The 57,462-nt window shown below is 46.7% G+C and carries 53 protein-coding genes and 3 pseudogenes (2 of these 56 cut by a window edge); 26 read left to right on the top strand and 30 right to left on the bottom strand.

Translation table 11 applies throughout. From position 1 onward, the window contains the following. Together CEQ32_RS07605 and CEQ32_RS07600 are read right to left on the bottom strand one after the other, a co-directional pair. Nucleotides 1–159, bottom strand: the 5' portion of a protein-coding gene (locus tag CEQ32_RS07605) for a GIY-YIG nuclease family protein (RefSeq protein WP_200923580.1). Its footprint begins 183 nt before the window's first position; only the first 159 of its 342 coding nucleotides appear in the window; it begins with the start codon at nt 157–159; the stop codon falls past the left edge of the window. Between the two features lie 174 nt (nt 160–333). Continuing rightward, on the bottom strand, nt 334–579 hold the full coding sequence (locus CEQ32_RS07600; protein WP_088585789.1) for a hypothetical protein: 246 nt from the start codon (nt 577–579) through the stop codon (nt 334–336). 422 nt (nt 580–1,001) lie between these two features. On the opposite strand from CEQ32_RS07600, the gene CEQ32_RS23200 reads away from it, so the two are divergent. After that, nucleotides 1,002–1,127 (top strand): hypothetical protein, encoded by a 126-nt coding sequence (locus tag CEQ32_RS23200; protein ID WP_264291153.1) that lies wholly within the window; start codon nt 1,002–1,004, stop codon nt 1,125–1,127. Between the two features lie 99 nt (nt 1,128–1,226). Here the strand turns inward: CEQ32_RS23200 and CEQ32_RS07595 are convergent, their stop codons facing one another. The 3 genes from CEQ32_RS07595 to CEQ32_RS07585 form a co-directional block, all read right to left on the bottom strand. Then, on the bottom strand, nt 1,227–1,901 hold the full coding sequence (locus CEQ32_RS07595) for a cold-shock protein (protein ID WP_088585788.1): 675 nt from the start codon (nt 1,899–1,901) through the stop codon (nt 1,227–1,229). A 121-nt stretch (nt 1,902–2,022) separates the two neighbouring features. Then, complete coding sequence (locus CEQ32_RS07590) at nt 2,023–2,556, bottom strand: DUF6985 domain-containing protein (RefSeq protein ID WP_050991394.1); 534 nt, start codon at nt 2,554–2,556, stop codon at nt 2,023–2,025. Between the two features lie 132 nt (nt 2,557–2,688). Further along, nucleotides 2,689–3,084 carry a VOC family protein gene (locus CEQ32_RS07585; protein WP_088585787.1) on the bottom strand — a complete coding sequence of 132 codons (396 nt, stop codon included), beginning with the start codon at nt 3,082–3,084 and terminating at the stop codon, nt 2,689–2,691. 161 nt (nt 3,085–3,245) lie between these two features. On the opposite strand from CEQ32_RS07585, the gene CEQ32_RS07580 reads away from it, so the two are divergent. The 4 genes from CEQ32_RS07580 to CEQ32_RS07570 all read left to right on the top strand — a co-directional run bounded on the left by CEQ32_RS07580 (nt 3,246) and on the right by CEQ32_RS07570 (nt 6,915). Continuing rightward, nucleotides 3,246–3,851 (top strand): DUF502 domain-containing protein, encoded by a 606-nt coding sequence (locus CEQ32_RS07580; protein ID WP_011717603.1) that lies wholly within the window; start codon nt 3,246–3,248, stop codon nt 3,849–3,851. A 79-nt stretch (nt 3,852–3,930) separates the two neighbouring features. Beyond that, a complete protein-coding gene (locus CEQ32_RS22950) occupies nt 3,931–4,077 on the top strand; it encodes a hypothetical protein (protein ID WP_169546608.1) in 147 nt (48 codons plus the stop codon). Nucleotides 4,078–4,488: 411 nt separating this feature from the next. After that, nucleotides 4,489–6,465, top strand: coding sequence for a BCCT family transporter (locus tag CEQ32_RS07575; RefSeq protein ID WP_088585786.1), 1,977 nt, complete (start codon nt 4,489–4,491; stop codon nt 6,463–6,465). A gap of 87 nt (nt 6,466–6,552) precedes the next feature. Next, on the top strand, nt 6,553–6,915 hold the full coding sequence (locus CEQ32_RS07570; RefSeq protein WP_011717601.1) for a YajD family HNH nuclease: 363 nt from the start codon (nt 6,553–6,555) through the stop codon (nt 6,913–6,915). A 25-nt stretch (nt 6,916–6,940) separates the two neighbouring features. Here CEQ32_RS07570 and CEQ32_RS07565 read toward each other — a convergent pair whose 3' ends face one another. Beyond that, complete coding sequence (locus CEQ32_RS07565) at nt 6,941–7,174, bottom strand: DUF1289 domain-containing protein (protein ID WP_047538543.1); 234 nt, start codon at nt 7,172–7,174, stop codon at nt 6,941–6,943. Nucleotides 7,175–7,213: 39 nt separating this feature from the next. On the opposite strand from CEQ32_RS07565, the gene CEQ32_RS22945 reads away from it, so the two are divergent. The 14 genes from CEQ32_RS22945 to CEQ32_RS07500 all read left to right on the top strand — a co-directional run bounded on the left by CEQ32_RS22945 (nt 7,214) and on the right by CEQ32_RS07500 (nt 21,853). Further along, the gene (locus CEQ32_RS22945; protein ID WP_181159881.1) at nt 7,214–7,354 is read left to right on the top strand and encodes a hypothetical protein; all 141 of its coding nucleotides are present in this window, start codon (nt 7,214–7,216) and stop codon (nt 7,352–7,354) included. Between the two features lie 131 nt (nt 7,355–7,485). Further along, nucleotides 7,486–8,850 (top strand): methyltransferase, encoded by a 1,365-nt coding sequence (locus tag CEQ32_RS07560; protein ID WP_088585785.1) that lies wholly within the window; start codon nt 7,486–7,488, stop codon nt 8,848–8,850. A gap of 254 nt (nt 8,851–9,104) precedes the next feature. Continuing rightward, a complete protein-coding gene (locus tag CEQ32_RS07555) occupies nt 9,105–10,154 on the top strand; it encodes a 3-oxoacyl-ACP synthase III (protein ID WP_011717598.1) in 1,050 nt (349 codons plus the stop codon). Between the two features lie 170 nt (nt 10,155–10,324). After that, on the top strand, nt 10,325–11,287 hold the full coding sequence (locus CEQ32_RS07550; RefSeq protein WP_088585784.1) for an alpha/beta fold hydrolase: 963 nt from the start codon (nt 10,325–10,327) through the stop codon (nt 11,285–11,287). Further along, nucleotides 11,287–13,113: an olefin beta-lactone synthetase gene (gene oleC / locus CEQ32_RS07545; RefSeq protein WP_088585783.1), complete on the top strand. Its 1,827-nt coding sequence runs from the start codon at nt 11,287–11,289 to the stop codon at nt 13,111–13,113. Before CEQ32_RS07550 ends, oleC begins: the two co-directional genes overlap by 1 nt. Nucleotides 13,114–13,253: 140 nt before the next feature. Further along, the gene (oleD, locus tag CEQ32_RS07540; RefSeq protein ID WP_088585782.1) at nt 13,254–14,429 is read left to right on the top strand and encodes a 2-alkyl-3-oxoalkanoate reductase; all 1,176 of its coding nucleotides are present in this window, start codon (nt 13,254–13,256) and stop codon (nt 14,427–14,429) included. Nucleotides 14,430–14,489: 60 nt separating this feature from the next. Beyond that, nucleotides 14,490–14,729, top strand: a complete 240-nt coding sequence (locus tag CEQ32_RS07535; RefSeq protein ID WP_088585781.1) for a DUF3624 domain-containing protein — start codon at nt 14,490–14,492, stop codon at nt 14,727–14,729. Between the two features lie 467 nt (nt 14,730–15,196). Next, nucleotides 15,197–16,174, top strand: a complete 978-nt coding sequence (locus tag CEQ32_RS07530) for a TerC family protein (RefSeq protein ID WP_037427880.1) — start codon at nt 15,197–15,199, stop codon at nt 16,172–16,174. A 443-nt stretch (nt 16,175–16,617) separates the two neighbouring features. Further along, nucleotides 16,618–16,923: a hypothetical protein gene (locus CEQ32_RS07525; protein ID WP_055646780.1), complete on the top strand. Its 306-nt coding sequence runs from the start codon at nt 16,618–16,620 to the stop codon at nt 16,921–16,923. Between the two features lie 271 nt (nt 16,924–17,194). Further along, on the top strand, nt 17,195–18,916 hold the full coding sequence (locus CEQ32_RS07520; protein ID WP_069455425.1) for a phospho-sugar mutase: 1,722 nt from the start codon (nt 17,195–17,197) through the stop codon (nt 18,914–18,916). Nucleotides 18,917–19,069: 153 nt separating this feature from the next. Next, a complete protein-coding gene (locus CEQ32_RS07515) occupies nt 19,070–19,453 on the top strand; it encodes a VOC family protein (protein WP_037417091.1) in 384 nt (127 codons plus the stop codon). Nucleotides 19,454–19,625: 172 nt separating this feature from the next. Then, nucleotides 19,626–20,075 carry a GyrI-like domain-containing protein gene (locus CEQ32_RS07510; protein WP_069454658.1) on the top strand — a complete coding sequence of 150 codons (450 nt, stop codon included), beginning with the start codon at nt 19,626–19,628 and terminating at the stop codon, nt 20,073–20,075. Nucleotides 20,076–20,184: 109 nt separating this feature from the next. After that, a complete protein-coding gene (locus CEQ32_RS07505) occupies nt 20,185–20,862 on the top strand; it encodes a helix-turn-helix transcriptional regulator (RefSeq protein ID WP_069454659.1) in 678 nt (225 codons plus the stop codon). Nucleotides 20,863–21,253: 391 nt separating this feature from the next. After that, a complete protein-coding gene (locus CEQ32_RS07500; protein ID WP_226871887.1) occupies nt 21,254–21,853 on the top strand; it encodes a hypothetical protein in 600 nt (199 codons plus the stop codon). Here CEQ32_RS07500 and CEQ32_RS07495 read toward each other — a convergent pair. From CEQ32_RS07495 to CEQ32_RS07485, 3 genes and pseudogenes are all read right to left on the bottom strand, one after another. Further along, nucleotides 21,832–22,002: a hypothetical protein gene (locus CEQ32_RS07495; protein WP_413776993.1), complete on the bottom strand. Its 171-nt coding sequence runs from the start codon at nt 22,000–22,002 to the stop codon at nt 21,832–21,834. The two genes, CEQ32_RS07500 and CEQ32_RS07495, sit on opposite strands and share 22 nt — an antisense overlap. After that, nucleotides 21,999–23,207 (bottom strand): IS4-like element IS10A family transposase, encoded by a 1,209-nt coding sequence (locus CEQ32_RS07490; RefSeq protein WP_001206290.1) that lies wholly within the window; start codon nt 23,205–23,207, stop codon nt 21,999–22,001. The genes CEQ32_RS07495 and CEQ32_RS07490 overlap by 4 nt, the downstream gene beginning before the upstream one ends. A gap of 111 nt (nt 23,208–23,318) precedes the next feature. After that, nucleotides 23,319–24,377, bottom strand: a pseudogene (locus tag CEQ32_RS07485) (IS4-like element IS10A family transposase); the annotation flags it as partial. 968 nt (nt 24,378–25,345) lie between these two features. Here CEQ32_RS07485 and CEQ32_RS07475 point away from each other — a divergent pair. After that, entirely contained in the window at nt 25,346–25,681 is a 336-nt protein-coding gene (locus CEQ32_RS07475; protein WP_037417103.1) for a hypothetical protein, read from the top strand. A 201-nt stretch (nt 25,682–25,882) separates the two neighbouring features. Here CEQ32_RS07475 and CEQ32_RS07470 read toward each other — a convergent pair whose 3' ends face one another. The 5 genes from CEQ32_RS07470 to CEQ32_RS07450 all read right to left on the bottom strand — a co-directional run bounded on the left by CEQ32_RS07470 (nt 25,883) and on the right by CEQ32_RS07450 (nt 29,332). Further along, nucleotides 25,883–26,536, bottom strand: a complete 654-nt coding sequence (locus CEQ32_RS07470; RefSeq protein ID WP_069454660.1) for a Vat family streptogramin A O-acetyltransferase — start codon at nt 26,534–26,536, stop codon at nt 25,883–25,885. A 77-nt stretch (nt 26,537–26,613) separates the two neighbouring features. Further along, complete coding sequence (locus CEQ32_RS07465) at nt 26,614–27,507, bottom strand: bifunctional transcriptional activator/DNA repair enzyme AdaA (protein ID WP_088585780.1); 894 nt, start codon at nt 27,505–27,507, stop codon at nt 26,614–26,616. Between the two features lie 13 nt (nt 27,508–27,520). Then, nucleotides 27,521–28,288, bottom strand: coding sequence for an SDR family oxidoreductase (locus CEQ32_RS07460; protein WP_037427895.1), 768 nt, complete (start codon nt 28,286–28,288; stop codon nt 27,521–27,523). A 142-nt stretch (nt 28,289–28,430) separates the two neighbouring features. Beyond that, nucleotides 28,431–28,805, bottom strand: coding sequence for a hypothetical protein (locus CEQ32_RS07455; protein WP_088585779.1), 375 nt, complete (start codon nt 28,803–28,805; stop codon nt 28,431–28,433). Between the two features lie 62 nt (nt 28,806–28,867). After that, nucleotides 28,868–29,332 carry a hypothetical protein gene (locus tag CEQ32_RS07450; protein WP_088585778.1) on the bottom strand — a complete coding sequence of 155 codons (465 nt, stop codon included), beginning with the start codon at nt 29,330–29,332 and terminating at the stop codon, nt 28,868–28,870. Nucleotides 29,333–30,183: 851 nt separating this feature from the next. Between CEQ32_RS07450 and CEQ32_RS07445 the strand changes: the two genes are divergently transcribed. The 3 genes from CEQ32_RS07445 to CEQ32_RS07435 all read left to right on the top strand — a co-directional run bounded on the left by CEQ32_RS07445 (nt 30,184) and on the right by CEQ32_RS07435 (nt 31,363). Next, nucleotides 30,184–30,651: a hypothetical protein gene (locus tag CEQ32_RS07445; RefSeq protein WP_088585777.1), complete on the top strand. Its 468-nt coding sequence runs from the start codon at nt 30,184–30,186 to the stop codon at nt 30,649–30,651. Beyond that, nucleotides 30,648–30,914: a hypothetical protein gene (locus tag CEQ32_RS07440; RefSeq protein WP_088585776.1), complete on the top strand. Its 267-nt coding sequence runs from the start codon at nt 30,648–30,650 to the stop codon at nt 30,912–30,914. Before CEQ32_RS07445 ends, CEQ32_RS07440 begins: the two co-directional genes overlap by 4 nt. Before the next feature lie 251 nt (nt 30,915–31,165). After that, nucleotides 31,166–31,363 carry a hypothetical protein gene (locus CEQ32_RS07435; protein WP_088585775.1) on the top strand — a complete coding sequence of 66 codons (198 nt, stop codon included), beginning with the start codon at nt 31,166–31,168 and terminating at the stop codon, nt 31,361–31,363. Nucleotides 31,364–31,492: 129 nt separating this feature from the next. Here CEQ32_RS07435 and panP read toward each other — a convergent pair whose 3' ends face one another. The 7 genes and pseudogenes from panP to CEQ32_RS07400 all read right to left on the bottom strand — a co-directional run bounded on the left by panP (nt 31,493) and on the right by CEQ32_RS07400 (nt 39,806). Beyond that, nucleotides 31,493–33,142, bottom strand: a complete 1,650-nt coding sequence (gene panP / locus CEQ32_RS07430) for a pyridoxal-dependent aspartate 1-decarboxylase PanP (protein ID WP_088585774.1) — start codon at nt 33,140–33,142, stop codon at nt 31,493–31,495. A gap of 253 nt (nt 33,143–33,395) precedes the next feature. Next, nucleotides 33,396–34,541 carry a glycerate kinase gene (locus CEQ32_RS07425; protein WP_088585773.1) on the bottom strand — a complete coding sequence of 382 codons (1,146 nt, stop codon included), beginning with the start codon at nt 34,539–34,541 and terminating at the stop codon, nt 33,396–33,398. A 58-nt stretch (nt 34,542–34,599) separates the two neighbouring features. Then, complete coding sequence (locus CEQ32_RS07420) at nt 34,600–35,958, bottom strand: GntP family permease (RefSeq protein ID WP_037427906.1); 1,359 nt, start codon at nt 35,956–35,958, stop codon at nt 34,600–34,602. Between the two features lie 301 nt (nt 35,959–36,259). Then, nucleotides 36,260–36,955, bottom strand: a pseudogene (locus tag CEQ32_RS07415) (catalase); the annotation flags it as partial. A gap of 57 nt (nt 36,956–37,012) precedes the next feature. Further along, on the bottom strand, nt 37,013–37,936 hold the full coding sequence (locus CEQ32_RS07410; protein ID WP_069455281.1) for an IS5-like element ISSpu11 family transposase: 924 nt from the start codon (nt 37,934–37,936) through the stop codon (nt 37,013–37,015). Between the two features lie 81 nt (nt 37,937–38,017). After that, a pseudogene (locus tag CEQ32_RS07405) lies at nt 38,018–38,320 on the bottom strand (catalase); the annotation flags it as partial. Nucleotides 38,321–38,588: 268 nt separating this feature from the next. Next, nucleotides 38,589–39,806, bottom strand: coding sequence for a sugar diacid recognition domain-containing protein (locus CEQ32_RS07400; protein WP_037427908.1), 1,218 nt, complete (start codon nt 39,804–39,806; stop codon nt 38,589–38,591). A 229-nt stretch (nt 39,807–40,035) separates the two neighbouring features. Here CEQ32_RS07400 and CEQ32_RS07395 point away from each other — a divergent pair, with 229 nt between their 5' ends. Continuing rightward, nucleotides 40,036–41,532, top strand: coding sequence for a M4 family metallopeptidase (locus CEQ32_RS07395; RefSeq protein WP_037427910.1), 1,497 nt, complete (start codon nt 40,036–40,038; stop codon nt 41,530–41,532). 141 nt (nt 41,533–41,673) lie between these two features. Here CEQ32_RS07395 and CEQ32_RS07390 read toward each other — a convergent pair whose 3' ends face one another. The 9 genes from CEQ32_RS07390 to CEQ32_RS07350 form a co-directional block, all read right to left on the bottom strand. Then, nucleotides 41,674–42,399 (bottom strand): uracil-DNA glycosylase family protein, encoded by a 726-nt coding sequence (locus tag CEQ32_RS07390; protein WP_088585771.1) that lies wholly within the window; start codon nt 42,397–42,399, stop codon nt 41,674–41,676. Nucleotides 42,400–42,401: 2 nt separating this feature from the next. Further along, nucleotides 42,402–43,016 carry a hypothetical protein gene (locus tag CEQ32_RS07385; protein WP_088585770.1) on the bottom strand — a complete coding sequence of 205 codons (615 nt, stop codon included), beginning with the start codon at nt 43,014–43,016 and terminating at the stop codon, nt 42,402–42,404. Between the two features lie 280 nt (nt 43,017–43,296). Then, nucleotides 43,297–45,390, bottom strand: a complete 2,094-nt coding sequence (locus tag CEQ32_RS07380; protein WP_088585769.1) for an MtrB/PioB family decaheme-associated outer membrane protein — start codon at nt 45,388–45,390, stop codon at nt 43,297–43,299. A 12-nt stretch (nt 45,391–45,402) separates the two neighbouring features. Next, entirely contained in the window at nt 45,403–46,404 is a 1,002-nt protein-coding gene (mtrA, locus tag CEQ32_RS07375) for a decaheme c-type cytochrome MtrA (RefSeq protein ID WP_088585768.1), read from the bottom strand. A gap of 68 nt (nt 46,405–46,472) precedes the next feature. After that, nucleotides 46,473–48,425, bottom strand: a complete 1,953-nt coding sequence (locus tag CEQ32_RS07370; RefSeq protein ID WP_037427913.1) for an OmcA/MtrC family decaheme c-type cytochrome — start codon at nt 48,423–48,425, stop codon at nt 46,473–46,475. Between the two features lie 329 nt (nt 48,426–48,754). Continuing rightward, a complete protein-coding gene (locus CEQ32_RS07365) occupies nt 48,755–50,941 on the bottom strand; it encodes an OmcA/MtrC family decaheme c-type cytochrome (protein WP_037427914.1) in 2,187 nt (728 codons plus the stop codon). A gap of 245 nt (nt 50,942–51,186) precedes the next feature. After that, complete coding sequence (locus CEQ32_RS07360) at nt 51,187–53,106, bottom strand: OmcA/MtrC family decaheme c-type cytochrome (protein WP_088585767.1); 1,920 nt, start codon at nt 53,104–53,106, stop codon at nt 51,187–51,189. A gap of 35 nt (nt 53,107–53,141) precedes the next feature. After that, complete coding sequence (locus tag CEQ32_RS07355; protein ID WP_088585766.1) at nt 53,142–55,280, bottom strand: MtrB/PioB family decaheme-associated outer membrane protein; 2,139 nt, start codon at nt 55,278–55,280, stop codon at nt 53,142–53,144. Nucleotides 55,281–55,293: 13 nt separating this feature from the next. Further along, entirely contained in the window at nt 55,294–56,259 is a 966-nt protein-coding gene (locus CEQ32_RS07350) for a DmsE family decaheme c-type cytochrome (RefSeq protein ID WP_088585765.1), read from the bottom strand. A 425-nt stretch (nt 56,260–56,684) separates the two neighbouring features. Between CEQ32_RS07350 and CEQ32_RS07345 the strand changes: the two genes are divergently transcribed. Beyond that, nucleotides 56,685–56,924 carry a FeoA family protein gene (locus CEQ32_RS07345; protein ID WP_011623257.1) on the top strand — a complete coding sequence of 80 codons (240 nt, stop codon included), beginning with the start codon at nt 56,685–56,687 and terminating at the stop codon, nt 56,922–56,924. Beyond that, nucleotides 56,917–57,462, top strand: the 5' portion of a protein-coding gene (gene feoB, locus CEQ32_RS07340) for a Fe(2+) transporter permease subunit FeoB (protein WP_088585764.1). The gene runs 1,749 nt beyond the window's last position; 546 of the gene's 2,295 nt are visible here — the first part of the coding sequence; its start codon is at nt 56,917–56,919; its stop codon lies beyond the right edge, outside the window. The genes CEQ32_RS07345 and feoB overlap by 8 nt, the downstream gene beginning before the upstream one ends.

The raw sequence follows: 57,462 nt of genomic DNA, 5'->3' as shown, positions 1-57,462 counted from the left end.
CTCACGATCAGTACCACTGTCAATCCAGCCCATTAAGGCAAGTCTTCTCGAATTCCCCGTTTGTAAAGCTTTTAGACGTTTAACTGGATCTTTGCTGATTCCGATTTTAATCCGCTGATTAATTAGGTCTTCGTTTTCGATAAAAAAATAAAGTGCCATAATTTCCTTGTAGCCCTAACGCCGCAAGCGGCGAGCGTTAGCGAGTCCAGCACCGAAGGTGCGATGCTGGCTTGCTTTGTTATGCCTTTTAGTCATGATAGAAAGCCTCAGTAACATAGAAGTCACAGAAGGACTCAATATCTTCTTTTTTACCAGACTCAAGTGCTTTGGATCTTAAGGTGTAACCACGTATAACGCGTCTATTATTTTCGATAGCAAACTTAACACTAAATCATTACTATTAGATTCGAGCTTCTCTAACGCAGCTTTTGCTGATTCTGCATTAAATTTTGTAAATACGTTTTCCTCAATTTGCATATCTGGCTCAATGCGCAATTCCCTGTGTTCGCATAACGATTTATTCTCTGTAGCTTGCACATTAAGGGAGCATAGAATGGCTATAGCAACTAAAAGCTTCATGATACGTCCGCAGGCGTGATATTTTATTCGTGCGCATGCGCGTTTATCTCGTTGGATCAGTGAAAACGCGCACGGTTAACTATCTGTATGCAAAGAACTTATCAGCTTTCTGCCCAATACACCATCTGGAAAAACGCGCATGCGCGTTTTCAAAACCTATTAACTAAAAGCCAGCTACCATAGTCGATTGATTTTATAAAGTTTTACTTATTAAAAATGGAATTAGTGCGCAATGCTATTGTCTTCAAATCATACAAAAACACCTAAATTTAAATACGACTGTATACCCATAAATTGTTAGTCGATTTCTGGTAAGGCCAAACATAGGCAAATAGATAAGAATTTGTATGGCAGCAGGAGTGGGAATTTTCGGTTGAGCTAATGAGCCAAAACAAGGAATGGGGCAAAAAGTTTTTAGCTAGATGAACAGTTCAATGGTCGTAAAGATTGTCATTGTTGCAACTGTGACCGTTGGCGGCATGGATGCCGCCGTCGAGCCCTCAGGGATGAGTTTATGGCGTGTCACTGGGGAAGCAACAGTGAAATAGCTTGCCGAACTCGATAGTCAGTTTAAGCCAATTGTCATGGGTTATAAATCCGTCCATATATTTTTTAATAAATATGACTATCGACTTGTTTTAGACTCGCTAAGCAGGAAAAACAGCTATAGCACTGAGCACCAAAGCGAGCGGTATGAGCGTGATCATGGCAAGGGTACCTAGACAACCAGACAGCTGCTTCTGTCGTGCTAAATTTTCGGCTTCACTCATTTGTTTAGCGGCCTGTTCTACATCTGCTTTTCGTTTTTCGAGTAACTGTGCAGAGGCGATAACCAGTTCTTGAGAGTCAGCAGGAACTTTCTCGGTTACTAGGGCGAGTTCACCTTTGAAGGCGTGTACCGTATAGCGATAATTTCCTTTCGAGAAAGTGTCTTTCTCAAAATTGACATTGAGTACGGCATTGCATCCACAATGCTTTGCAAGCTGTTCTAAATGACGTCTTCCCTCGCTGGGATCCTTAAAAAAACGGGTAGCAATGGGAAAACTGGCTATGACTGTGCCATTTTTGGGGCAACTGTCTCTAGTGGTAAAAAAGTTAACTAATCGCTCCCTGATAAAGACTTCAGGCAAACTGATTGCTTTGGCGGCTAGGCCTTTAGGTGTGGGCGTGGGATCAAAATCGACAATACTGCCTTTGACTAACTTGCCTTCATCTTTCCTGTTTAAAAGCTCGGAAAAATGCAAAAAATAACTCTCACCATCATCGCCTTGGATAAACCCATACTTTTTAGTCGCAAGATATGAGACAACTTTTCCTTTCAAAACATTAGCCTATATAAATTGATGCTCAGCCGAGTATTATGTTACTTGCCTAGCGTTATAAATGAAAAATATTATAAATCAGATAGATAATCAGATAAACGATCTGATAAACGATCTGAATTTATCTGCAACACGGCACATAGACCATGTCTTCGAATCTAGGATCGTCATAGGCATCTGCGTGGGAAAGGTGTCCATCAAAAGCCCCAATTTTATTGATGGTTGATCCTTGTTTAAACACGATTTGTAAACCGTGCTCGGGCTCCCAATCGCAGTGGCAAGTAAGGGAGATATACACGGCGTTATCCCCATGGGCGCGGCGTGACACCATTAATTCGTCGCCAAACTCAATATGGCGCCATACTTGGTTTGGGTTAGGAATATCAATATATTCTTCGCTCGCAGGCGTAATGTATGTGCAGCAATCTTGATAATATTGGTAAATCGCGTCCTGAGCTTGCTCGAGTGCGGTATGGTCTAGGGCGAGAAAATGTTGTACCGCAGTATGAAAATCCTCCACCTGTGGGTCGGTTTCGTACTCTTCTAAGATAAACTCAAATTTACCGCTTAGCGCATTGATCTCAATGGGTTGGCTTTTAAGCCAGCCATCATAGGGATCAACTTCAAGCAAACCTAGGATGGGTATTGTTATCATCTTATCATTCCGTTTATTGTTGACTTCATTGGCTAGCTGTTACTGATTATTATCGTTGCAAAACAATAATCTATAGTATCCGCATTCTGAAATAAGGTTATTTGTGCCGATTAAAAATGATTGGATTAGGCGCTACTGCGTGCAGGCCGGCAGATATTCGGATAGTTCTAATAAATTCAAATCGGGGTCGCGGATATAGACGGAGTTGATGCGGCCTGTGGCGCCGGTGCGCAGAACTGGGCCTTCAATAATCTCAACTTCAAGGCTGTTTAAGTGGTTGATCACTTCTTCGATATTGTGGCTGACCACAAAGCAAAGATCGGCGCTGCCGGGCGTAGCAAGGTTTGCCTTCGGTTCAAATTCGGCGCCTGCTTGGTGAAGATTGATTTTTTGATCGCCAAAGCTTAATGCGATACGGCCCTGACCAAATACGGACTTTTTCATCCCTAACACGCGTTGATAAAAGGCGACGCTGGCCTCGATATCTTTCACAGTTAACACTAAATGGTCTAGGCGGGTCACGCGCATATTCTTTCCCTCGATGCCGTAGCGGTTTGTTATTAGTTTTCTCTGCGCCTTACCTTACATCAAGTGCTGGTGCAAAAGTGACTCTGTGGTAGCATTTAACGCGCTTTTTAGCGTAAATAATTTATGCCTTTTTTTATCCCATTGGATTTGATGAGATTGTAATGAAGAAAACCTTAGCCCGTGGCTTGATGAACCTGCTGCCGATGGCTTTAAGCCTGTGGTTGTTTTGGTCATTGTTTGTATCGTTAGATGGTTTAGGGATTTTTATTTTAGAGTTGGTAGGGATTAACCAACATTTTGTCGGTGCGGGCTTTATCTTAGTCGTGGCCATAGTGTTTGCGGTGGGCCTGTTGTTTTCGGTGAGTCCCATTGTGTGGCTCTATGGCTGGATTGAACGTCAGCTGATGCGTTTTCCGCTGTTTAAATCTGTCTATGGCAGTATCCGTGATATCGCTTCCTTAATGAACCGTGAGGGTAAACCCAATACTCAGCAAACCGTGTTGGTTAAACAGGCCAATGGCGGGTTTGTGGTGGGCTTTATTATGACGGATACACCGCCGCAGCCGTTGCTCGATGCGCTGCCTGAGGGAGATTGGGTGCCTGTGTTATTTCAACTCAGTTACCAAATGGCGGGGGTGACTAGCCTCGTCAAACGTGAAGATTTGATTTTAGTCGACTGGTCTTTTGAAGAGGCGATGCGCTTTAATTTAACGGCGGGTATCTCACAAACGCCGGGCGCGGCAACGGTAAAAACTAAAGCTGAATAGAGCTGTTTTGGTTTTTTACGTCAAATAAGTGCATTTTTGTGATACAATCTGGTGGCGACTTAATAGGTCGCCATTTTTTATGCTGATTCAGCAGCTGCTGTTTAGCATTATCTTTGTCTCTATTGAGTCAGTTTTCGACAGCATGTGGTCTCTGTTCGAAGGCACTCCAGTAGAGCTTAAGCAAGGCCGAGTCGATATTTGCTACTGGTTAACCGTTAGCTGCTAATCGCGCTTTGTATTCCTCATCCTCGATATCACCGATATCGAACCGCTTATATGCATTATGTCGCCATAGAGGTTGAACCCTGCGATTCGGTCGCATGGTGTTGATGCTCGCTGTCTTTGAGAGGGCGGCTGGTTCTAAAAGGGCATTAGCAGCGGTTTAGCTGTTTATCGAGTCAACAGTTTGCCGACTTTACTATTAAGCAAAAGCGTCGAGCAAACGGGGAAGTGGGGAAACGTTTTCAATATGAGTATGACATCACAAGGTATTGTTGACCGCGAGCCCTTGTCATGGATTATTTATGCCTATTTCATCCTGACCACATACTGCTGAGGCTAGGGTTACCTATTATTGCGCTATCTCTTCAACATCGAAGGGATGTTAATAGGGAACTGGCTAGAACAAGGGAGTTTTATGTCTATCAAGTCGAGTATTAATCCACCGGTTTTTTATTCGTCGGTCTTTTTTATCACATTAATGGTGATGATCTGCGCCATTTGGCCGACCGAGGCCAATCACTTTTTCAAATCCATGCAGTCGTGGATAGAGGCGAAAGCGGGCTGGTTGTATATCCTTGGTGTAGCGATTTTTCTGATTTTTATCATCTTTGTTATGGTCAGTCGCTTTGGCGATATTAAGCTAGGCCCCGATCATGCCGTGCCCGACTATAGCTATAAGAGCTGGATTGCCATGCTGTTTTCGGCGGGGATGGGGATTGGGCTGATGTTCTTCGGCGTTGCCGAGCCTGTGATGCATTATCTCGCGCCGCCCGATGCAACGCCTGAGAGTTTGGCAGCTGCCAAAGAGGCCATGAAGATCACTTTCTTCCACTGGGGCATACATGCTTGGGCCATATATGGCGTAGTTGCCCTGAGTTTGGCTTATTTTGCTTATCGGCATAAGTTGCCCTTGTTACCTCGCAGCGCACTCTATCCCTTAATCGGTGAGCGCATTCATGGCCCGATTGGCCACTGCGTCGATACCTTTGCGGTATTAGGGACTATGTTCGGGGTGGCGACTTCCCTCGGGTTTGGGGTGTTGCAGGTTAACTCGGGCCTAAGCTATTTATTCGAGCAACTGCCTAATAACACCACGGTGCAAGTGTCGCTGATTATTGGCATTACCTTACTCGCTACTCTGTCGGTTTTTTCAGGGCTCGATAAAGGGGTGAAGCGCTTAAGTGAGCTTAACTTAGGCTTGGCCCTTATTCTGCTGCTGATTGTGTTAATTCTTGGCCCAACGGTAATGTTGCTACAGGCCTTTGTGCAAAATACCGGTAGTTATCTCAGTGATATCGTTAATAAAACCTTTAATCTGTATGCCTATCAGCATAAGGAAGACTGGCTTGGCGGTTGGACGCTACTCTACTGGGGCTGGTGGATTTCGTGGTCACCTTTTGTCGGCACCTTCATTGCGCGGGTGAGTCGCGGCCGTACCATACGTGAGTTTTTAGTCGGCATTTTATTTGTGCCTTCGGCGCTGACCTTTTTGTGGATGACGGTATTTGGTAACTCGGCCATCGACGCCATTATGAATCAAGGCGCGACCTACCTAAGCGAAGCGGTGAATACCAATGTGCCCGTGGCGCTGTTTGTGTTTTTTGAACATATGCCGTACCCGCACCTGTTATCGGGCATTGGGATTTGTTTAGTGGTGACCTTTTTTGTGACTTCATCTGACTCGGGATCCTTAGTAATCGACAACCTAACTTCGGGGGGCGATAACAATGCACCCGTTTGGCAACGGGTGTTCTGGGCATTACTCCAGGGTGTGGTGGCCTCAGTGCTGCTGCTTGCGGGTGGCTTACAGGCACTCCAAACCGCTGCCATTGCGAGTGCGATGCCATTTTTATGCGTGATGCTGCTGATGTGTTTAGGGCTGTATAAGGCGCTGAAGGACGATTGGCTTAAGATCAACAGCGTGCAGCTCCATACCACCAGTGTGCAATATGCTAAGACCAATATCAGCTGGGAGGAGCGTATCGAAGTCTTAGTGTCGCATCCCACCGAAGATGAGGCGCGTGTCTTCCTCAATAATGTCGCGACACCAGCGTTATCTAAGGTGTGTCAGCAATTTATGAGTAAGGGCTTAACGGCGGATCTTGAGTATCTCGACGGCAAAGTGCGATTGGTGATCAGCAACGAAGCCTATCAACCCTTCGTTTACGGTGTGCGGATGCGCTGCTTTGAAATCGTTAATCCGGTCGGTGAAGAGTTAGAGCAGGGCAACAATTGGTATTATCGCGCCGAAGTGTACTTAGAGCAGGGCGGCCAGCACTATGATGTGATGGGCTATACCGAAGAGCAGCTATTGGCGGATGTGGTCACCCAATACGAGAAATACCTGCACTATTTGCACTTGTCCAATGCTGACCAAGGACATGTCGCCTAAACGCTTTGCGTGTTAGAAATATTGCCCCAAGGAATAACTCGGATTATCCTTGGGGCACTTTTTAGGAGTCATCAGTTAGGTGTGAGCATGTCAGCAAATCCAGGCCAGAGTAAGTTAGATCAAGTCTTAGCCCAAGAGCGGGAATACCGTGCAAAGCGTGAGGGCGGTTACCGCGAGCAAGCGCTCAAATTGTATCCTTGGATCTGTGGCCGCTGCACCCGTGAATTTACCTCAAAAAATTTAAGCGAGTTGACGGTTCACCATAGAGATCACAACCACGATAACAACCCATCCGACGGCTCGAATTGGGAATTATTGTGCCTCTATTGCCACGATAACGAACATTCACGCTTCGAAGAACTGATCCGCTACGGCAGTACCACAGAAACCAAGCAAGCGGCGGCGACCTATAATCCCTTTGCCGATTTAAAAGCGATGATGAAAAAGTAGCGATAAAAGTAAAAAGCCTGAAATGTCAGGCTTTTTTCGCAAGTCGTGCCTCGGCTTCCAGCCATTTAGCGCGGCTTAGCACCTGTTGATTTTCGTCGCCTTCGAAATGGGCTTTGCGGGCAGGGAGCTGCGCAATAATCGCAGTGTGTTCAGCATCGCTGGCATTGCGCCAAGCGACAATCTCATCGATATGGCGAAAACAGCCCATGCAATAATCTTCATCATTTAAGCCGCAGCGAGCGACGCAGGGGGAGAGCATACTTTTCCTCTAAAACTCTTCTCTTTAACTGGCTTTTTTGTGTATACACACACATGGATTGCCAACTGGTATAGCAAGTTGGCCAAAACTGCGGCGATACTAGCAGCTTTAGGCGCCATTTGGGCAGCGAAATTAAGTCAAATGTGCCTTGATATTCGTAAAGGCTTAATGACGGCATAGTTTTCAAACTGACGGCAAAGTTTTCAAAATAGTTTTCAAACTGGTTTTAAAAACAGTGCTGTTGTGAAGGCTTGACGGCTAAGGCCAATAAGAGAGTCAAATGGAACACATCAGAGTAAAGCAAATTCAGCATGGCAATTAAGCGCGATAATCATAAGCAGGCAAGGGCCGAGCGTCAGGACAGGCTCAAGGCGCACTTTATCCAGTTGAATAAGCTACTTGAGCAGAGCCGCGCCCTATGGCAAGTGCGTGCCTTTGAGGCAAAAGCACTGCCTTGGGCGGCGCAATTCCCAAGACTAGCAACCACCCTTTGGGCGCTTGATGATGCCGTGCTCGATACCTTGGATGCCGAGCAATCGGCGTTAGTCGATGCCTTATCTCCCGCACTTAAGCAGGATCTTGCCGCGTTAGGCTTAGACTGGGATCTGTCTTTACTCACATTGTCCTTTGCCGAACTTTTGCTGGGCTCGGATATTGACTCCGATATAGGCTTTGATATTGGCTCTGACGATATTGAAACTGCTACTTCACCTAACATTGAAGTTGCCGAATTGGCTCACTTTAGCGCCCATATTAAAGGCCGTAAGTGGGAGCAAATTACCGCCTTTGTGCAGCATTTGCCCGATGCGGGATTACCCGTGCTGGAGTGGTGTGCGGGCAAAGGCCATTTAGGCCGCTTAATAGCCAAAGCACGTGGTGTGGATGTGTTAAGCCTCGAGTGGCAGGCGATGCTCTGTGAAGAGGGCCAAGCCTTTGCCGATAAATGGCAATTATCACAGCGCTTTATCTGTGCCGATGCCTTCGCTATCGAAGATAATGCTTGCGAAAATACCGCTCATCAAACTAATCCTTTTCGCGCCAAGCAACAGGCGGTGGCGCTGCATGCCTGTGGCGATTTGCATGTGCGTTTACTGCAATTGGCCGCAGCGGCGGGCACCCAGGCTCTGGCGATTTCACCTTGCTGCTATCATTTAATTCAAGCTAATCAATATCAAGGCTTATCGACACTCGCCAAACACAGCGCGCTGCGTTTAAGTCGTCATGACTTGCAATTGCCCTTGCAGCAGAGTGTGATCGCCAATCCGAAACAACAGGCGCTGCGGCATCAGGAAATCGCCTGGCGGCTCGGTTTTGATGCGTTGCAGCGAAGCTATCGTGGCATAGATGCTTATTTACCTTTACCCGCAATAAAGCAAAGTCAGCTGAGTAGTGAGTTTGCCGAGTTTTGCCATTGGGCGGCGGCGCAAAAGGCGGTTACCTTAGATGCAGATTGTGATTTTGACGCTTGGCTCGAGATAGGAAAGCAGCGACAAAGGTTAACCCGACGCATCGATTTGGCGGCGCATTTATTCCGCCGTGCGCTGGAGCTGTGGTTAATTCTCGATCGTTGCTGCTTTTTGCTGGAAAGTGGCTATCGGGTGACTCTGAGGGAATTTTGTGCAAACAGTGTGACACCCAGAAATGCGCTGATTTTGGCGCAAAAATTGAGCGAGTAAAAAACAATCTACTATTTAATGTTATACCTGACTGTTTTTTATAAAGTATTTCTTTATTAGTTCATTTTGAATTAACGGATTGGCGGCATGATCGTCACAAGGGTTTATAAACCCTGTGAGACAAGTCTAAGGCGAAAGATGGTTTTTTATTGAATCATCGGGCTTTTCTTGTTCAAATGTCGCCTTAATGACACATAACAACTAAAAACTGACCTAAAAGATCAGTGATCCTAGTGAGCGAATAAAACAGTTTCATGAAATATTCCCGCGTATTTATTAATAGCCTTGCCTATGAACTGGCACCTGTGGTGGTTTCCAGTAGTGAGCTAGAATCTCGCCTCGCGCCTCTATATCAAAAATTTCGCATTCCCATGGGGCAACTTGCGGCCTTAACGGGTATTACCGAACGCCGTTGGTGGCCTAAAGGGCATCAATTATCTGATGGAGCGATTAAAGCGGCGCACAAGGCGATAGCAGAAACGGGAATAGAAGTCGCCGAACTGGGCGCTGTGGTGTACACCGGCGTTTGCCGTGACCAGCACGAACCCGCCACCGCCTGTCGGATTGCGGCGGCCTTAGGGGTGTCGAAGGACACGGCGATTTACGATATCAGCAATGCCTGTCTTGGGGTGTTGTCGGGCATTTTAGACATTGCCAACCGTATCGAGCTTGGTCAAATTAAGGCGGGCATGGTGGTGTCTTGTGAATCGGCGCGGGATATTGTCGATGTGACCATTGATAATATGTTGGCCGATCCGACCATGCAGAATTTTGCCCAGTCGCTGGCGACCTTAACTGGCGGCTCTGGCGCGGTGGCGGTGATCCTGACCGATGGCAGTTTGCCGCTGACGAATGTGCGTAAGCATCAGTTACTTGGCGCCTCCCATTTATCTGCGCCGCAGCACCATCAACTGTGTCAGTGGGGTTTGCAGGAAGTAGGTCACAATATTTACCGTGAGTTTATGCGTACCGATGCGGTGACCTTACTCAAAGAAGGGGTCGAGCTGGCAAAGCACACGTGGGAGCATTTCCTCGCTCAGCGGAATTGGTTGGTCGAGCAGGTCGACAAAGTAATCTGTCATCAGGTCGGCGCTTCAAACCGTAAACAGGTCTTGAGTGCATTAAATATTCCACCTGAAAAAGAATTTCCAACATATCAACTGCTTGGCAATATGGGCACAGTCTCTTTACCCGTCACAGCGGCCATGGCACACGATCAAGGCTTTTTACGCCCAGGGGATCAGGTGAGCTTTTTAGGTATCGGCAGTGGTTTGAACTGCATGATGCTGGGCATTAAGTGGTAGTTTTTCAAGGATTGTTATTTGCCTTAGCCGACGCTTGAGAGCAAGGTTTGCTAGGGCATTTTTATGCTTATTGGTTTAGCGATGGGCATTAGCACTGAGCATAGGTAAAGGCGAATTTACCTGCACAGGCTACCAATACAAAATAATTAAAACAAAAGATAGGAAGCGTCATGTTAGACACTCTGTTGCCGTTTAAACGTCATTTTCTTAGCCGTAATGGCAACAAGCTGCATTACATCAATGAAGGCCAAGGTGAGCCTGTGGTCATGGTGCACGGTAATCCAAGTTGGAGTTTTTATTACCGTAATCTCGTGAGTGCCCTTAAGGATACTCACCAGTGTATCGTGCCCGACCATATTGGTTGTGGCCTGTCGGATAAGCCGGATGACAGCGGTTACGATTACACCTTAAAGAATCGCATTGACGATTTAGAGGCGCTGCTCGATAGCCTAAAGGTAAACGAAAACATTACCTTAGTCGTCCACGATTGGGGCGGTATGATCGGCATGGGCTATGCTGCGCGTTACCCTGAACGAATTAAACGTCTGGTGATTTTAAATACCGGCGCCTTCCATTTACCCGAAACTAAACCCTTACCGCTGGCGCTGTGGATCTGCCGTAATACACTGCTTGGCACCGTATTAGTGCGTGGTTTTAATGCGTTTTCATCGATAGCCTCCTATGTTGGGGTAAAGCGTCAGCCGATGTCAAAGTACATCCGAGAGGCCTATGTCGCGCCGTTTAACTCATGGGCAAATCGGATTTCGACCTTGCGTTTTGTGCAGGATATTCCGCTAAAACTGGGTGACAGAAACTATCAGCTAGTGTCGGATATTGCCGCCAGTCTGCCAAAGTTTGCCAAGGTACCGACACTGATTTGCTGGGGTTTACAGGACTTTGTGTTCGATAAGCACTTTTTAGCCAAATGGCGCGAACATATGCCCCATGCACAGGTGCATGAATTTGCCGATTGTGGTCACTATATCCTCGAAGATGCGAGCGATGAGGTGATTACCCATATCAAACACTTTATGGCTGAGGCGCAAACGCCAGCGGCAGAAGTGCAGCACGTTGAAATGGTGCCGGTCACAGAGCCTGAGGAAGAGACTCAAGCGCCACAGGCCGCACATTAATGGCTAGAGTGGAGGATGCGCAGCTCGGCCATGGGACATCTACCGCCGAGCAAGCAAGCGATGCCAATATCTGTCGGCATTTAAAGCAAGCCGCCCATCACATTCCCCATCATCTTGCGGTTGCGGTGCAACAGGGCAAGGGTAAATCCCTTGCCAATCTGACTTACCAAGAACTCGATTTTATTAGCCTCGATAAACAAAGCGATGCCATCGCCTTCGCGCTCAATGCCCATGGGTTGACACGGGGGATGAAGGCGGTGCTGATGGTCACCCCGAGTCTGGATTTTTTTGCGTTAACGTTTGCGCTGTTTAAGGCGGGGATTATCCCCGTGCTGGTTGACCCGGGTATGGGAATTAAAAACCTTAAGCAATGTTTTATTGAAGCCGCGCCCGATGCCTTTATCGGAATCCCTAAAGCTCATATCGCCAGACGCTTATTAGGCTGGGGTAAGGGCAGTGTGCAGCATCTTATCAATGTGGATGGCAATCCCAGCGGGCTTGCTGGCACACTATCGCGCTTACTTACGGGCGCGCCAAGTCTAGCGTCGATACTCTTATCAACAGCTAAGTCGTCTACAGCTAAGTCATCTGTGGCTAAATTGTCGGAACAGGGCGAGTACCCGATGGCGCTGCTTAGGCATGACGAGATGGCGGCGATTCTCTTTACCAGTGGCAGCACGGGGACGCCAAAGGGCGTTGTCTATAGCCATGGCATGTTTGAGGCGCAAATTCAGGCGCTAAAACAGGATTATGGCATTGCACATGGCGAGCGTGATTTAGCGACATTTCCGCTATTCTCCCTCTTTGGTCCGGCGCTCGGTATGGCATCGATTGTGCCTGAGATGGATGCCAGTAAACCGATTACGGCCAATCCTGAATTTTTATTTGCCGCCATTGAGAAATACCAATGCAGCAATATCTTTGTTAATCCAGCCTTGCTTGAACGTTTAGGCCGCGCCGGTGAGCAAACCGAGTCGAAAAAGCAGCACAAACTCAGCAGTGTGAAACGCGTAATTTCCGCTGGCGCGCCCGCGACTATTGCCTCGATTGCACGCTTTAGCAAAATGCTCAGTGACGGCGTGCCTGTACTCAATTCCTACGGCGCTACCGAATCCTTACCCATCAGCATGATCGCCAGCGATGAGCTATTGACCACGACTCAAAACACGGACAATGGCGGTGGGATTTGTGTCGGTCGCGCCATCGATGGTGTCAGCATCGAGATTATCGCCATCACTGAGGATAACATCCCTGAGTGGGATAATGGCCTGCGTCTTAACGCGGGGGAAATTGGCGAAATAGTGGTAACAGGCCCTATGGTGAGCCAGTCCTATTATCGCCGCGAAACGGCAACGACGGCGGCTAAAATCTGGGACCGCGAGCAGCAAACCTTTAGGCACAGAATGGGCGACCTTGGCTATTTAGATGACAGCGGCCGCTTGTGGATGTGTGGCCGCAAAGCCCATAGAGTCGATGCCACCCAAGGTGGGCAGTTTGTTAAACGGTACTATTCGATTCCGAGTGAGCGTATTTTTAATACCCATCCGAATGTGAAGCGCTCGGCGTTAGTGGGGATCAAAGTGAAGGGGCAAGGCGGCGCGAGTGAGATTGAACCACTCATCTGCATCGAGCTTGACCAATCTTTGGTCTGCAATAAGAGCGCGCAGCTCTATCAAGAGCTGATGGCGATTGCCGAGCAGTATAGCCACACTCAGGGGATTAGACGTTTTCTCATTCATCCCGATTTCCCCGTGGATGTGCGCCACAATGCCAAAATATTTAGAGAAAAATTAGCCGTTTGGGCGCAATCGCAAACCAAAGGCTGATGTTCATTTAAGGGACTTTTAACCTTACTCGTCTAGATTTTCTGTTGCTTTTTAGTGGCATGGGAATGAAATATTATTCCATTGCATATAAGCGCTGAACTTAATACTGTAAACGACACTGTGTGTCTCGGAATAGCAAGATGACCGATAATTGTTCCATTTCTCTCGCCCCTACGGACTTAGAATGTACGCCGTCGCAACCAACAGGCCTAAACCAAGTGGGCGGTGACCAAGCATGTAGCAAACTAAGTCTCGATAAGCGTGAGCAAGCCGCGCTTTATGCCTTGGCGGCTAAGGTCAACCATGCCTTTGTGACTGGCGCGGGCGGATTTTTGGGTAAGGCCATTTGCCTACGTTTGGTTGCGGCTGGGATTAAGGTGACAGGGTTTGCCCGTGGCCATTACCCTGAGCTTGAAGCCCTTGGCGTGACTATGGTACAGGGGGATTTAGCCAATCCTGAGCAAGTCAAACAGGCGATGCTGGGCTGCGATATCGTGTTCCATGTGGCCTCAAAAGCGGGGGTATGGGGCGACAGGGACAGCTATTTTTGCCCCAATGTGAAGGGCGCAGCTAATGTGATTGCCGCTTGTAAAACGCTTAAAATCAGCAAATTAGTTTATACCAGCACCCCTAGCGTGACCTTTGCGGGCGAGGATGAAGCGGGTATTGATGAATCGACGCCCTACGCCAGCCGTTTTTTAAATTTTTATGCTCACTCCAAGGCGATTGCCGAGAAGATGATGCTCGATGCTAATCAAATCTCTTCAACTGCATCGGCGTATGCGTTAAAGACCGTTGCCCTGCGGCCGCATTTGATTTGGGGGCCCAATGATCCGCATCTGGTGCCTCGGGTGCTCGCCCGCGGTCGTTTAGGTAAACTTAAGCTGGTGGGGCGCGAGGATAAACTGGTCGATACCATTTATATCGATAACGCCGCTTATGCCCACATTCTGGCGGCCGTTGAGCTTTGCCAAGTCTCGCCTAAGTGCCAAGGGAAAGCCTATTTTGTCAGTAACGACGAGCCTGTGACTATGGCCAAGATGCTGAACCTCATCCTAGCCTGTGATGGGTTGCCGCCTGTGACCGCGCGCGTGCCACAGACCCTAGCTTATGTGGTGGGCGCTGTGTTAGAAACGGCGTATCGACTGCTGAATAAGCAAGAAGAGCCGATCATGACGCGCTTTGTCGCTAAACAGCTTTCCTGTAGCCATTATTTCGATATCAGCGCGGCAAAACAGGACTTTGGCTATCATGCCTTAGTGTCGATAGAAGAGGGAATGAAGCGCCTCAAGGCATCGCTCAAGTGCGGTATTTAGCACAGGACAAACTTGGTGATATCTTATGCCGTTACGGTAAGCTAATGGATTAAAACGTTAATGGCGTGCGACGATTGTAATACTTCGATTTTTCGGCAAAAGATTGGCCGCTGCAAACGCTGCATGTGGCAATTGACGTTGCTGTCGCTTATCGGTTGGCCGTTGTGGTGGTATCTCTACAGTGACACTCCACGTGAGGTCAACTCCATCGCCTTACTGTTTTTCTGCTCAGCTTTTACTGGCCTGTTGTTACTGCATCTTGTGGTATTAGTCACGCGTCGTCTGCTCGGTCGCGAATAGTTTTTTCGCTTCCCATCGAATCTCCTTTTTATCCTTTGTGGTGAGCGATCACACACGCCATTTACGCTATTACAAGCAGCCATTCTTGCCCGCGGATTTTTCATTTTCGCTTAATGCTCAAGTGGTACACAGTGCGCTGAAACAGCTCGCTTTTTATCGTCTTAGCGAAAAATACTGTCGATTGGTGCTGAGGCGTGATGAGTGATGAGCTCACGCGATTATTTTACTCCGTGATCCCGTGAGTGTTAGGGCTAGGCTTAAATCTGAACTGAGTACCATAAATACTCTGATGATAAGGGTTCGTGTAACGAGTTTTTTTGGCTGATAAGTATGGATTTAAACAAATTTTAATCTGACATTTTAAGGTTTTTACCCTGTTTCACTGTTTTTGGTATCGCCAAGTACTAAGATCGAATGTGGCGATGGAGCCGAGAAAACTCGGTATTTTTTAGGTTTTAGGGAGTGTTATGGAGTTTTTAACCACGCTATTTGTGGGTTACCCAATATGGGTTTGGTTAATGTTTTTTGGCTTTGTGTTGGCATTGTTAGCCTTCGACTTAGGTGTGCTACACAAAGAGCAGCACGAAATTACCGTGGCAGAGAGCCTTAAATTATCGGCCTTTTATATTTGTATGGGTCTGTTGTTCGGCGCCTGGTTATGGTGGTACAAGGGCTCGACTGCGGGGATGGAATACCTCACGGGTTACCTTATTGAAAAGTCCTTATCTATGGATAACGTCTTCGTTATCGCGCTTATTTTCAGTAGCTTAGGCATTCCCCGTTTGTATCAACACCGAGTGTTATTCTGGGGGATCATGGGCGTTATCGTGCTGCGTGCCATTATGATTGGCTTAGGCGCGGCGCTGGTAGCGCAATACCAAGGCGTGTTGGTGTTATTCGGCCTGTTCTTGATTTTCACCGGTATTAAGATGCTCTTTTCCGATGATGAGCATGGTGATATCCAAGATAATAAGTTTTACAAATGGTTGCGCTCTAAAATGCGTTTTACGCCAAGCCTTCATCAAGAGAAGTTTTGGGTAAGGGGAGAGGATCATCAACTCAGCAAAGGCTGGTGGGCAACGCCTCTGTTTTTGGCGTTGATCTTAGTCGAAACCGCGGATCTGGTGTTTGCGGTGGACAGTATTCCGGCGATTTTTGCGATTACCCAAGATCCCTTTATCGTCTATACCTCTAATATCTTTGCGATTTTAGGTCTGCGGGCATTGTATTTCGCCCTCGCGGCCATGGTGCATCGTTTCGAGTACCTCAAATATGCGCTATCGGTGGTATTGGTGTTTATCGGTGTAAAAGTCGGACTGGTGTACTTTAATCATGAAGGCATTGTGGACTTTAAAATCCCAACGGCCTTATCCCTTGGTGTCACCTTCGGCCTCTTGCTGGCGGGGGTATTATTCTCCCTGTGGAAGACGCGCGAGCAGAAGTAAGCTAATGTTTTTCTACCTAAAACTGGCGCCATAGTGCGCCAGTTTTTTATTCGGTCATCTCAAAGATAGGTTGTGATTGCCTGGGTTATTGACCGATGAAATAACTTCTATTTGCGGTTTTTAGGTTTGGTAAAAGTGTGCAAACTGTTCTATTTTTCGTATAGACAGTCGTTTGGCTCGGGCTTTCTTTCTACTTGGGTAATCGTTCGCCTTACAGCGCACTGAGCCAAATATAGATAGTCTGTTTTCATCAATTTTGCACTAATAACAATAAATTATTAGCACCATCAAATTTGTGGCTTAGCTCTTTATCTGCCGGAATGGGACGACAGTTTGGCTCATTCTGAGATGTTGGCCATTACGCCACGCCATCATTACAAATAATCGAACAGATGACCGCGAACCAGGCCGTTAATGCCGAGGATCGTACGAGGAGAAAGATCATGTCTATGGTGAGTGCGAAGGAATTTGCTCATTGGCTAAAGAAACGCTTCGAGGGTGTTGAAAAGGGCGTGAGTTTAACTCGAGAAGATATCAATCAGCTGACCGGACGCCAAAATTTTTCATTGGTGTTTGTCCATGATATTCACTACGAGTTGATGCGTTTTGGCATCGCCTTTGTGACAGACACGGGGCGCGATACATATTATCTTGTGCGGGTTTTCGATAAACCTTGGCGAAATCAATTGGAGCAGGACTCTGAAAAGGAGCTGTTCTCTAACGTAGTGTCGATTAATTTACTGCGTTAAGACGTCAATTCGTGGCATTTATCAGTGCAATTTTGCTTGAGGTGGTGAGTGCTTTCGAAGCACCTCGGCGCGCTGCTGCGCAAGCACGACAGCCCCTGTTACATGAGGATTAACAGGGTTAATAAATCGCGTCTTTACGTGACTTAACTTCTCCTAATTTCGTTACACACTCTCTCTTTACACTTAAATCCGCCGCGAAAAGTGCAAATTTGCTTGTTCTTCGGCATGGATTTTCCTAAGGTAATTGAAAATGATTTTCACTGAGGCTCCTATGAATACTCATCTGCAATTACAGGTTAAGCATTGGCTCGAAAATGATCCCGATCCCCGCACTCAGGCACAACTGCAAGCCTTAATCGACACAGGCAATGACGCCGAACTCGAGGCACGTTTTGCGGGACGGTTAGAGTTTGGTACCGCCGGATTACGCGGTGTGGTGGGCGCAGGTCCTATGGGCATGAATCGCTTGGTTATCCGCCAAACATCTGCTGGGCTTGGTGCCTATTTGCTCGAACAAATTAAAGATGCCGCCGAGCGCGGGGTTGTGATTGGTTACGATGGCCGCCACGATTCACGCACTTTCGCCCATGATACCGCCAGTGTACTCACCGCGATGGGGATTAAAGTGCGTCTCACCGCCAAAGTGGCGCCAACGCCGCTGGTGGCCTTTGGGGTTAAGCATTTTAATGCCGCTGCGGGCATTGTGGTGACCGCCAGCCATAACCCACCACAATACAATGGCTACAAAGTGTATTGGGAAAACGGCGCGCAGATTATCCCGCCCCATGACTCAGGTATCGCCGCTAAGATTGAGCAGGCTGCAACCCAAGCAATTCCGTTTATGGATCAGGCTGATGCCATCAAGCACGGTAAATTGATTTGGCTTAATGACGATTATTACGAAACCTATCGCCGCGGCGTGATGCACGCCAAGGTGCTGCAAAATCACACTGCGCCCGAAAAAGTCAGCCTTGCCTATACCGCTATGCATGGTGTGGGCGCTGAAATGGCTGAAACTGTGCTTAAGGATGCGGGTTTTACCCAAGTCTACTCGGTGGCGGCGCAGCGCGAGCCCGATGGGGATTTCCCAACGGTTAATTTCCCGAATCCGGAAGAAAAGGGCGCGATGGACTTAGTCATCGCCGAAGCGAAAAAGCATGCCGCCATGCTTGCTTGCGCCAATGATCCCGATGCTGACAGATTTGCGGTTGCAGTACGTAAGGATGATGGAGAGTATCAAATGCTAACAGGCGACCAAGTGGGCGTGCTCTTTGGTCATTATCTGTTAAGCCATGCCGCGAAAGACCAACGTCTAGTGGGCACGACTATTGTGTCCTCCAGTCTATTATCTAAAATCGCCAAAGGCTTTGGCGTTGAAAGTTATACCACGCTCACCGGTTTTAAATGGCTGATGAATGTGGGGATTGCGCAGAGTCAGCCTGACAATCAATTCCTGTTTGCCTACGAAGAGGCACTGGGTTACACCGTCGGTAGCATGGTGTGGGATAAGGACGGCCTGTCGGCCTTAGTCGCCTTCGCCCAATTAACCGCCGAGCTTGCCGCCAAAGGGCAAACCATTTGGGATAGACTCGAGCAGATTTACCGCGAGCAGGGTTTCCATCTCAATGCCCAAGTTAGCATTGCCTTAAAACCCGACACGCCTAATATCGGCGCCTATCTGCGTGAACATCCGCCGTTGGCAATTGGTGAGCATGCCGTGGTGTCGACTGATGATCTCAAGGCGTTAGAGCGCCGTTTTGCCGATGGCAAGGTCGAGAAAATCAATCTGCCCGCCAGTGATGTATTAACTTACCGCTTAGCCAATGGCGCGCGGGTGATAGTACGGCCGTCGGGCACTGAGCCTAAAATCAAGTGCTATTACGAGGTGGTTGAACCTATGACGGCGCAAGACACCTTGGTCAGCGCCCAAGCACGGGCAACTCAGGCGATGGAGGCGTTTATTTCAGCCCATCAGGCGAGCCTACCTAAATAAGCGCTTTTAGCGCACTCAATAAAATCAGCTTCACTCAAAGGCTACTGACATGATGTTGTCAGTAGCCTTGTTTTATTCTTGTTGTCGTCCGCTGGTGATTTACTCTTATAACATGATGAATCATTGGCATTTTTCAACAAGGAGAAAGTGAAAATGTTATCAATTGCACCGTTAGTCTGGGGTGAAATTCCTGTCAGTGATATGGATCGTGCCATCGCTTTTTATCAACAACATTTCGGGGTTGAATTTAAGCGTGACGATATGGAAGACATGCAATACGCCACGATTGAAACAGAGGATGAAGGCGCACCAAGCATTGGCCTCGTTAAATGCAGCATGAGCAAACCGTCGATGGACGGTAGCACTGTATACTTGCATTTCAGCGCTCAATTGCAACCTTTAGTGGATAAACTCGTGGCCGCTAATGTGACTATGCTATTGCCTGTGACACCTATCAAGGATGGTGGTTGTGGCTATATCGCCCTGTTTGTGGATAGCGAAGGCAATAAGGTCGGCCTTTGGTCGCAAAATCAGTAATGAATATCCTAATGAGTCGTGCCTTGGCACGGCTCTTTGTACTGACTTTTTACGCAGCTCCTTAATTCAAGTGGATACAGTCAGTTTTGGGGATAAAGCGCGACGAGCAATAACGTCTAGCGATAGCCTTAAACAAGCAACAGCAAATTTCAGTGATGAAGGTGAAAGGATAATGGAACAGGTTTTTATGGCGGCTCAACCTATGCTTGGGCTGAGTACGCGCACCAATAATAACGCCGAAATGGCGGCTGAGGGCGGCAAGATTGCAGCGCTATGGCAGGCTTTTTTTGAATCTTCACAGCTGACATCTATGCTCGATTCTCCCATGTATGGGGTTTACTACGACTATGAATCCGATATGACGGGAGACTATTCGGTTTTAGTGGGTAAAAGCGTTGAGTCTGTCAGCGAGACCGGCCCATTTACTGCGTTGCAGCTGCGAGAAGGAAACTACCTTAAGTTCAGTGCGCAAGGGGAAATGCCCCACTGTGTGGTGGGACTTTGGGGACAGATTTGGCGCTACTTTACCGAGCCTGATTGCTCGCACCAGCGCTGCTACCAAACGGACTTTGAAGTCTATCTAAGTGCTGATAAAGTCGAGATTTATATTGGGATTGTATAGTTTTAAACGATAAAGCAGGCAGATGCACTATCGCTTGGGCGGCTAAGCTTTAGCGGTTAAGATCCCTAAACTTTCGCAGCGAAGCCAATTTGAGGTGTGATTACTGTCCATGCGCCGTGCCGACCGCCTATTTCAAATAGTGCAAATTCTTAAACATCGACGACTGACGACCGCCCAAGAGCTGGCGGATCGTTTAGAAGTCTCGACTCGCACGGTTTACCGCGATGTGCAGGATTTGTGTTTGAGCGGCATTCCCATTGAAGGGGAGGCGGGCGTGGGTTATCTATTGCGCCACGAAGTGAATGTGCCGCCACTGATGTTTAACGAGGCCGAATTAGAGGCGATTCAAGTCGGCATGCGCATGGTGCAAACATGGGGCGGCAAAGAGCTTGGCAGTGCGGCGCGTCAGGCGATGATAAAAGTGGAAGCCGTGCTACCTAAGCGTTTGCAAGCCTATCAATCCTTGATGTTCTCGCCGGATTTTTATCTAGATTCCAACGAGTTTCAGTTTCTCGATCCGCTGCGTAATGCGGCCCAGCGCCGTGAATACGTCAAACTATTCTATCAAGATGTGAATAAAACCCTGACAGAGCGCGAAGTGCGGCCGCTCGCCATCTATTTTTGGCGCGGCACTTGGACCTTGCTGACCTGGTGCGAATTACGCCAAGATTTTCGCAACTTTCGGGTCGATCGAATCACAGGATTGTTAAGGCTTAACCGCCATTTTGAACCGACGCCGGGACAGGAATTAGAGGATTATATTTGTCTGATGGAAAGCCAGTCTTAACATTTGCGGTGATGGTGGTGTTGATAGAAAGCGATGGAATACCTCATTGAGTGAGGAAAGCATTGTTTATATCGTTAACCATTCAAAGGAACTATGGTTCTAACCCAATGGTTTTAGTCAATGTTGACTAACTCAACGCTTTGATTGGTAAGGTTATTATAGATTTTTAATTTATGTTTAATGGCGTAAAAGCCATCTCAGCAGATCCAGCGTTTAGCATATATGTACAATGTGGTATTTGGATATTTTACCCTGCACGGCTTATAAGGGCATGTTTGCTTGGTTTGACTCACAAAACGCATAAATGTTGTGCTGTACATACCTACGAGATCTATCCTTTCTGCTAAAATTTAGCGGGAAGGATAGCTTTGATATAGCGTAATGAGCATTTATGATGACATTTCAGCGTTTTAGTCTGTTCACTTTGCTGTTTTCTATTGGAATATGGACATATATACCAAACTCATATGCTGTTGATACTTTTATTATTAATCCTCCAGAATCAAATAATGACCATAGATACCAATATACTTATGATCTGTTGACATTAATTATTGAAGCAACAAACAATGATTTTGGTGTTGGAACAATACAGATTTCTGATGTTGTCATGAGTCGTAACCGTATTTTTAGAGGATTATTAGAAGGTAAAACAGTCAACGTTATTGCTGAAGCATCCAATTCTCAGTGGGATGAACAGTTAATTCCAATAAAAATACCAATCCGGAAAGGTATTCAGGGTTTTAGAGTATTTATTATCAAGAAACAAAATTTACCCATTATGGCCAATATAAATACATTGGCGCAGTTAATGGCGTTAGATACCGGTTCTGGTAGCCAATGGTCAAGTAAAGCGGCCATGCAAAATGCTGGATTTAACGTTATTGAAAGTATTCAATATGATAATTTGTTTAATATGTTATCTATGGGGAGATTTATTACTTTCGGACGTGGTACTGAAGGATCCCCTCATAAATCAGCCATAGCATAGCCATATTTGAGCAACTGATTGGCGAATAATACCCAGGCCGCCAGCAATTCTTTCTCCGTGATTTGATAATCAGGCCGCCTGAGTACCTCCAATCCCAAGCGAATCGTTGAGAGTACCGTTCGATGCCCAATGCTGAAGGATCCCCTCATAAATCAGCCATAGCATAGCCATATTTGAGCAACTGATTGGCGAATAATACCCAGGCCGCCAGCAATTCTTTCTCAGTGATTTGATAATCAGGCCGCCTGAGTACCTCCAATCCCAAGCGAATCGTTGAGAGTACCGTTCGATGCCCAATGGTATTGGCCTGAAAATGCTTATCCCAGCCCTGTTGCTGTGCGTGTAAACCAACTAGCCACAACAGGCATTGAACCATCAACGCTATCAGTAGGATGATGTCGAATCGCTCTGGACTGTTGGTACGACTTTGGCGTAAGCCAAAGCCGTATGCCGGGCTTTTGAGGTCACGAAAGGTTTCCTCTATTTGCATACGTTTGGCGTACAGGTTTACCAGCTGCTTTGGGCTCCGAGATTCTGGTGGTAAATTGCTGGCTAACACCCAAGGCTCTTTCGCCGATGTTGAGTACGTTTTTGCCGATGGATGGTGGCAATTAGTCCTCGTTGAACGCTGATTTGTACGCCCCTTAGGTTTGCTACGATAAAGCGTGAGATGGCAATTGATAGGGTTAGTTTTGGTCAAAGTCTTACAACCCAGGCTCTTCGCTTGACCGTTGGCCAAGTCATGTGTACTGCGAACTGCACGCCAATTTTCAGCGCCAATATCTGCAAATTGAACTGTACCGCGAATACGGCTTAGCCAAAACCAACCATGCGCCTCAACCTCTTTGTACCAAGGCACTTTGAACCCCGCGTCAGTCACGATGAGAGGGGTAACATGCAAAGGTAAAATCTTGGCTAAGTCCGCTAAAAAACCGTTGTGGGAGGCCTTAGAGCATTGTTCTGATAGGGGATAGGACTTCTCATACAGGGTAATAGAGCGGCCATTGAAGGCTATTGAGGCGCGCAGAGCCATGATGCGTTTATGCTCTCGGATGTCTGACCAATCGACGAGCACAATCGGCATAGGGTTACCAGAACAGATGAGGCTGGCATGCCATTGGTAGACAGCTAACCGTTCTTGATGCAGATGCGTGTTGCCGAGCAAACGATCAATGCGCTTGATGTTGTGCTTGGTTCGGGCCGTGGTTGGTAAATTTCGACCTAACTCAGTCAAGGTCAGTGTCTTACATTCAATCAGTGCCTTAGAGGCCAGCATCAAGCTGTTTAATCGTTTTAGGTGAAGTTCTGGGCAGTATTGGTGTAAAGAATGTTGTAGGATATTGGCTTCGCGCATCTTGTTGTCCAAGTGTAGTTTTTAGCGAAACCATTTGATCATGCAACAAGATGCGCTTCCACCCTAATTTGATGATTTATTTGTAAATCATCAGGGGATTCTTCAGTGCCCAATGGTATTGGCCTGAAAATGCTTATCCCAGCCCTGTTGCTGTGCGTGTAAACCAACTAGCCACAACAGGCATTGAACCATCAACGCTATCAGTAGGATGATGTCGAATCGCTCTGGACTGTTGGTACGACTTTGGCGTAAGCCAAAGCCGTATGCCGGGCTTTTGAGGTCACGAAAGGTTTCCTCTATTTGCATACGTTTGGCGTACAGGTTTACCAGCTGCTTTGGGCTCCGAGATTCTGGTGGTAAATTGCTGGCTAACACCCAAGGCTCTTTCGCCGATGTTGAGTACGTTTTTGCCGATGGATGGTGGCAATTAGTCCTCGTTGAACGCTGATTTGTACGCCCCTTAGGTTTGCTACGATAAAGCGTGAGATGGCAATTGATAGGGTTAGTTTTGGTCAAGGTCTTACAACCCAGGCTCTTCGCTTGACCGTTGGCCAAGTCATGTGTACTGCGAACTGCACGCCAATTTTCAGCGCCAATATCTGCAAATTGAACTGTACCGCGAATACGGCTTAGCCAAAACCAACCATGCGCCTCAACCTCTTTGTACCAAGGCACTTTGAACCCCGCGTCAGTCACGATGAGAGGGGTAACATGCAAAGGTAAAATCTTGGCTAAGTCCGCTAAAAAACCGTTGTGGGAGGCCTTAGAGCATTGTTCTGATAGGGGATAGGACTTCTCATACAGGGTAATAGAGCGGCCGTTGAAGGCTATTGAGGCGCGCAGAGCCATGATGCGTTTATGCTCTCGGATGTCTGACCAATCGACGAGCACAATCGGCATAGGGTTACCAGAACAGATGAGGCTGGCATGCCATTGGTAGACAGCTAACCGTTCTTGATGCAGATGCGTGTTGCCGAGCAAACGATCAATGCGCTTGATGTTGTGCTTGGTTCGGGCCGTGGTTGGTAAATTTCGACCTAACTCAGTCAAGGTCAGTGTCTTACATTCAATCAGCGCCTTAGAGGCCAGCATCAAGCTGTTTAATCGTTTTAGGTGAAGTTCTGGGCAGTATTGGTGTAAAGAATGTAGTAGGATATTGGCTTCGAGCATCTTGTTGTCCAAGTGTAGTTTTTGGCGAAACCATTTGATCATGCAACAAGATGCGCTTCCACCCTAATTTGATGATTTATTTGTAAATCATCAGGGGATTCTTCAGGACGTGGTATTAATGAGGCTTTTCAAGAGGTTGAACAGTTTAAGCGACAGTATCCCGATCTCGTTGTTGATGATAATATTTTACTGCATATACCACTTGCAACTTATTATTATGTTGCACCAAATCAGCCGCGTTTAGCCACAAGAATACAAGAGGGACTTAAACGAATAATTGCTAATGGAAAGTTTGATGAATTATTTTATCGGCGGCATTGCGAATTTTTGTTAAAAAGTAATATTAATCATAGACGAGTTTTTAAAATTAATAACCCACTCACTACTGAAGCAGAAATGACATCAATTGTTGGTAAGGACTTTTTGCTCGAACCAAGTAGTGATTTTTCGGCGCTATGTGAGAAGTACCATTAATCCCATATTTAATGGGAATATTAAGTTTTTATTGTCAAAAAAGTTAAATGGTTGTTAGCTGAACTGTGTGTGCTATTGATGGTTTACTTTCTTTAAAGAGGATTGGATTCTGTAACCAGATTAATACTGTTAACTGTATAGTAGATAAAAATTTTTCTTTAACCTCATTGCTAGCTATTGCTGTTTTGTTGGAGCATCATTATGCTAATTTCTGTTGTATTTTCACTGATTTGCACTATGAAGTAGTTGCTAGAGGAAATGATACGTAAGGTGTCGAGACAGTTGTTGAGCTCCTCGACGCTGCATTTGCAGTGATGTGTCGGTGAGCAACCAATCGATCCTCTTAAATAGCAGTGAATTAGGTCGTGTCTGTTGGGATATCGATAGCGATATTTAGGGGGGAATCGTTGTTACTACAATCATTGGCAATCGCTAATGAAGATGGTTAAACAGTAATCGTAAGTCGTATTAATGAAAAACGCTGCGGAGGCGCTATGTTGAAAATTAGTTCTAGCTTATTGATGTGTTTGGTGTTGTTTGCTTGTAGTTCTATGCCGAAAGATTGGTCTGGAATGTCCGCCGATGAAATATCTGCTTGGAAGTCGGCAGGTTTTAGTTCTGAAGTTGCTCAAAAGTGGCATCTTAGTGGATTTGATGCAGCGCAAGCGTCTGACTGGAACAAGGCTGGATTTAATCTAAAGGATGCGATGGCGTGGGGAGCACAGAAATTTGCCCCAGAAGAAGCTAAAAATTGGCGCGATTCAGGCTTTGACTTAGACGATGCTATTGAGAGTCGTAATAAAGGTTTGACCCCAATTAAACGTAATTAACCGTCTAATCTTACTGCAAATGGACGCATCATTTTGCGTCCATTTTTTAGCCCAATATCCTAATCAGGATGATTAATGATTACTTGTTTATCATTGGGTTTACGGGAGTTAAGCACTAGCTATACTGCCAACAGTCATTCCTTTGATATTGACAAAGGTTTCACCTTTTCACTTGGAACTCGTTTTGTGGGTGTCGCTTGCTTAATCTGCCAGCTGCAACTTAGTGAGTTCTGCGCCAGCGATAGCACTTAAGTGCTGAGTGATTTTCTCAATCGGCCAATCCCACCACGCAATAGCAACGAGCTTATCTATCACAGTTTGCTCGAATCTTAGCTTAATAATGGTGGCAGGATTACCACCCACAACAGCATAGGGCGGTACATCTTTTGTGACGACAGATTGGCTCGCGATAATCGCGCCATGGCCAATCTTCACCCCAGGCATGATTGTGGTGTTATAACCAATCCAAACATCGTGACCGACACAGGTATCGCCCTTAAAAGGAAAGTCTTCTGGCTTAGGTGTTGCCTTCTCCCAGCCATTACCGAAGATATAAAAGGGATAAGTGGAAAAGCCAGACACTGAATGATTGGCGCCATTCATGATGAACTTAACGTCCCTTGCAATGGCACAAAATTTACCAATAATCAGTTTATCGCCAATAAAGTCAAAGTGATAAAGCACGTTAGACTCGAAGCGCTCAGGCCCTGCCGGGTCGTCATAATAGGTGTAATCGCCGACGATAATGTTGTCGCGGCTAATGAAGTTCTTCAGAAAACCCACCTGAGGAAATCCTTTTAAGGGGGATTTGTCATTCGGGTTAGGTCCCTGTTGGGATGGGGAATGCGTCGGCATGTTTGCCTCCCTTATTATTTAATAGCTAAGAATTCAGTTAAGAGCATGAAAGCCTGTCAAACCTCTGTTTAATGGTTTTACTCACAATAGGCCGCTTCCCTTGCCAATATGGCATGTTTACGGGTTTCACCCCAGCGATAGCCGCCAAGTTCACCACTTTGACGTAGCACTCGATGGCAGGGGATAAGTAATGCCACCGGATTAGCGCCAATCGCCGTACCGACCGCGCGTGAGGCCTTAGGCTTACCAATGGCCTTGGCAATATCACCGTAGGAGGCGACTTCTCCCTTAGGTAAATTCAGTAGGGCGCGCCACACATTAAGCTGAAAATTGGTGCCTTTTACCCAGAGTGAGAGCGGGGAAGGCTCACCTTGGTGAATAGCCTGAGTGCTGGATGCTATTGAACTAAGCTTTTTGGCACTCGTGTCAGCAAAGTACTGGCTAAAGAGGTGATCAATTAAGCTTGCTGTTTGCGCTGTGTCTTCATAAATGGTGGCCTGACTCCAGCTCTGCTTTAAACGTTCTAATGGCAATTGAATTTGCAGCATATCGACAAAATCAAACTGGCAAATGCCCCGGGCCGTTTGGGCGATAAAGGCCAACCCGAAGGGCGTAGGATGATAGCCATAGGCAATGCTGATCCCTAAACCCTGCTGGCGATATTCAAAGGGGGTGACCGCCTCGAGTTGCACAAAATGATCGTATAAACGCGAGCCACTGCTCAGGCCTAACTCATAACTGGCACTCAAGGTCGAGTGGGACGGCTGCCGCAATAACTGTTTTGCCCGTTCTAGGGTTAAGGCCTGCAAGTAACGTTTGGGAGTGATCCCCGCCCAGCGACTAAAGAGCCGCTGGAAATGGAATTCACTTAAATGGACGTGCGCCGCAATCTCTGCCAGTGAGGGTTGATGACCCACATGCTGACGAATAAAGTCAATGGCACGTGCAATTCGCTCGTAATCTTGGGTCATCGTTATCCATTCCCTAGGTTTTACAGATGGACACACCACCATCGACCAATAAGGCGATCCCTGTGGTAAAACTGGCCGCATCGGAGGCTAGATATAGCGCCGATTGGGCGATTTCCGCGGGATCTGCGAGGCGCTTGAGGGCATGGAGGTTCTTCACAAAGGCCATGGCCTCTGGGGTATTGGCAAACTCCCGTCCCATTGGCGTATCTGTGCCGCCTGGCAAGAGCGCATTGACCCTAATCCCGCGCGCGCCGTACTCAACGGCCAAGGCTTGGGTTAAGCCAATCATCCCCGCTTTACTTGCCGCATAGGCCGCCGTTTGCGGAAAACCTATGGTATAGCCAACAAAGGAAGATGTAAAAATAATCGACCCTGCGCCACGTTTAAGCATTTGTGGTAATTGATATTTTGCCGCTAAAAATGCACTGGTAAGGTTGGTTGTTAGGGTGTTTTCCCATTCGGCTCGGCTAAGTGCATCCGAATCCACACCTAATTCGCCATTAATGCCAGCATTGTTAAAGGCGATATCCAATCCACCATACTGCTCAACGGCAAGTGCCACTAAATCACTGGCATACACTTCGTCGGTTACATCGCCCGCCAGATAAACCGCTTCACCGCCTTGGGTGATTATCTCATCCACCAATGAGGCCAATATGGCGCCGCGGCGCGCGCCCAGCACCAGTTTTGCGCCTTCACGGGCAAAGCGTTTTGCGGTGGCATAGCCAATCCCCGAACTTGCCCCAGTAATGATTGCGACCTTTCCCTGTAACACTGCCATAGATATGTCTCCATTGATTGCCTCGGCCAATATGCGCCGATAGAGACATAGTGAAGGGTTAAGGCATACTACTCGACCCGAATCTTGCGCTTTTACACTTGGTTGCTAAAGTCGTGAAAGTTGGGTGGATTGTCACTGAGTTTTAGGCGATGCCAGCAGCATAAATCAGCAGCAAAGACAGCGGGACGGAAACAACACCGATTAAGCGGAATTGATTTTTAAACGCTTGGGCTGACCATCGGGCAAATTTGCGATGCTGACTTGGCGGCGTGCATGCCAAGCCGATTCCCACACAGAGTAAGACAATGCCTATCGCCAAAAAGATCTGTGGAAATCGGGTATCGGCGTAATATTGGATAAAAATCATACCCGCAATAATTCGGCTGACGACTTCAACAATATGGAAGTAGGGCTGCTCGCTAAATGCAATGATACCGTTAGCGAACGCCGCAGGCCTGATGACCATCACAAGGCTGAATAACAGCATTAATAGGCCAAAAGCCGCAATAAAATACATCGTCATTCCTTGTATTGGTTCTTATCTATTTGTCATGGGAAGCGTGAGTGGCTGTGTTTGTTCTACTTTAACTTGAGTCGTAATTGTTCTATCTGCCTATCGATAGACGCAACCTGTGTATCTGCTTGCTGCGCCACTGCCGACATTTCTTGCGCTAAGCTTTGCTCCCAAGTCGCTCCGGCAAGATTGTTATTGGCGTAACTTCTATCGTTTCTCAGTTCAACAATACGTTTATCCCTTTGGTCGATAATGAGTTTACGGTCGTTTTCTAGTTTAGTGATTTCACGGCTAATGCGTTGTTTATCAATAAAATCGCTAATTTCTTGTTTTTTATCCGAGTGAGTAACAGCGTTTGCATGGGCAATGTCAGGGCCTTTAACCACGCTACCGACGCCGCTAAGATCCACGGGTTGGCTATTTTCATCACAGGGATCGGCCTGATATTTTCCATCGGCACATTGGTATACGGCGGCATTGGCCGAAAAAGGCAGGGTAAGTGTAACTAGCAATAATGATTTTCTGTCCATAGAACACCCCATTGTTGATTTGGTTAGATTACTCTGTCGTGGTGTAAAAACCAACAGAGAGGTGGCGGGGCTTCATCATGCACCCGAATTCCGCTAAGCCGTTGGTATGGCAGCTGGTCTGTTACTTACAATTAGGACATTTTAACAATGAGAGTCTTGTTTAACTGTTGTTGAATCTGTCTTCGTTAAATTATTTAAAAGCAAAGTCAAAGTCGTGGGGCTTCACCCCACACCCGACCAAGAGGGGATCAACAGCAATTCCCTCTTGCCTCTTTTTAACAAGAGTCCTTGCCGTCCCAACGGAGTTGAAAACCCCTTGTGCTCATTGTCAAATTTGCTATCGCTTCCGAAGGATGGGCTTTACATCCATGTAAAGCGCCCAGTTCGGCAGTCCCTACCTCTCGCTCATAAGCGCGAAAATCACCGATTTTCATTCGCCCCTGCACCTGCGAAAGCTAGCTCGGCATCTGATAGGCAGGATGCCTGAATGTTGTGAAGTGCAAGGATGCACGCGAACGACCATGGCAAGACTCACGCAATTTGTCTATTCGCCCTGCGGCAACTCCGAGGGGGGGGAGGTGAACTCCTTTCGCGTTTGTGTTATTTGCAAGTCATGCAAAGCAAACTGAGTAATGCTTACAACCACTTTTAGCAATTTAACAATGGGTGTCTCGTTAAATTTGTCTCGTTAAATTTCAGGTGCCACTGGATTATGTAATGAAGGATATGAACACGAATCAAGTGGTGAAGGGGAATATTAAAACCACATATTCAGTTTTAATCCCATTGATTTCGTGAACCACGTTACAATACAATCAATCTACTAACATTCTATTTCTGGAATCGTAACTGTGGTGATTAATAAATTTTTCAAGGGTTTCATTTCCTTTTCGCTCATGTTATTAGTTGGAGCTTTGGGTTCAGGATTGTGGGAAGTTGCAGTAAAAGACTTGCTTTACTGGTTAGGTGGTATTTTTGTTCGTCTAGCTACTTCAATACATTCAGGGTATATTGATAGACTATATGCGCAAGTAGGTTCTGGCGCGGATTCCCTTTACTTTATTCCTTCACTTTTCATTTTGTTATTTATTATATCCTCACCATTTATTGTCTTTTATATTCTCAGAAATAATTGGAGAAAACTTGAACTCGCAGAAAGAAAACTTACAAAACTATCGACAGCCAGTACAGATATCATTAAAGAAAAAGAACCCTTAACAGTAAATTCTAATGTTAGCTCTATAAATGAAAATATTAATTCTTTCATTCAAAGTGCAACATTAAAAAACGTAAATATGGTCAATATATTGTCATCATGATGGTGGTTTATTTTTTCATCTCAGTTGTATACACAGATTTATTAATTGCTTCATTGGTGAATTTAAAGGCTGTCAAAGGCATTGAACGCCGCTTAGAAATAATTAGACCTTATACTTCCGATAGGGATTATATGCTCTTGGTTAGCGAGTTTAGGCAAATAGATGACAGAGAGAAAACTCAGGTTTTAATATCAAAAATCAACTCGGTAGCTACTGAAAGCCATGTAATTTTGCCAAAGTTAGACCTTTACGGGATTAATTAATTTTAGAGGAAGTATAGTTTATAAAGCGTACCCGTTAACGGATACGCTTTTCTCCTGCCCATCCCCATATACCTATAAGCGCACTTAGCCAACGCTGTGAAGCGTTGGCACGTTAATCCACCGTGAGGCAGCGTATCCCAAGGGGAAAACCATGCTTAAAATACCTGTCTTTAGTGGTGATTGCTGTCGGTGTTGTCTATGTCGCTAATCGCGTCATGTCTGTTCGCCGTTTAATTGGTTAAGGGTTGAACATGCGTACCACAGTTAAATTCCTATATTTTCAAACGTTGCCGCAGATTACACCGAGATTTGCTAAGCCGAATTCGATTGTGGACGTGACCTTCGATGATATGGATATCATCGCAGAGCCGCCATGGATGGCTTCACGGCGTGTCACGGAAGCAATGGAATTCGGCGTATCCGCAACGAGATCAGAAGTGCTTGGATAAAGCCTTATATTTTCAACCTAACCTTCTTTCATCCCAGCTCTGCAAACAAAAACAGCCACAAATATTTGCGGCTGTTTGTGATTAACATTCTGTTTTTAAATAGATTTAACGCTTACACTAAATCACTCGCTATTCATTGACCATAGCTAATAGCGCAGGTAAGAACTCGTTATCCAATGCGGCAATTTCACCTTGCTCGATAAGCACTTGATTAAGGATCTCATGGCTAGTCAAGGGATTAGCTAATACGACGCGAAACACCACTGTGGGTTGTCTAAAGTAGCGCGCGGGTTGAATGCGGGTGCGGGAGACAAAGGATTTACCCTGTTCGCGTTGGTGTTTTTGAATAAATTGGGTCAGGCCATCGAGCAGCTCATTAAAGCGAGCGAGTTTGGTCTTATCGCCTTGGTCTATCGCCACTTGCATCGCTGCCTGCACATTCGCTGGCACATAACGATAGGTGAGCAGGCACAGCTCTGGCGCGGTGACCAGCTCAAAGTCAGGGTGTGCGTCGATTTGTTCGGCAAAATAACGCGCTTTTTCAAGGCTGTTATTAATCAGGATTTCGTAACCATCGCGGCCGATAATCTGTAAACAGGCATGCACTAACATCGCCATGCCTGGGCGTGAGCCTTCTAGCGTTTGGCTGCCTAAATCCTTAGAGCCTCGGCGCAGAATATATTCGGCATGGTGGGCAATGGCATGGGCAAACTCAGGATTTTTAAATAACACCATACCCGCGCCCATGGGGACATACATTTGCTTATGGGCATCGATGGTGACTGAATCTGCGAGTTCAATACCATCGAGTAAGTGACGGTATTTATTGGATAATAAGCTTGCGCCGCCCCAAGCCGCATCCACATGGAAGTGGCAGTTTAGCTCACTTGCTAAGGCGGCAAGTTCGCGCAGTGGGTCGATATTGCCCGTCTCGGTGGTGCCAGCCACACCCACGATCGCCATGACTTTGATGCGTTTGTTTGCTAGTTCGGCTGCAACTTCGCGCATTTTGGCTACATCGACTTTATTATTGCCATCGGTTGGGATGCTGATGATATTGTCGCGACCGATACCGAGCAGATCGACGGCCTTACCTAAAGAGTAGTGGCCGCGCTCGGAGACCAGAATCGCTAAATCATCGAGGCCATAGTGGCGCAGCGCCTTGATTAAGCCTTCGCGGGTCACGCCTTTAAAGTCGCCATCGGCCTTGAGTAATTGGTTGCGGGCAATCCACAGGGCAGTGATGTTAGCCACAGTGCCACCGGAGCAAAATGCGCCGAGGGAATGGTTGGCGCTGTGCATCCAATTACGATAAAAATCATCATTTTGAGCGTAAATCAAATGGTGCATCATGCCGAGCACTTGGCGCTCAAGCGGCGTAAAGGCTTTGGATGTTTCGATTTTGACTAAGTTTTGATTCAGCCCCACCATCATCTTCGACAGTGGCAACACGAAATAGGGCAGTGCCGAGGTCATATGGCCGATAAAACTGGGCGCCGCCGTATGCACCGAATGCGCCACCAGATTCTGCATGATTTCGTCGGTGTAGTCGGAGACAAAACGCGGCTGGCTTGGAATTTCAAAGGCTTGAAAATCGGTTTCGATTTCGGAAAGCGGCTTTTCCAGTGCGGCAATGCTGTCACCCAAAAAACCGGCTAAGTCCTCGGAAAGCTTCTGCTCAATAATGCTTAAGGTGGATTCCGCATCTTCGGGCACAGTGAAAATCCGCATCAGGCTTTCTTCAGATGCGATGGCTTGGCGAGGGAGTTTTTGGGTCATGGGGCTTGCCGTCTATTAATTCTTATAGTGAAACCGCAAAGGTGATTAAGAGTATAACCAAATACATGGCGCTTAAACCCGTTTACGGATTACCAAAAAGGGAGCTCACTTTACTGCAAGGCCTTTTAGGCATCAAGCAATAAAACACCGCCTAAGTCTGTGCTTGGGTTATAGAATAAACAAAGGCGCTATAAATAGCGCCTTGGGTGTGTGTTGTTGGTTATCTAAACATTGTCTGTACGCTAAGGTAAAGTTAACACTTGCCCAGCATCAAGACGGCGCCAATATTACGGGCGGTATTGATTAGATTGGTTTTGGCGTTAGCCAGCACATCGTCCAGCGGACTTAAATGTGGAATGATGGGGAAAATCGCCGCCATACCTTGCTCAAGTACCGCATTAGCATTGTCGCCAAGGCAACCCGCAATCCCAATGGTCGGAATATTTTGCAGCTGCGCTTGCTTTAATACACCCATCGGGGTCTTGCCAAATATGGTCTGGCCATCGATTCGGCCTTCACCCGTGATGACAAGATCTGCGCCGCGAATTTTGTCTGCCAGTCCCACCGTTTGCATCACAATCTCGACACCGGGTTTAAGCTCGGCGCCTAAAAACGCCATCACGCCAAGCCCCATTCCGCCTGCCGCGCCCGCGCCAGCTTGATTGCGGTGATCGGTTACACCACTTTGGGCTATCACATCGGCATAGTGACTCAGTGCGGCGTCTAAAATGTTCACCATCTCGGGTGTTGCGCCTTTTTGCGGGCCAAAGATGGCCGAAGCGCCACGCTCACCGCACAGCGGATTATCGACATCGCAGGCCACTTCAAAGGTACATTCTTTCAGTAGCGGATGGGCGTTGCTCATATCGATATTGGCAAGCTGAGATAGCGCTGCGCCGCCCGCACTTAGGGTTTTACCTTGTTTATCCAGCAGTAAAATATCCAGCGCTTGGGCCATACCTGCGCCGCCATCGTTGGTTGCACTGCCGCCTAAGCCTAAAATAATGTGTTTTATCCCGCGATTGAGCGCATCACAAATCAGCTCGCCCGTACCATAACTGGTGGTGATCAGCGGGTTACGCTGATCCCTTGGTACATGGTGCAAACCCGAGGCGGAGGCCATTTCAATCACCGCAATCGTGCCTTTGGCTTGCTGGCCTAAAATGCCGTAATGGGCTTTGACTTTATGGCCGAGTGGCCCCATGACCTCTAAATTGACAATGCTGCCGCCAGTGGCATCGACCATAGATTGCACTGTGCCTTCGCCGCCATCGGCGACGGGGATTTTGACAATCTCACAGTCTGGGATCACTTGTGTTAAGCCTTGTTCGATTGCGTTAGCCACATCGAGTGCGCTTAAGCTCTCTTTAAAGGAATCGGGGGCAATAACTATCTTCATTCAAAATCCTACAGCTTTTTGGGCGCTTGGTTGCGCCCAAGGACAAGATAACAGCGGCTTAGAGCAGCACTAAGCTTAGTACATACACGGCCAGCATGGAGGTTACACCTTGGATAAGGGTCGCCATGGTTTGGGCTTTATAGGCTTGTTTAACGCTCATGCGGCTAAATTGAGTCACCACCCAGAAGAAACTGTCGTTGGCGTGGGAGACTGTCATGGCGCCGGCACCAATTGCCATTACGGTTAACACGCGGCCCATTTCGCTGCCAAGACCGATATCGCCCAGCATTGGGGCGACTAAGGCTGAGGTTGCCACTAAGGCAACGGTGGATGAACCTTGAGCAGATTTTAATGCTGCGGCGACGATAAAGGGCATGAAAATCCCAACGCCGAGTGCTGATAATGAGCTGCCTAAAAAGTCACCAATAGGTGTGGCTTTTAACACGGCACCGAAGGCACCACCGGCACCTGTGATCAAAATAATCGGTGCTGCGGCGACTAAACCTTGGCTGATGCGCTCGCTAAACTCGGCAATCTTGTTATCGCTTTTCAGTAACAGCAGTGACAGGAATAGACCAATCAGCAGGGCGTTAACGGGTTGGCCGAGGAAGACTAATAGGCTGAATAGGCCTTCTTTGCCCAGTGGTGCAGAAGGGAAGTTAGCGATAGAACCTAAACAAATTAATAGGATAGGCACAAAAATCGGTGCAAATGCCTTTAATGGGCTAGGGAGTGTGCCGTAGCTTTGTTTTAAGGATTCAAAATCAGCGGCTTGAGCTTTGAGTTCTTCCGCGCCTTCGCCATCAGGTTCAACCCCTGCAAAGCGGTTCGCCCATAGCATGCCCGCAAGTGAGGCAACGGCAGCAACAAATAAACCAACACCAATCACTAGGCCCAAGTTGGACTCTAGCCCTAAGTTACCCGCCGCGGCGATAGGGCCAGGTGTGGGCGGTACAAAGGTGTGAGTCGCATAAAGACCTGTCGCTAACGCCACACTCATCGACACGCTAGAGACCTTCATGCGGTTGGCCATGGATTGTTTCAGCGAGTTTAAGATCACGAAACCCGAGTCACAAAACACCGGAATCGACACTAAGTAGCCGATAATCGACATCGTGAGTGTTGGGAAGCGTTTACCCAAGACTTTAATCACCACGTCTGCCATGGTGATGGCGGCGCCGCTCTTTTCGAGGATGATACCGATAATGGTCCCGAGCACGATCACCAGACCGATATAGCCGAGGATATTGCCAAAGCCAGTGGTGATGGTTTTAGCAATATCGCCACTCGGTAAACCATAGGCGAAGGCGCCAATAAAGGCGGCCAGAATTAAGGTTAAAAACGGATGGAGCTTAAATTTTGAGGTCGCGATAACAATAAATGCAATCACGCCGATGAGGATGAGCACTAAGTTCATAGATTGTCCCGTTCAGTCTTGGCTGAAGTTCTTAAGTGGTTCTGGCTGTTTTTGTAGGGCGCGGCTGTTATCTGATCCTAAGTTCAAATAAAGGCTGCTTTAAGGTCAGCCTATTATTGAATACTGCGAATTGAATAGCTTTGGTTAAACTGACGGAATTACGGTATAAACAGGCCATTATTTTGTGCGTGTGCACAAAATAATGCGTGTGACTTCGAATGTAATAGCAGAAATATTGTTGCGAGGGGTTGGTAAACCTGCGGTTTACCAACCTTAAAAGTGTAGCGTTTAATATCTTGAGTTATTGACGACGAATAAAAGACTCAACATAAGCCGCCGTTCTAGCATTAAGTATCGGATCGGCTGAGGGGGCAATGCCCTTAGGTAATAACAGTGGGTTAAAAATGCCTTTATCACACTGTTGCACTTGGGGATCGCTATCGCGGTCCCCGTTAATCACCACTTGGCCGACCAGTAATCGCTTACGAGTCTCAGGCCAAATCACCGTTGGATTATTAATGTCATCACCCGATTCAGCCAGTTGAATATAGAGGTTCCATTGTGCTGGCTGGGTATTAATGCGCTGGAGTAATTCCGCCTTTAAAAAATCATCACCCAGATTAGCCAGTTCGCTGGCAGAAAGGGCTGCTGTGCCGGCGACGGGTTCAAAAATCCATTTACCCGCAACGCTGTTATTTTGCTTGTCGGTAAACAAAAAGCTGTTTACGCCAAAGTAGCGGCTATTGGCAAAACTGGGGCTGGGTGGCAGTTGTTTTACATACTCGAAAAAAGCTTTGGCATCGGGCTTATTATCGATAAGCCATTGTTTACCTTCGGCGCCTTGTTTCACTTTGGTCTGAAAGGTAAAAAAATCATCCAGATTACTAGCAAAGAACACTGGCACATTGGTGGTGACAAAGTTCAGGTTTTCTTTATCGCCATCAATTTTGAGTGACATAAAGCGCCCAGGCGTTTTGTCGGATATTTGAGGATTGGTGCGGCTTTGTTTCCTAAATCGATTCAGCGAGCAAAGCTCCTCATAATCGTTTGAATATTAAACTACACGGTAAGTTTCAGGCATGCCTAGCCCAGTGAGTTTGTTCAACGCCTTTATCATCGCGTAAGTTTCTCCTACCTGACCGTTATAATTTCGCAGGCTCAATCTGCCACCAAGTAGTTGCTTCACTCTGTACATTGCTGTTTCTGAGATTGACCGCCGATGATAACCATACCGTTTTTTCCACTGTTTATTTGAACCATGAAGCTGTTGCCAACTGACCGCTAAGTTACGCGGATGACCTTGTTCCCAGAGCGCGGCACCTTCCCTCGGTGGAATGAGTACTAAAGCCCGTTTTCTACGAACGGCATCGTGACAGGCTCTTGTGTCGTAAGCACCATCACCTGAGATATTGCGGATTTTGCGATGGGTTTGCTTGAGCAAATTCGGCATAACTTCAGCGTCAGTGACACCGGATAAACTCAGTTCCGCTGCAATAATTTCATGGCTATGGGTATCGACAGCGATATGCAGCTTACGCCACACGCGGCGCTTGCCATCTGTGCCATGTTTCTTCACTTTCCACTCACCTTCGCCATAAACCTTCAAGCCTGTCGAGTCGATAGCCAAGTGCTCAATGGTGCCACGCGTCTTGGTTTTAAAAGCAATCTTGACGGTTTTAGCGCGTTTGCTGATGCAAGTGTAATGTGGGCACGAAAGCGGAATATCAGCCAGTTTAAACACCGAGTTGATAAAGCCTTGTAACGCTCGTAGTGGCATCGAGAAAACACGTTTAACCATCAGCGCGGTGGTAATGGCTAAGTCGCTAAATACGCGTGGTCGACCTTTCCTTGGTTGCTCGGCCTTAGCTTTCCACTGGGCGATAGCGTCCTCATCAATCCAGAAGGTAAGTGAGCCACGATTGATCAGGGCTTGATTGTATTGCTTCCAGTTGATTGTTTTATATTGAGGTTTTGACACGATTGATGGGCGAGTTGATGGGCTATGTCGATCAGATCACCAGCTATGGTTTTAGTTCAACTGATTTAGGAAACAAAGCCGATTGGTGCCACCAAGGGAAAAACGAGCAGTAACCTTAATTTGGCTTTGATTAAAGAACGGAATTGATAATGAATCTTGTAACTCTGGGTTGGGCGCAAAATAGCCCGAAGTGCAAAATCCCTTTGTGTGATTACGCAGTTTCACTTTTTTGCCGGCTTCGCGACTCGCCGCATCCGGCGTGCCATTGACGGCATCAACCAGTTCGGGAATGGTTTTTTCAGCGGCGATTAATGTGGGTGAAGTTAGTGCTAAGCCTGTGATGATGCAGGCTTTGGCAAGTAAAGTCAGTTTGAATAGGGTCATTGTTATTCCTTCAATGGACTGTAACGAGCGTTCGAAATGTCGACGCGAGAGAGTTATCCAGAAATATAGGACAGGAGATACGGTATAAATCTTTCACCGAATGTATTGCTTACTCAATAGTGGAGTAATAGTGCAGTAAATGAGGTTAGCTTGAGACATGATTGCGATATCCATTGATTGCTTAAGCCACGAGAGTTAAATACTCAGTCGTTGAATTCGTCGGCTAAAGGAGCGTCTGGTTAAACAGAGGCTGCTACTTTGGGCTTGCTTAAGTATCAAGCAGTTGTCCCAGATACAGACTTAATAAGCCGTGTAAGGATTGAATATCAGTTTTGGTTAATTGCTGAATTTTATCTAGACGATATCTTAAGGTATTTCGGTGGATAAACAGGGCATTGGCGCATTGCTGCGCATCACCAAAGTGGGTGATGTAGGCGGCTAAAGTTTTACGTAATTGGCCATTTTTATCGGCCTGCGTTAGTTGCTGATAGGGACTTGCTAGCGCTTGGCCGCGCCAGTCATGCTTGAGTCCTGAGAGCAGCACTTGTAAGGAATAATCCTCAAATAGGTATTTTGTGCCTTCAGGGTTGAGCTGTTTACCTAAGCTCAACGTTTCTTGCGCGGTTTGATAGGAGCGTGCAATCCCACCTTTTACGGGAAAAAAGTGACCCAAGGCAATTTTAAAATTTAAGTCCATCTGCGCAGGTAATCGTTGCAATAACTTATCAATACGTTGGTTTTCAAGCTCGGGATCCCATTGTTTTCCATCTAGAAAAGCGGGTTTTAGGATCACCAGCTGTGACATGGAGGTCATGGCAATTAGGTTGCCGCGGTCGGGATTTTGCAGTAGATGCAATACTTGCTTGAGGGTTTCGCTGACTCTGGGATTGCGCTCATCACTACCGCTTAGCTCGTTATTTGTTGATGTGTTTACCTGCGATATCATTTTGTGGATGGCGGAGGGTTGTTTTTCACTGACTTCAATAATGGCGGCCACTCGTGGTAGCGTGATATCAATATCGAGCTGCTTGGCCCAGCGATGCAATTGCTCATCGTCATCGGTTTGTGCCTTGATAAGTTGCAGAATAAATTCTTCACGCTGGCGGTTTTCCCATTGCAATTTATCCTGTTGATTGGCTTGCTCGACAATCATCTCGGCGGTCATTTTTAGTAGCTCGCCGTAGTGGGTTAGTTCTGCCGGGTCGCCAGTAATGCCAATCACACCAATAATTTGCCCTTGGTAATGCAAAGGTAAGTTGATGCCTGGTTTTACGCCATGAAGACCGGAGGCGACTTCTTCGCTCAATTCCACATTGCGATTTTGCGCAATCGCGAGTAAAGCGCCCTCATGGGTTGCACCGATACGTTTAGGGTCTCCTGAGCCTAAGATCACGCCTTGACCATTCATCACATTGATATTGTGTCCAATGATTTTCATTGTGCGACTCACAATTTTTTTGGCGATGTGTTGATCCAAAACGTACATAACTCACCTTATTTTTCAATCTATTTATAAACCACTGACGCAAACAGCAACGCAGTTAGGGTAATGGCAAACGACAGAAAAGGGCAGGTGTTTTTTTATCTTCTATACTGATTATTGAACTCAATCGGTTTTAACGTAATTTTAACAAATTGGGTGGGTAAAATGATGGCCGTATTTATTCCCTTTAGTGTCGTTTGTCCCTTAATGGGCTAAGGCAAAGGATATCACGATGAAAGTTTATCTCTTACCGTCAGCACTGGCGATGTGTATAGCGGCGAGTATTCAGGCACAAGCTGTTGAAATTAAATTTAATCACGGGCAATCCTTATCCGCTGCTGTAGGATTGAGCCAAAAACACAGTTTTAAAGAAGTTAAAACGATAACGCTTAACAAAAGCCAAAGTAAAACCAAAGCGTTGCAGTATTTCGATGGGGTGCTGGTGTATGGCCACCATTTGGTTGTTAGCACGGATGATACTCAACTGAGTGCTGAAGGAGATGTGGCACAAATTGCGGATGATTTTTCCGTGGAAGCTGGGATTTCTCAAGGGCAGGCGATTGCGGCCTTGAATAGACTATATCCGGGTTCGGCGGCAACGGGGAAAAAGGACGTACAGCTTATTATCCTGATGACGGGTGATACTCCAAGGTTAGCGTATCGGGTTTCCTATTTAAGCGACCAAACCGATGCATTGTCTCGACCAACGGGCTTTGTAGACGCTCAAACAGGGATGGTGCTCGAGCATTGGAATGAAATCATGACCGCAAAAAGTACCGCAGGTAAACCTGGCGGTGGTGGTTCCGGTGGCGGTAGCACAGCCTTAGATGCCACTGGACCTGGAGGAAATGCCAAAATCGGTGGTTATTACTACGGCAGTGATTATGGTTATCTCAAGGTGAGCGAGTCTAATGGTACATGCACCATGACCAACACCAATGTGAAAACTGTCAACATGGCGAACTCGACTCGCCGTGGTTCGGTGTTCACTTTTACTTGTCCAGAGAACACTTATTTGGCGGTAAATGGTGCTTATTCTCCTTTAAATGATGCGCACTATTTCGGCGGCGTTATTTTTAATATGTACAAGGATTGGTACAACACTGCACCGTTAACATTCCAGCTGGAGATGCGGGTGCATTATGGCCGCAATTATGAAAATGCCTTCTGGGATGGTACGGCTATGTCCTTTGGGGATGGCGCAAGCTATTTCTATCCACTTGTGAGCTTAGATGTTTCCGCCCATGAGGTCAGCCACGGCTTTACCGAGCAAAACTCTGGGTTAAATTACAGCGGCCAGTCCGGGGGTATCAATGAGGCATTTTCGGATATAGCTGGTGAAGCGGCCGAGTACTACATGCGTGGTAGTAACGATTGGAAAGTCGGCTACGATATAGTCAAAGGCGCTGGGGCGCTGCGTTATATGGATACCCCAACAAAGGATGGACGTTCAATTGACAATGCAGCCAATTATACCAGTTCTATGGATGTGCATTATTCCTCTGGTGTTTTTAATAAAGCCTTTTACACACTGGCGACTAAAAGTGGTTGGAATACGCGTAAGGCGTTCGATGTGTTTGTGCTAGCAAACCAGTTGTATTGGACTCCGACATCGACGTTTAATCAAGCAGCCTGTGGGGTTCAGCAGGCCGCGAGTGCTAAAGGCTCAGGCTATCCTGTGGCGGATGTGACAGCGGCATTTTCGGCAGTTGGTGTGAGTTGCCAATAAGCTTATTTTAAACGCAATGCATAAAGTGCTGTGTTGTAGATATTAAGTCGGTCGTTCAAGATCTTATTCTAAGCCCCTAAATGGGGCTTTTTAATTGGATTTATATTGCCCTCACAAGGCTATCCTGTTGATGATGGTTTTTTATTTCGGTTCTGGAGAGCTTGCCAGTAGGCTAGCAACCCTCTCTTGAAGCGTGGGAAGTCGTTCGCGTTCAAATTCGGGATGCTGTTTTAGCCAAAGGTTGTTTCGAGGGCTAGGGTGGGGCATGACCATCAATTGCGGCCAATACAAGGACCATTGCTCAATCGCTTGGGTTACTGTGACTTTTGGGGGCGGCAATGGCGTCGATAACGTTAAGTCCGGTGAGGTTAACTCCCTGCATGCTGTACTAAGACGAGCCTTAGCACGTGGCAGATGGTAATCAATTGCATATTGGCCAAGGACGAGCACTAACTCTACCTGTGGCATCAAGGCTAATAACTTTTCATGCCAGGTCGTGGCGCACTCTGGGCGCGGCGGCTTATCACCTTGCTTTTTACCGTTTCGCTCAATGGTTCCCGGAAAACAAAACCCCATCGGTACTATGGCGAACAGGGCGGGATCATAGAATTGTTCTCTGCTGACATTAAGCCAAGTGCGCAGACGCTCGCCACTGGCATCATCGAAGGGAATGCCCTTGTGGTGAGTTTTTACACCGGGGGCTTGGCCCGCAATTAAGATCCGTGCTTGGCTACTGGCTTGCAAGATAGGTTTTGCTGGCAGTGGAAGCTCGGCCTGACACAGTTGGCAGGCGCGAATTTGCTTGAGCAGTAAATTGAGTTCGGTTGAGTAAGCGGGCTCGATACTTGGGTGTGGGGCGGTTGTCATCGTTAAGCCCCTAGTTTGCTCAATAGATGATAGAGCCAATAACCAAAGAGTGCATATGAGGCGGCTAATACAAGATAACTCAATGGCTTAGCACCCAAGGATTTAGTGGGAGTTTTGGCATGAGAGGCTAAAGCAATATGGGCCAAGATGATGGCAAATAGAGCGCAGGGCGGCAGTAGATAACTGATGCCGAGAATCAATAAGGCGCCAAGACTCAGTAGCCAGCCCGCATGTTGATTGCTGGGCTGATGAAGTTGGCGTAACTGCAGCGGCAATAAAATCAGCCCAACGCCTACAATGATCATCCCAAGATTGAGTGCAAAGTCGCTCCAAGTGCGGTGTTCATAAAGGGTAAAGGTAAAAGCGAGCAATGGTACTATCAGTGCGGTTAGTACGTGGCGTTTGGCAAAGATGGGATTACGATACTGACCCGCAAAAAAGAACAGCCCTTGCATTAAGCTATTGATCAGGGTAAATCCACCCAGACCGACAATGATAAATAAGCTTGCTGTGCCACCGCTGGCATCAAATGCCATGGCAGGGGTAGAGAACAAACTTAAACCTATCAAGGCGGGTACAGGCGATAAACGCCAAAAAGAACAAGTGAAGGACGACATCTGATATCCACTGATAATTAACGGGCTGAATTAACATCCGCTAAAGTGCTTGTAAACTCAAGGAATACCTTATTTTGAGTGCGAGTTTTGCCCCAGATTCTGATCTTATTCAAGATTTTGTGGGTTGGAATAGCGAGATGTTGTAACAAAAGTGCGGTGAGTTTTCGTATAGTTTCGCGAGCACGAGCTTGCCGGAACGAATAATATTTACTCTCGAAACTTCAACACGCTCTCATAAAAAAGCCCGCAGAGCGGGCTTTTGACCATCAATAAACGCAGATTAGAGCTTGTAGCTCATGCTCAGCATTAGCATTTGTGCGGTGTAGTCATGGTTATTAGTACCAAAACCTACGACGTTCCAAATGCCATCAACGGCGATATCATTTGCGGCGTCATTGTCCTTATAGTTCTCAACTTTGTAATCGAAGCGCAGCGCGAGTTTTTCGGTGGCTTGATATTGAGCATATAAGTTAATGTTATGTGCTTTGGCAAAATAATCGCCATAGTCGCCAGTGATACCTTGTCTGACTTGAGTGTTACTGTCGGAGTTGGAATAGGTGTAATCCAATCCTAGGCGTAACTTGTTCTCCAGCAGGTTGTTGTAGCTAATACCTGCACCGACCACATCCACTTTATCTTCAATAAAGCCAGTCCACGTCGGGGTGCTGTAATTACTGCTACCCGCCTGTTCAGACTCAATGATCTGGTAGTTGTAGAAGGCGGTTGCCAGTAAGTCTGCGGTGATCATATAGCTGATATTGGCATCATAACTGGTGTCTTTTGACTCAGTTAAGCCAATCACAGTATCGGTATAATCATCCAACGCGTAACGGGCACCAACATCGATGGTCAGGCTTTCAAGCGGCGAATGGGTGATGCGCGCTTCGACTTGAGTTCTGTCACGGTCAGCCAGATTGTACTTACGTAACAGGTTGTTGGTTTCAGAAGAAGTCCATTCAGACGCTTGGTATTGTGAGCCGTCACGTTTTCCGTAACTGCCTTTTACCCACATGTCCCACATATCGAAGCTATTGACGCGTAAACGAGCCCAAACGGTATTTTCATCCGTGGTTTCACGGTCTTGATAATCACGTTGGTCACGTTTGAAGTCATAACCACCATCAAGTTTAATATCGCGGGTAATACGATAATCTGCCGCGACTTTAAAGCGTTGCGTACGATTATCATAAGGCGTGTTATAAGCCACCTTACCGTTGACATTGTTGATGCTGATCTGGGTCCATTCTTCAACTTGGGTATTATTGTCACGGTCGTAATAATCGTAACTACCTGTCAAGCGAAGATCTTTACTGACTTTGCTAACGACTTTAAGGTTCATGCCCAATAGATCGACTTTTGCATCAACCGCATCACTTGTTAGCTGGCTGGAATAACGATAGTTATCCGTTACTAACGCCTGATCTTGGCTCATTTGTCCAGTAAGAATACGACCCGATAGGGCGTTACTGCCATCGTTGTACTGTCCCATCAATGACACTGTGTGTGCCTGATTATCGGGATCAAGCGCCAACGTACCTTGGGTTTGGGCACCAAAGGTAGGATTGAATGCACTATCAAAGTCCAATTGGTTGTATTCGTTTTTGAATATAGACCCACTGTAACTGAGCGCTGTGAACCAACGATCACCCTTGAGTTTGACACCCGCTTCAATGGTGTCAGTAGTGTAATCCACTGGCTCTGCTAACATCATCGATTGGTTGAAGAAGCTACCAGAGGCTTGTTTTAAGCCAGTTTTTTCTTCACGCATGTAGTTAACATAGGTGCTCCACAGGGATTCGCCTTGATATTCAAATCCCAATCCCGTGCGTTCACGTTTAAGTGATAATTCAAGGGCATTGAGGCTATCCATCAACAATGGCATTTGGCTGCTTGAACCAGCAGTTACCCAGTTATCGGGTAACGTCAGGTTATTGCCACCAATACCCGCGTAGGGCGATAGGGCGCTATTGCTGTCGTAGGTCGCAATTTGGCGATAGTTTACATTGACGTTGTACTGGCCTTGTTTGCCTGCATTCACATCTAAACGACCGCCATCCATACCGAGTTGATAAGCTTCAACACTGGCACGGTAACCTTTTTCACCTTTAAAGCTTAAATCGGCATCAAATTTGCCCGCGACTTCATTGGATGTCCCAAAGGCATTGGCTGAGCGAATATCCTCTTCGCTGTTATAACCGACACCGACACCCACAGTGCCAGATGTGCCTGTTTCAACCACGCAACCTTTGCAGCTCCATGCGGATAATTTCACTTTATCAGTATTGGCATTAGCAAGACCATAACCATCAGCGGCTACGGCAAAGCCAGTGTTGGCTAATAACGCTAGAGTGATCAAATTGAGTTTAAATTTCATTTTCTCGTCTCCTTAGCGCTGTAATAGCTTGCCAGATGGATGGTTAGAACCATGGACCTGACTATGGCAATTTAAGCAGCTTCTTCCACCCGTAAAGGCATTGTCACCGACATTAGAACCTAAACCAGTGTTACCTAAGTAAGGATTGCTGGCGTGGCCATCGCTAGCATGACATTGCTGACACAGCTGCGGCGCGCGGGTTTTCAGCATGGCATCATTCACACTACCGTGAGGATTGTGGCAAGTGACACAATTCTCAGTGACGGGTGCATGCTCCCAAAGTTTTGGGCCGCGTTTCTCGGCATGACAGGAATAACAGGTATCATTAACACTAGGCTTGTTAAGATCGGAATCTGTCATGCTCCCATGGGGATTGTGGCAGTCGCTACAGGTCATTTGGGCCCATTTGAGTGGATGACTTGAGCGTTTATTCATATCCGCTTTTTGCTTAGTGTGGCAGCTAGTACAGACTTCCATCTCAGTGTTTTTAGATAACACAGGATCTTTAGCTACGTGTACTTGGTGACAAGAAGCACAAGCAACATCGGCGTTGTCATGGTGACCGCCATTCCAAGACATACGTTTATCATCTTGGTGACAGCTCATACATACGCTGTTTTGCTTATCGGCACTTAAGGTTGATTGCTTACCAAAAGTGATCATCGGCTCGTTGCCGCCTTTGTTGTGCTGACCCATTGGGCCGTGGCACGCCTCACATTGCAGGCCAGCCATGGGGCTTTTTGACGAATCAATCGCGCCGTGGACACCTTTGAAAAGGTCCATCACTTTTTCAGATTTTTTATGGCACATGATGCAAGAGTCTGCACCTTTAGGGGAGTAGTTGCCTTCGGCAAACTTCTTATCCAAGGTCGCTTCGACTTGCTCAGGGGTCATTTTTTCATCCCACTTCGACGCGTAAGCGTTTGGTGTGATGCATAAAGACATAACTGCTGACATTGCCATTGTGATGACAAATGCCGGCAGTAGATTTTTCATTTTGTGACTGTTCTTCATAATAGGCTTCCCAATTTGTCCCAACAAAATTCAAGAAAGGGGGAGCTAGCTCCCCCTGCTTGGGCAAATTACATTTTCACTTGAGTGTGATCTGCAACTGTTGGGGTATGGCAGTAGAAACAGGTTTCTGACTGTGCCGCTTGGTTGGCTTGAGTATAATCGCCATTCACAATCGCACCCATATTTTCTAAACCGTGGCCGATAGATTCTGGCGCGTGGCATGAAGTACAAGTTGCTGTGATTGGGGTGGTGTATTTACCTGCAGAAGTAGCCAGTGCACCTTTCACTTTAAATGCATCTAAGTTGAAGTCGTTGTGGCACTGAGTACATTCTTTGATCACGCCTTGCTCACCGTGAACCACGTGTAGTTTCATTTCGAAACCACCTTTGTTAGCACCGTTTGCATAGGTACCATCTGGTGTGTGACAGGCAACACAAGCATCAACACCCACGATAGGCTTACCGTTTGCGTCTTTGGCATGTGAAACTTGTTCAGACATCACAAAGCCTGCATGGTGACCTTTGTGGATTTCAAAGGTGTCACTGTGACAGCCTTGGCAAGTGCTGAAGTTCACTGAGTTAACATGACGTGTACTAGGCGCTTTACCAGATTTAGTACCAAAGGCTAACTCGGCTTTCATACTGGTGGTTGTGCTATTAGCAGTACAAGCCGTTAATGTGGTACCAGTGTTACACATTTCTAAGCCAATAAAGGTAAAGGCGGTATCAGTATCGCCCGCACCAAATGGCAGTGCAGGAGTAGTGAACACCAGTTTACCATCAGCGATGGTAACATCAGCTTGTAATGCACCATCTTTGACTAGATCTTTGGCCACTTTAGCTGTACCGCTACCTGGGCTCTTGTTATAGCCCATGATGGGGAAGTTAGGTCCAACGTTAGTGATAGTTTCTAAACGTTTAATCTTATTTTGTACACTCGCCGCATCAATGGCATTGCCGTTTTTATCTAAGATAGACACGGTTAATACCGCAGTATTGTCTGCTTGAGCAGCTAATGTTGCAGACATACCTAATTGAGCGATAACGGCTTTTTTGTCAGCGGTTTTAGCTGTATGTAACTCGGCTGTCCAAGTGCTGTTATGGCAGGCGATACAGTTAGAGTTATCGAGTTGTTGAGAGTGGCCTTTACCCGCAGCAAAATCCACAGTGCTATGACAGCTTCCACAGGTTGCGGCAGTTGGAATACGTGACCAGTTGCCCCAATCAGGTGTTGCTTCATTTTCAGTGTGACAGCTTTGGCAGCTTTCTAATGAGCCTAAGGTCAGGTCTTTATGCTTGGCGTGAACTAGAGCATTAAACTCTTTACCTACGCCCACTTTGCCTGCGGTGTGGCACGTTGCGCAGTAGTTAACATCTGAATACGCACCACCATGTTTAACCTGTGCTAAGTCTTGGTGACAAGTATTACAGCTTTCAGTGGCAACGATTTTACGGCTATAACCAGGCTCGGCACCTGTGTCAGCGGTGAAATCTACAAAAGCGTTGCTGTTAGGCACTAAGGTGCCATCTGGTAGTGGCGTATTGTAAGCGCGGATTAGCACACGTTGAGCCAACTGGTCGTTGTAGGTGATCTTAGCATTGGCAGTTAAGTTCATCTTGAAGGTATAGCTGTAGTGGCCGTTCTTCTTGTCAACAAAAGTACCTGGGCAAGTTGAAGCGAGATCACAGGTTTCATCACCAAAGTATTGCCACTGAGAGGCATTACCGGCACCTGTAGCGCCTTGAGGAAGTAATTGAGCTGCTGCAAAACGCATTTTTTGCAGACCCACGACCGGTAAATCGTCTTCGTTGGTGACAGTGAATTCAACACTAGGTACACCGTTAGTCACAACAGATTTGTTGAATGTAAAATTGAGCTTTTGAATAGCGGGAGCTGGCTCTCCACCAGGTTCACCGGGTTTACCATCGTTACCATCGCTACCACCACAGCCTGTTAAGGCCATAGTGACGGCACTTGCTGCAAGCAGCAGTGCGAATTTTGATTTTTTTGCGTTCATCATTTTTTTCCCTGCATAGGTTTGGCATTACTTAAGTGCTTGTCTTCTTCACCCGACAGATTCTTTGTCTGTGCTTTGGTCTTGAAGGCAACCTAAGTGGATGCTGGAAATAGAATTCCCCAAGGAAAGGCTAACCTAACATGCCTCTAAAATCTTCTAAGCCTTTGCTAATGTGTGACTTGGATCTTTCTATTTCTAAAGAGGTAGTTAAACCACAGGGGAAAAACAAATTTAGATCAAAAAAACGGCGGATTGTGAAGCTAAAATAAAAAAGAGAGAGGGGATACCTCTCTCTTTTTGTTCTTACTCTCTATTGAGAGAATTACGTCGGCTTAGTTACCGTGAGCTTCCATCAATTGTGATGGAGTATGGCAAGTCGCACAGCTTTCAGAGGCACGAGTTTGAACATCTGCTGCACTTGAGCCATTTAAGATACCGCCATTAGTCTCGATGTGCGATTTGGCAGCGTCAGACAGATATTTCTGGTGACAACTTAAGCATGCACCAGCATCGGAAGATACCCAAATATCAGCACCATTATTTGTGATATCACCGTAGCGCCATACACGTTCTGGTGATCTGCCTAAAGCAATACCCGTTACAACGTTTGATTTATCTGCAGTATGACATGTTGCACAATCGGTTTTTAATACAGTACCAGATTGTACGCCTGCATATTTCAGATAATGTCCTTCACGCTCGTGCGCTTTCCAAGCAAAGCTGGTTGGTATCTTACCGCCTGGATAGGCCGCATCATTTTTCAGGGTTTTGTCCGATGTATGACAAGTTTGGCAGTTTACACCGTTGTCATAGTGGTGGATTTCCTGATTGTGACAGCCTTGACACTTAGTTGGGTCGATGATTTCACGACGTGCTTTAGCTTTTGCAGTGCTATCCACACCACCATCTTTCCAAACGAAGTGATATGGTGCTTCTTTAACTGGTACTTTACGGACGTTAGGTACAGTACAGTCTGTCATCACAACATCAGCAACGCCATAGCCGCCATTGTTGAAGCAAACCTCTAATGTAGACCAGAGTTCAAATGTTTTACCGTTAGCATCCGCTGGTAAGCTGAACTTAGTACCTGTTAGTGAATAGGTTTTGGTCGCTTCATTATAGGTACCTTCGTTCAGGGCGATACGACGGTTGCTATAAGAAGCTGCTGCTGAGCTTGGGTAATCTTTGTCAGAATCCCAAGCCACAACAACGCGTGAGGTTTGGTTTACATAGGCTTTATCGATTGCATTGCCATCTTTATCAATCACTTGTACATCGAAAGTGATTTTTCCTGTTGCATTTACACCCACATTGCTGAACTTAATACCCATCGCTTTGGTGTCAGAATAGGCTTTCAGTACATCGCCATGACGTTTGGCTGCGCTGCCAGTACCGCCATAAGGCTCTGTCGCATTGTGGCAAGAGGTACAGTCAGTGCTGCTATGGTGAGCAGATGGTTTTTCAGTATGGCAACCAATACAAGCTTGATTGCTTAAGTCTGCTTTGAATAGGTCTGCATTGGCAGGTGCACCGGCACCTTCAACGTGACAAGCTGAACAATCAGCAGCAGGTTTTAATGGGAAGCCTACTTTGCCGTAGTCGATCACTTTACCACCGTAACCGACAATCTTATAAGGAGCAGGTACTTCTGCGCCTGTCTCATCGAAGGTATGACGCTCACCACCTTTGTGGATAGCGTGGATCATGTAAGTAAATTCAATGCTATTGCCTGATTCTGGATCGCCAGAGGTCGCAGTATGGCAAGAGGCACAGTTTTCAATATCGATACGACGACCACCATGAAGCTCTAAGCTTTCAGGTTGGTGACAGGTATAACAAGCTTGAATAGAAACCACGTTACGGGTTTGAATACCTTCCGTCTTACCAGTAGAAGGTTGCCAGTCGAAATGGGCGTTGGCTGTGAGTTGTGGTAATTCAAGCTCCATCGTCGCGCGTTGAGTCGCGTCAGCGCTGTAAGTGACGGTTAATGGCTGAGTTACATTGGCAATGTTGGCTTGGTAGGTGTAGCTATAGCTACCATCACCATGGTCAACTAAGCAAGTATCACATTTACTTGCTGCTTCAACGTTTGCTTGGTATTGGGCTGATGGCTTGAGGTTATCAACGCCGGATGGAATAGTACCTGGCTCTTTTTTGGCATTAATATAAGCTTGCCATTGATAACCACGGTTAGCTTCAGTTTCACCCACTTTTTCTTTAACTGGAGTTAATTGCGCAATACCAAACCGTAAATCGTGATCTTTAGTTAAGCCTAATACGGCAACGCCATTAGCATTTTCCAACGTAAAATCAACGGTGACTTTGCCTGCATCAACAGTGGCATTTGTGAATTTTGCTTTTAAGGTTGAGGTGGAGTTGATATTGACACCAACAACGCCTGGTTTACCGTCTTCACCATCTTTACCGTCACTGCCACCGCAGCCAGTGAGAAGAAGTGAAAGTAAACCGGCACCCAACATCGCTTTTGTTGCGGTATTGAAATTGAACCGTTTCATCATGATATTTCCCTGCAATAGTTTTAATCATCATTAAACACTTATCAAATAAGAATAAATCTCATTATTGGCATTTAATGTGTGGGATTAGATCCCACCTGTAAGGCTAACTAAGTCATTGGTATTTATCAGTCACTTTAAGCGGGTTATGTGATTGAGATCTGACTATTTCTTTAGAGGTAGAAGACTGCATAGTATGAGTTCCTTTTATATCTGCAGTTGCAGGCCTTTTGGCCTGCATCATAGGGTTAATTAATTGGGTGGACTTTGAGTACATCGGCGGCGGCCCCTTGTCCATGGCAGAATGCACAGGTTTCAGTGCCTGCGGTTGCATCAGCTTTGGAGCCTGCAAACACGGCCCCTTGTTGCTTCATATGATTGTGGGTCGCATCACTTGAGTGACAGTTAGTGCATACGGCGGCAATTGGGCTGGTAAAGGTGCCATTGTTAAGCGCAAGCGGTTGAACCGCTGTATTTAAGGGCAGGGCAACCGTTGAAACGCCTGCTGCATCTTTGATATGGCATTGAGCACAATTACCGATTTTTCCTGGGTAGTTGAGATCTGCAAAACCAGTAAATTGGCTGGTATGGATCCCATGAATTAACTGTTTAAAGTCAAAGGAGGTAATGGAGGGATTTGCCGCTGTAGCATCGGCCTGCATATTCGGGTTGTGGCAAAGTTGGCATTGGCCTGCTAAATCGTTGCGCGCACCATGAATATTCAGTTGTTGATCGCCGTGGCAGCTAGCACAGTTGGCATTGCTAATGATTTCGCGGCGGCCAGTGCTGGTTAATGCAGACATATTGAAGTAACTATGACTTGATTTGATCACCAGCACTTCTGCCTGTTCGGTGCTGCAATCCACTAAGACTTTGTCTTTGGCGCATACCCGGCCCTGAATCGCTAAGCCTCCATGGTCGGCCTCAGTACCAGCGGGAACGGTGAGACCTGAAATAGTGTAAACGTAGGTGCCATTGCTGCCAGAAACTGGCGTGGAGTCAGGGAGACGAATTGAGCGCGCAGAGCGGGTACTGTAATCGAAACTGGTTCCCCAGTTAGCATAAACCCTTAGGTCGCTGATAAATTTGAGTTTATCTGCGCTATCTAGGTAAACAGTGCCTGTGCTGGGGTTGATCAGGGTCACCGCAACAGTCACTGTGCCATTGGCATCCATGCTTGCACTACTGATGCTTGGACTAAATTGAGCTAACGCGGCTATTTGATCTTCATTGCCGTGTACGCTTGCGGTCCAATCGGCATTATGGCAAGCAACGCAATTGCTATTATCCGCTTGTGCTGGATGGCCTTGGCCCGCAGGGAAATTAATTTGGGTATGGCAGGCACCACAGGCTTCCATGGTGGGTACCCTATGCCAATTTTGACGCTCGGCTAAATCTGGATTATCAACGTGGCAAGTCTGGCAATTACTGATGGATTGAGGGAATCCCGTTAAATGTTTGCTGTGTATCATTTGCGGGAAAATATCCGCGGGATTGCTGACCTTCTTACTGTTATGGCAGGTTACGCAGGTTTCAACTTGGTTATAACGTCCACCATGGAACGCTAAATTGTTGTGGCAGCTATTACAGGTTTCAATGGTAATTAAGTTACGGGTATAAGCTAAGGTATTCCCCGAGGTTTGCCAATCATAGTGCTGATTAGTTATAGGGAGCGCTGTGCCATCGGCTAATGCATCACCGCCCAGTTTGATGACTACTCGTTGGGTGGCGTCGTTAACGAATGTCACCCCATTCATGCCGTTAAATGTGGCGCTAAAACGATAGCTGTAATGGCCGTTTTTATGGTCAACAATCGTGCCTGGGCAAGAAGCGGCGCACGTTTCAGAGGTGAAATGTTGCCACTCACTGCTATTACCAGCACCTGTGGCGCCCTGAGGTAGTAATTGCGCCGCAATAAAGGTGGCTGAAGGAATACCAACCACGGCTTCATCGTCTTGATTGCTCACCTGATAATCGACTTGGGCAATGCCGTCGGTCACGGTAACTTTATCGACCATGATGTTTAGGCTAGTGATCGTTATTGCGGGTGGTTTCCCCGGCTCACCGGGTGAGCCATCATTACCATCATTGCCCCCACAAGCGGAGACAAGTGTGGCGAGGAGCAGCATCAAACTATATTGTGTGGTTAATTTGGCAAACTTGTTCATATTTCTATCCTTGGAATACGCTGTCAGTGCCTAAGTTACATTTGGTAGCTTAAGGTCAAACCTAAGTAATGAGCATTGTAATCGTGGCTGATGTCGCCAAAACTGAGCACATTGGGGACCGTGTCCCAAGTGATGTTTTGGTTTTGCCAGTTTGCATCTTGATATTTCTCGAACAACCAATCGAAGCGTAATGACATACTGTCGGCCAGCTTATATTTGGCGTAGGCGTTAATATTGTGCTTGCGACTGTAGTAGTCACCGTAGGGGCTAGTGATGCCATAGGTGATTTCAGTATCGCTTTGACCATCGGAGTAGCTGTAGTCCAATCCCAGATCTAAACGATTATCCAGCAGGTTTTGATAGGCGATACCCGCGCCAATCAGGGTCGATTTCTCTTCAGCGGTGCTGTACCAATCAGGTGTTGAGAAACGATTGCTTCCGGCCTGATCTGAATCGCGCCAGTCTTGGTTGAGATAGGCGTTAAGACTTAGATTGTCGCTAATTAGATACTGCGCAGTTACATCGTAGCCAAGGTAAGACACTTGGGTGAGCCCGACTGATGTATGGTTATAGTCATCATCAATACTGTGTAAACTCGCACCCACAGAGAACCCTATATCGGTTTGGTAATCTGTGTGCAAGGTGACTTTTTGACGTTTGCGATCAGCAAGATAAGACTTACGTAGCCAAGGATTACTCGGACTTTGTGTGCTTGTTACAGCATCGTATTCACTGCCATTACGATCTAATACTTCGCCCTTTAACCAAGCTGACCAAGCTGGCGAATAGCGGTAGCTGAGTTTGGCAAAGAGACCCGATTCATCGATGGACTGCCTATCAAGCTCCGAATAAATGATTTCATCTCGGCTATATCCCGCTTCAGCATAGGCCGACGGCGATAGGCGGTATTTGCCTTTGAGATCAAATTGTTTACTGCGTTTATCGTAGAGACGATTTGTAGCTGTGCCTTGATAAAAGCTGTCGGTCACGACCTGTGGGAAATCTAACTGAGCCGTCTTGTTTTCCCTGTCTTGATAGTTATAACTGGCTTGAACACTCAAATCCTGTGTGATGCGGCCTGAATACTTAAGCACCATATCTAGGATGTCCACTTGGGCATCCAGATTATCGGTTGGCAGTACAGGGGAGGGGCCATTAATGGTTGCTGGTAGAAAAGCCTCATCCTGTGACATGTTACTGATGCCCACGTGCATAAGGATGTTATGACCATTTTGACCACCACTGGCCTCGGCGGCGATCCGATAGGCCTTGTTATCTGGGTCGACGGCATTTTGGCCAAAGTAGGCCGCACCAAATGTGGGCGTATAGGCCGATTGCCATAGCAGTGCCTGATGGTCATTCTTATATTGGCTTATCTGGCTGTTTATGCCCGCTTGCCAGCCTGTGCCGCCAAAATAAACTCTGGCATCGACTTCATCAGTGCTGTCATCAATTGGCTGCGCCAACATCACACTGTTAGTGAGAATATTTGCGCTGGTCTTTTTCGTGCCGCTGCGGTTTTCATGCTGGTAGTTCACCGAGGCTTTGTAGCGGCTGCTCGATGAGATATGGCCTGCGTAGTAACCGCCGAGGTTAAATCTATCCCGCGTAATGCTTAAGTCCTGCTCGATTAAACTCGATTGCAGTAACGGCATGGAGTGGGTCGTTGCTCCCGCTACCCAATTATCAGGCAAGAGCATCTTATCGTTATCGGTAAGATAAGGGCTCTTTAGCTGATTGTATTGATAGTTGGCGAGACCTTTATAACCCAATTGGATTTGATAGTGTCCGGGTTGGCCTGTGGTGAGCTTGGCAGAACCCGTATCAAATCCCAATTTATCGGCCTCTAGCCGGGTTTGGTAACCACTCTCAGCTTGGTATTGCATATCGGCGCCCACGGCACCGACCAAGCCATCTTTATCCGTGCCAGTGCGATTACCAAAACGGCTATCTTCGCCGTCATTGTAGGCGAGCGTGGCGCTGACGTTGACTTGGCGCCCTGTTTTGGGCTGGCATTGCTTGCAGCTCCATGCCTCACTTTTTACGCCACTGCGATTCGCTTTTTGGATTTCATATCCTTCAGCATGGGCTGTGTTGAGTACACCACTAATCGCCCAAGCCAGTAATGTGAGTGAGAAACAAGCTTTAGGAGTCGATATGTTCATTATTTGCATGATCATTCCCTTGTTATCTCTGGAGCAACTTGCCGGATGGATGGTTTGAACCATGCACTTGTCCATGGCAATTCATACAGGAATTACCCGAGGTGAAGGCATTGGTTTGATTACCAAAGTAAGCATTACTGCTGTGGCCATCGGAGGCGTGGCATTGTTGGCATAATTGTGGCGGTTTACTGATGAGCATTGACTCATTCACGCTGCCGTGGGGGTTATGGCAGTTCGCACAATTGTCGGTGACTGGCGCATGTTCCCACAATTTAGGACCGCGTTTTTCGGCGTGGCAGCTGTAACAGTTTTCGTTGACGCTCATTTGTTTCAGACTGGCATCATTTAAACTGCCATGGGGATTGTGGCAATCGCTACAGACCATTTGTTGCCACTGTAGTGGATGGGATGAGCGTTTGTGCATATCCGCTTTTTGTTGAGTATGGCATTGGGTACAAATCGCTACTTCGTTCGCTTTGTCGCTAATAGGATCTTTTGCCACGTGTACTTGGTGGCAGCTACTGCAAGGGATGTCGGCATTGTCATGGTGGTTACCTTTCCACGCGATGCGTTGATCGTCGTTATGGCAACTCATACAAACACTGTTTTGTTTTTGCGCGGGAACGGGGGAGTTTTGGCCAAAGGTGATCATCGGTTCTTTGCCACCTTTATTGTGATTACCAAGAGGGCCGTGGCAAGCCTCACACTGTAAGTCGGCCATGGGGGATTCTTTAATATTAGGATTACCGTGCACACCATCGAAAATGGCCATTACAACCGCACTTTTTTTATGGCACATCAGGCAAGTGTCAGCCCCTTTAGCCGAGTACTTACCTTCGGCAAACTTTTTGTCCAAAGTCGCGACGACCTGCTCGGGTGGCTTGTCATCCCAAGGTGTCGCTACCGTTGAAAGGCTGAGTATCGATAACATCAGAGCAAGCATAACCTGAGTTATGCTTTTGAACTTTAAACCAATATCCATGTTCATCTATTCCCGAGTGCGTTTTATTTGTTATTTTTCAAGCTTTCGACATCGCTAATTTAGCTGATTAATATTAGAACAAGCATGTGACAAGTGCTTAACATTTTTTAGCGGGTTGACTGTAAAGAGGAATGATTTTGTAGGGATAAACAATAAGTGTGACCAATGTCTCATTTTATAACGGGGATGACTTTTTTTAACGCTTATTGAACATGTTTTTCCATTGCAATAAATGGTGGCAGCTAGCTGGCATTTTTATTTTCGGTCAGGCGTTTATTCATTGAGATTTTTGTCACATAATACTCAACACAATTGAAAACTATTATCGTTACCAGTCAAAAAGCTTGATCTAGGTAAAGTTATTAGCTCCATAGCTCAGATACAATGAACACAGTTTTTCAAGCTGAAGCTGTTACAAGGTGAAATAGGTAATGAAGTTAAGCGAACTCAGTCCCGGTGACCGTGGCATTATTTCTGAAATCGGGCGATTAGATTTGCCGCAAACAGTGAAGCGTAAATTATTGTCCATGGGCATTACCCCAAATACACGATTTTCTTTGATTCGCCGAGCGCCAATGGGCTCTGGTTTAGAGCTGGATATTCGTGGTAGTAAGCTTTGTATGCGCAGAGACTTGGCAGACATTATTGAGGTGGAAAAGGCGAATGACTAAGCAGTTTCATTGCGTCACCGTTGGTAACCCAAACGCTGGGAAATCAACACTCTTTAACGCGCTTACAGGCGCGAATCAGCAAGTTGGCAACTGGTCCGGTGTGACGGTTGAGAAAAAAACCGGCCATTTCACTCTCAATGGTGCTGACGTTTACTTAACCGACTTACCCGGTATCTATGATTTACTCCCTGCGGGTAATAGCTGTGATTGTTCTCTCGATGAGCAGATTGCTCAACAGTATCTCGCCGAACAACGTGTCGATGGCATCATTAACTTAGTTGATGCGACCAATATCGAGCGCCACCTCTATTTGACGGCACAACTCCGTGAATTGTCGATCCCTATGGTGGTGGTGTTGAACAAAATCGATGCTGCTATCAAGCGTGGCATTCGTGTCGATTTAAAGAAAATGAGTCAAGAATTGGGCTGCCCAGTGATTGGGGTTTGTTCTCGCGATCCTGCTGATGTTGCTAAAGTACAAGCGCAAGTGCTTGACTTACTTCAAGGTCGTGTATCTGAAGCGCCTTTGTTACTTGAT

The organism is Shewanella sp. FDAARGOS_354 (genome assembly GCF_002209245.2).
Lineage (GTDB): Bacteria > Pseudomonadota > Gammaproteobacteria > Enterobacterales > Shewanellaceae > Shewanella > Shewanella xiamenensis.
Note: the sequence above shows the minus strand (reverse complement) of the source record. Positions and strands in the feature narration are given on the sequence as shown.

Excerpts from the sequence above, each read along its gene's own strand:
- CEQ32_RS07345 (WP_011623257.1), top strand. The coding sequence starts at position 56,685 with ATGAAGTTAAGCGAACTCAGTCCCGGTGACCGTGGCATTATTTCTGAA.
- CEQ32_RS07435 (WP_088585775.1), top strand. The coding sequence starts at position 31,166 with ATGCGTACCACAGTTAAATTCCTATATTTTCAAACGTTGCCGCAGATT.
- CEQ32_RS07535 (WP_088585781.1), top strand. The coding sequence starts at position 14,490 with ATGGCGTGCGACGATTGTAATACTTCGATTTTTCGGCAAAAGATTGGC.
- CEQ32_RS07460 (WP_037427895.1), bottom strand. The coding sequence starts at position 28,288 with ATGGCAGTGTTACAGGGAAAGGTCGCAATCATTACTGGGGCAAGTTCG.
- CEQ32_RS07365 (WP_037427914.1), bottom strand. The coding sequence starts at position 50,941 with ATGATGAAACGGTTCAATTTCAATACCGCAACAAAAGCGATGTTGGGT.
- CEQ32_RS07585 (WP_088585787.1), bottom strand. The coding sequence starts at position 3,084 with ATGCGCGTGACCCGCCTAGACCATTTAGTGTTAACTGTGAAAGATATC.
- CEQ32_RS07465 (WP_088585780.1), bottom strand. The coding sequence starts at position 27,507 with ATGACCCAAGATTACGAGCGAATTGCACGTGCCATTGACTTTATTCGT.
- CEQ32_RS22950 (WP_169546608.1), top strand. The coding sequence starts at position 3,931 with ATGCTGATTCAGCAGCTGCTGTTTAGCATTATCTTTGTCTCTATTGAG.
- oleD (WP_088585782.1), top strand. The coding sequence starts at position 13,254 with ATGACCGATAATTGTTCCATTTCTCTCGCCCCTACGGACTTAGAATGT.
- CEQ32_RS07505 (WP_069454659.1), top strand. The coding sequence starts at position 20,185 with ATGCGCCGTGCCGACCGCCTATTTCAAATAGTGCAAATTCTTAAACAT.
- CEQ32_RS07400 (WP_037427908.1), bottom strand. The coding sequence starts at position 39,806 with ATGTACGTTTTGGATCAACACATCGCCAAAAAAATTGTGAGTCGCACA.
- CEQ32_RS07370 (WP_037427913.1), bottom strand. The coding sequence starts at position 48,425 with ATGATGAACGCAAAAAAATCAAAATTCGCACTGCTGCTTGCAGCAAGT.
- CEQ32_RS07510 (WP_069454658.1), top strand. The coding sequence starts at position 19,626 with ATGGAACAGGTTTTTATGGCGGCTCAACCTATGCTTGGGCTGAGTACG.
- CEQ32_RS07570 (WP_011717601.1), top strand. The coding sequence starts at position 6,553 with ATGTCAGCAAATCCAGGCCAGAGTAAGTTAGATCAAGTCTTAGCCCAA.
- CEQ32_RS07395 (WP_037427910.1), top strand. The coding sequence starts at position 40,036 with ATGAAAGTTTATCTCTTACCGTCAGCACTGGCGATGTGTATAGCGGCG.
- CEQ32_RS07455 (WP_088585779.1), bottom strand. The coding sequence starts at position 28,805 with ATGTATTTTATTGCGGCTTTTGGCCTATTAATGCTGTTATTCAGCCTT.
- CEQ32_RS07555 (WP_011717598.1), top strand. The coding sequence starts at position 9,105 with ATGAAATATTCCCGCGTATTTATTAATAGCCTTGCCTATGAACTGGCA.
- CEQ32_RS07560 (WP_088585785.1), top strand. The coding sequence starts at position 7,486 with ATGGCAATTAAGCGCGATAATCATAAGCAGGCAAGGGCCGAGCGTCAG.
- CEQ32_RS07515 (WP_037417091.1), top strand. The coding sequence starts at position 19,070 with ATGTTATCAATTGCACCGTTAGTCTGGGGTGAAATTCCTGTCAGTGAT.
- CEQ32_RS07385 (WP_088585770.1), bottom strand. The coding sequence starts at position 43,016 with ATGTCGTCCTTCACTTGTTCTTTTTGGCGTTTATCGCCTGTACCCGCC.
- CEQ32_RS07450 (WP_088585778.1), bottom strand. The coding sequence starts at position 29,332 with ATGGACAGAAAATCATTATTGCTAGTTACACTTACCCTGCCTTTTTCG.
- CEQ32_RS07360 (WP_088585767.1), bottom strand. The coding sequence starts at position 53,106 with ATGAACAAGTTTGCCAAATTAACCACACAATATAGTTTGATGCTGCTC.
- CEQ32_RS23200 (WP_264291153.1), top strand. The coding sequence starts at position 1,002 with ATGAACAGTTCAATGGTCGTAAAGATTGTCATTGTTGCAACTGTGACC.
- oleC (WP_088585783.1), top strand. The coding sequence starts at position 11,287 with ATGGCTAGAGTGGAGGATGCGCAGCTCGGCCATGGGACATCTACCGCC.
- CEQ32_RS07470 (WP_069454660.1), bottom strand. The coding sequence starts at position 26,536 with ATGCCGACGCATTCCCCATCCCAACAGGGACCTAACCCGAATGACAAA.
- CEQ32_RS07590 (WP_050991394.1), bottom strand. The coding sequence starts at position 2,556 with ATGATAACAATACCCATCCTAGGTTTGCTTGAAGTTGATCCCTATGAT.
- mtrA (WP_088585768.1), bottom strand. The coding sequence starts at position 46,404 with ATGAAGAACAGTCACAAAATGAAAAATCTACTGCCGGCATTTGTCATC.
- CEQ32_RS07475 (WP_037417103.1), top strand. The coding sequence starts at position 25,346 with ATGTTGAAAATTAGTTCTAGCTTATTGATGTGTTTGGTGTTGTTTGCT.
- CEQ32_RS07390 (WP_088585771.1), bottom strand. The coding sequence starts at position 42,399 with ATGACAACCGCCCCACACCCAAGTATCGAGCCCGCTTACTCAACCGAA.
- panP (WP_088585774.1), bottom strand. The coding sequence starts at position 33,142 with ATGACCCAAAAACTCCCTCGCCAAGCCATCGCATCTGAAGAAAGCCTG.
- CEQ32_RS07575 (WP_088585786.1), top strand. The coding sequence starts at position 4,489 with ATGTCTATCAAGTCGAGTATTAATCCACCGGTTTTTTATTCGTCGGTC.
- CEQ32_RS07425 (WP_088585773.1), bottom strand. The coding sequence starts at position 34,541 with ATGAAGATAGTTATTGCCCCCGATTCCTTTAAAGAGAGCTTAAGCGCA.
- CEQ32_RS07440 (WP_088585776.1), top strand. The coding sequence starts at position 30,648 with ATGATGGTGGTTTATTTTTTCATCTCAGTTGTATACACAGATTTATTA.
- CEQ32_RS07380 (WP_088585769.1), bottom strand. The coding sequence starts at position 45,390 with ATGAAATTTAAACTCAATTTGATCACTCTAGCGTTATTAGCCAACACT.
- CEQ32_RS07550 (WP_088585784.1), top strand. The coding sequence starts at position 10,325 with ATGTTAGACACTCTGTTGCCGTTTAAACGTCATTTTCTTAGCCGTAAT.
- CEQ32_RS07600 (WP_088585789.1), bottom strand. The coding sequence starts at position 579 with ATGAAGCTTTTAGTTGCTATAGCCATTCTATGCTCCCTTAATGTGCAA.
- CEQ32_RS07500 (WP_226871887.1), top strand. The coding sequence starts at position 21,254 with ATGATGACATTTCAGCGTTTTAGTCTGTTCACTTTGCTGTTTTCTATT.
- CEQ32_RS07495 (WP_413776993.1), bottom strand. The coding sequence starts at position 22,002 with ATGAGGGGATCCTTCAGCATTGGGCATCGAACGGTACTCTCAACGATT.
- CEQ32_RS07490 (WP_001206290.1), bottom strand. The coding sequence starts at position 23,207 with ATGCGCGAAGCCAATATCCTACAACATTCTTTACACCAATACTGCCCA.
- CEQ32_RS07530 (WP_037427880.1), top strand. The coding sequence starts at position 15,197 with ATGGAGTTTTTAACCACGCTATTTGTGGGTTACCCAATATGGGTTTGG.
- CEQ32_RS07525 (WP_055646780.1), top strand. The coding sequence starts at position 16,618 with ATGTCTATGGTGAGTGCGAAGGAATTTGCTCATTGGCTAAAGAAACGC.
- CEQ32_RS07520 (WP_069455425.1), top strand. The coding sequence starts at position 17,195 with ATGAATACTCATCTGCAATTACAGGTTAAGCATTGGCTCGAAAATGAT.
- CEQ32_RS07565 (WP_047538543.1), bottom strand. The coding sequence starts at position 7,174 with ATGCTCTCCCCCTGCGTCGCTCGCTGCGGCTTAAATGATGAAGATTAT.
- CEQ32_RS07350 (WP_088585765.1), bottom strand. The coding sequence starts at position 56,259 with ATGAACATGGATATTGGTTTAAAGTTCAAAAGCATAACTCAGGTTATG.
- CEQ32_RS07355 (WP_088585766.1), bottom strand. The coding sequence starts at position 55,280 with ATGCAAATAATGAACATATCGACTCCTAAAGCTTGTTTCTCACTCACA.
- CEQ32_RS07420 (WP_037427906.1), bottom strand. The coding sequence starts at position 35,958 with ATGAACTTAGTGCTCATCCTCATCGGCGTGATTGCATTTATTGTTATC.
- CEQ32_RS07580 (WP_011717603.1), top strand. The coding sequence starts at position 3,246 with ATGAAGAAAACCTTAGCCCGTGGCTTGATGAACCTGCTGCCGATGGCT.